Origin of the sequence: Pseudocoprococcus catus, from assembly GCF_019734885.1 — a bacterium.
GTDB lineage: Bacteria > Bacillota > Clostridia > Lachnospirales > Lachnospiraceae > Coprococcus_A > Coprococcus_A catus.
On record NZ_JAAXCM010000020.1, the window covers coordinates 321,814 to 379,484 of the forward strand.

A 57,671-nucleotide genomic window follows, 5' to 3' on the forward strand; every position below is an offset into this window, starting at 1 on the left:
GCTTTGCCCGAAGATGGTTGTGACGATTGTTGGGAAAAAACTTCAAATTACTTGTATCAATGAGGATGAAGTGGTGATAGAGGGGGTTATCAGGAAGATAGAATATCAATGATAAAAATCAATGTATAATATAGTACTATGGGATGATAGTAGGATATTGACAATGATAGCAAATATAAAGGAGGTGCACAATGCCTGTCATATCCAATCGGGTGCAGTGTCTTGTAACAGGAGAACAGACGCTGCGTTTTGTGAATCTCTGCCGGAATAACGGCATTGAGCTGCGGCATTTAATCCGAAAGGAGAATGCTATACAGATGGAAATAGATGCAAAGAATTTTAAAAAGCTGAGACCTTTGGTTCGGAAAACACATGTGAAAATACATATTCTGGATCGGCAGGGACCGGCTTTTTTCTTTTACAGACATAGGAGACGGTGGTGGTTTTTGATTGGGGCGGCGGTTTGCACGGGAATCATCTATGTGATGTCTCTTTTTATCTGGCAGATTGATATTGACGGCAACAGCAAATATACAGATGAGCTTATTTTGCAGGCGCTGGCACAGATGAATGTGAAGACAGGATGCCAAAAATCAGAGATTGATCTTCCAAGAATTGAAGAAGAATTAAGGATTATGTACAATGAAATTACCTGGGTGTCGGCCAGTATCACGGGAACGAAATTGCAGATTGAACTGCGGGAAGGTGATTTGAAAATATCAGGAAGTTCAGGAGGTGATCAGACAGGAAATGTGAAGCGTGTTGAGAATCAAGAGGATAGCCCCAAAACGCAGAATGGTGAAAGTGAGACTGATTTGCCGGCAAATTTAGTGACAGCTGAGGATGCATTGATAACAAATCTGGTGGTCCGGCGGGGGACGGCTGCGGTGCGGTATGGGGATGAAGTCAAAAAGGGAGATGTGTTGATTGAAGGAAAAGTGTATATATATAATGAAGATGAAACTTTGAAAAAAGTGGATTATCTGACCGCGGATGGAGATATTGAAGGAAGATATCAACAGAATTATGAGAAAAATTATCAGAGGGAACATGTAGTGCGTGACTACGATGGAAAATCATGGAAGACTTACGGGTTTGAAATCGGAGATAAGAATTTTCAGCTTCCCTCATGGCAAAATTTCTTTGGACAAAATTCAGACGGAGACCTGACAGAAATATGGTTCTGGAAGAAGAAATTCAGGCTGACACCGACTTTTTATCTGCCTTTTTCACTGTTATATACAGAGTACGTTCCTTATAAGAATGTGATGGAAGATTATACGGATGAAGAACTGAAACAGATAGCGGAGAAAGAATTGCAGAAGTATTTGCATGAATTGGAGAAAAAAGGGGTTCAAATTATCTCGAATAGTGTTACAATATCACTAGATGCCGGTGGAGGTCATGCCAAAGGTGTGTTGACACTCAATGGGCCTATTGGAAAAGAGGTGCCTATTCGGAGTCAGCAGATGGCATGGAACACGGGCGAGTTTTAAGATGGAGGATTATGCGACAGGATGAGTATTACTGAAGAAATCATTGATATCCCTGCAGAACATATCAGAAACGTATTTGGCGAGTTTGATCATTATATCAAGAATATTGAACGTGCGTTGAATGTGACCATTATTGCCAGAGGCGGCAGCCTGAAGATCATTGGTGAAGCAGGCAAGACAAGCAAGGCAGTGAATGTGCTGAATCAGTTGATTCAATTATCCATGAACGGAGAAGTCATTACAGACCAGAATGTCAATTATACACTGGCACTCAGCATGGAAGACAAACAGGAGAAGGTGACAGAGCTTTACGATGAACTGATCTGCCACACCATTGGAGGACGGCCAATCAAGCCGAAGACCCATGGACAGAAGAATTATATTCGCAATATCCGGGAGAAGATGATTGTATTTGGCGTAGGTCCAGCAGGTACAGGTAAGACCTATCTGGCCATGGCTATGGCTATTACGGCCTTTAGGAATAATGAAGTGAACCGGATTATTCTGACAAGACCGGCCATTGAAGCCGGAGAGAAGCTGGGCTTTCTTCCCGGTGATCTTCAGAGTAAGATCGATCCTTACCTGAGGCCTTTATATGATGCGCTGTATGAGATCATGGGTGCGGAGAGTTTCCAGAAGAATATGGAGAAGGGATTGATTGAAGTGGCACCGTTAGCTTATATGCGAGGTCGTACACTGGATAATTCCTTTATTGTGCTGGATGAGGCGCAGAATACGACACCGGCCCAGATGAAGATGTTTCTGACCCGTATCGGTTTTGGCTCCAAAGTCATTGTCACCGGTGATTTAAGTCAGAAGGATTTGCCGACAGGGCAGCAGTCGGGGCTTGATGTGGCATTGAGGGTCCTTGGCGGAATCAAGGATATCGGTATCTGTATGCTGTCCAGCCAGGATGTTGTCAGACATCCGCTTGTGCAGAAGATCGTTAAGGCTTATGATGATTACGAAGCTAAACAGAAGCATATGCCGGGAGCAAAAAAAGAAGGACCTAAGAAAGATGGGGCCGGCAGAGCAGGAGCGAAACGTTCAGCATCACGCAGAAAGACAAGTGAACAGGGAGATAAATAGGAGAGAGTTTATGACAGTTAATATTGATTATGAAGCAGACAAGAAGCTTGATTTTGATTATGAGAAGATTATAAGGGAAGTCATTAATGGTGCCCTTGATTTTGAGGAATGTCCCTATGAGACAGAAGTCAATGTGGTTTTGACAACAAATGATGAGATTGCTATGATCAACAGAGATTACAGAGATTTATTTAAACCGACGGATGTATTGTCATTTCCGATGATTGATTATGTGAGCCCGGGAGATTTTTCAGTACTGGAAGATGGTTTGACAGAGGATTTCTTTAATCCTGAGAGCGGAGAACTGATATTGGGGGATATCATTTTATCTGTGGATAAGATTATCGAGCAGGCTGCAAGTTACGGCCATTCTCAGCAGAGAGAATTGGGATTTTTGGTGGCACACAGTATGCTGCATTTATTCGGCTACGACCATATGCAGGATGAAGAACGTGAAGTGATGGAGGAGAAGCAGAGAGACATTTTGAATATGCTGAATCTGAAACGATAACACATTAAGGAAAAATCATTCAGAGATATATTTTTGGGGTAAGACAGATGAATACAGGCAGACGATAACGGAGGGGTTTTATGAAAAAGATGAAATATGGTATAGCAGTGACTTGTCTGACAGTGGGAATGATGCTGGCGATAACTGCCTGCGGCGGTAAGAAGGCGGAATCAACAGAGACAGCAGCTCAGACAGCCGTTGTTGTTGAAACTCAGACAGAGACAGAGACGGAAACGGCTCAGGAATCGGAATTGACATTGGCCGATGGACAGATGTTCAGCTATCTGACAGGTGAACCGGTGGATAAGAAGATCGGTCTGCAGAGACCTTATGCGATCATGATCAACAATATCAAAGAGGGACTTCCTCAGTCCGGTGTCAGTCAGGCAGAGATGATTTATGAGGCGCAGGTGGAAGGAGGAATTACCCGTTTGATGGCATTGTTCCAGGATGTGGATCATGTTGAGAAAATCGGTTCCATCCGCAGTGCCAGACATTATTATATTGATTTTGCCAATGACAATGATGCGATTTATGTTCATTACGGCCAGTCCAAGTATGCTCTTTCGCGTATTGAAGATGAGAATATCACTACAATCCGCGGCCTGTCCGGTTATGAATCACAGGTTTTCTATCGCTCAACAGACAGAAAAGCACCGCATAATGTTTATACAACCGGGGAAATGCTGAGAGCAGGGCTTGAGGTGACAGGGCTTTCAAGAGATTATCCGAAGGATTTTCAATCACATTTACAGTTTAATCGTGACGATATTGCATTAAAAGAAGGAACAAATGCAGAAAAAGTGAATATTCCATTTGACTCGAAGCCATATTTCACATATAATACTGAGGATGGTCTTTACTATCGCTATCAGTATGGCGAAGCACATATCGACCGGGAGAATGATAAGCAGCTCGCATTTAAGAATATTATTGTTCAGTATGTAGGCGAGAAATCCATCAGTAAACAGGATCACCAGGACCTGACCCTCAATGGTTCAGGCAATGGACTGTATATAACTGATGGTAAGGCAGAAGAGATAACATGGAAACGCAGCGATGACGCGGACAAGACACATTTTTATGATGCCTCCGGCAATCAGCTTTCCTTAAATCCAGGAAAAACATTCTTCGAGGTCGTATCAGACAGTAAAACTGTCACTTTAGAATGATATAGACAAGAGGTGTATGAATGGGAAACTCTTCCAAAAGCAAAAACAGCAGCGGAGATATCATTGTCCAGGGGTCAATTCTGGCCATTGCACAGATCATTGTCCGCCTGATCGGGTTGTTTTACCGTATTCCTCTCCAGCGTATTGCAGGAGATGTGGCTATGGGGTATTACGGCTATGCGTATGATATTTATATGTTACTTTTATTGGTTTCATCCAATGGCGTGCCCCTTGCGGTCAGCAAGCTGGTGTCGAAGACCCATGCCAAACGGGATTATACCAATGAACACAGAGTTATGGTCAGTGCCCTTTTATGGACATTGATCGTGGGATCGGTCATTGGTCTTGGAACATTTATTTTTGCAAAACAGATTACAAGTGCTGTATTCGGCCCTGAGATGATGGGTGTTGTGCCGGCTCTCAGAGTGTTGGCACCAACAATTTTCCTCTGTTGTGTGATGAGTACTTTCAGAGGCTATTTTCAGGGAATCGGCAGTATGATGCCGACAGCGATATCACAGATTTTTGAGCAGATCTTCAATGCAGTTGTCAGCGTGGCAGCAGCAGCAATCCTTGTATCTCAGGGACCTGCATGGGCAGCTATGGGCGGTACCCTGGGTACATGCATTGGCGCTCTTGCAAGTACAATTTTCCTGATCATTATTTATATGCTGTACAGACCGCAGTTTATGCGTCGCGTACATAAGGACAATCGTCATCAGCCGGAATCTTATAAGAACATTTACAAGATGTTGACATTAACAATGGCACCGGTTGTGCTTAGTTCTGTTATTTATCAGGTGAGCGGTATTATTGATTCTTCTTTATACAGCAATATTCTGGCAAAACTGGGTTACGAAGCAGAATTGATTTCTTCTTTATATGGTGTATACAGCAGCAAGTATAAAATGCTTGTCAATGTGCCGATGGCCATGGCAACAGCTTTGGGTCTTGCAGTTGTTCCGGGCATTTCATCCGCTATGATGAAGGGTGACAAAGAGGAGATTCATAAGAAAATCGAGACAACGGTTAAGTTCTGTATGATTATTGCGATTCCGGCTTGTGTAGGCTTATCTGTTCTTGGCGGACCAATTATGCAGTTATTATTTAGTGATTCATCTGAATTGACAAGACATCTGATTACCATCGGCACACCATATCTGTTGTTTTATTCTTTATCAACAGTTACCATTGGTGCGCTGCAGGGTATTGACAGAATGAATACACCAATTATTAACTCGGGTATTGCACTGGCAATTCATACAGTATTCATTGTGATCCTGTTAAGATTTTGCGATATGAATATCTACGCAATTTTATACAGTAATATTTTATTTGGTTTCCTGATGTGTATTTTTAATCAGGTTGCTCTAAGACATTATATTGGGTATGAACAGGAAACGAAAAAGACATTCCTGATACCTGCAGCTGCTTCGGCAGTGATGGGCGTGGCAGCATTTGTTGTGTATAAGGGTGTGTATTTTGTTTTACATGTCAATGCGATTACAACATTGCTGGCAATTTTCATAGCAGTGCTTGTTTATGCGGTGGCATTGCTGAAGTTCCATGGCCTGACGGAAGAAGAACTCTATTCCTTCCCGAAAGGAACAACCTTGATTGTGTATTTAAAACGTTTTCATTTGATATAAGGAGCCTTGTATGATTTACGATGTATGTGTCATCGGAGGAGGCGCTTCCGGACTGGCTGCAGCGATTGCAGCCGGAAGGGAAGGAGCCTCAGTTTTAGTTATTGAAAGAATGGACAAGACCGGCAAGAAGATTCTGGCAACGGGCAATGGCAAATGTAATCTGACAAATCAGGCCATTCGAAGGGGCTGTATTTCATCCGGTGTTTATAGATCCGGGCAGGAGGCGTTCCCGCTTCATGTACTGGAGGATTTTGATGCCGGTGATACACTGGCTTTTTTTGAATCCATGGGGCTTTATACAAAAGAGAGGGACGGTTATGTCTATCCCATGTCTGAGCAGGCGGCGACAGTCCGCGATGTATTGTGCTGGGAACTGGCGGAACACAAAGCAGATGTGGTGACCGGACAGGAAGTGAAGGATATCAAAGCTGCAGGTAAAGGCCCTTCAAAGAGTGGTTTTACAATTTATACGGCAAAAGAGACGTACCAGTGCAAAAAACTGATCATGGCCTGTGGAGGAGCGTCTTCATCCAAGCTTGGCAGCAATGGTTCAGGATATAGACTGGCGGAGAATCTGGGACATCACATCATTGCACCTGTTCCGGCACTTTGTGCTCTTCACTGTAAAGAAAAATATTTCAAAGAGCTTGCAGGAATTCGACTTCAGGGCAGTGTAACACTTTTTACAGACGGCAAAATGGCAGCAGAGGACAGTGGTGAAATTCAGCTGACAGCCTACGGTATTTCAGGTATTCCTGTGTTTCAGGTAAGTCGTTATGCTGCAAAAGCCCTCAGAATCAAGAAACCGGTGACAGCTGTGCTGGATCTGATGCCGGCTGTCAGTGAGAAAGGTCTCCGGGTAAGATTTTTGTGGCAGATGCATGCTAATCCGAAGTGGACCATGCGAATGGTGCTTTCCGGGATGATGAACAGTAAGCTGGCAGCCTGTCTGTTAAAATGTGCCGGCATTGACGGCGGACAGCCGTGCCATAAAGTTGGCAGTGCTGCATTGGAACAGTTGATTGTTCTTGTGAAGCAGCACCGTGTGCACATTATTGCCACTAATGATTTTGAACAGTCTCAGGTAACAGCCGGCGGCGTTGATACAAGAGAAATAGATGAGAAGAATATGGCATCAAAAGTTGTCACAGGACTTTATATTACCGGGGAATTGCTGGATGTTGACGGTATATGCGGAGGCTACAATCTGCAGTGGGCCTGGGCAACAGGCGTTCTCGCGGGATCAGATGCCGGAAGGAGCTGCCATGTTAAAGGTTAATCAGATTAAACTGCCTCTTAACCATTCAAAAGGACAGTTAAAAGAGGCAATCATGCATAAGTTGCGTATCAGACCGGAGGAGATGATAGATTATCAGATCATCAAACAGTCCATTGATGCGAGAAAGTCCGGGAAAGGCGGGCATGCCGGGGAAGTCCTTTATCAGTATTCCGTGGCGGTGACATTGGCCAATGAGAAGCATTATCTCAAAAAACATCATGTGAATAAGGACATCCTGCCTTATACACCGGTGATCTATCAGATGCCGGAAAAAGCGGCGGAGAAACCTGCAAAGCCGCCGGTGATCATTGGAAGCGGACCGGCTGGCTTGTTCTGCGGGCTCATGCTGGCCAGACAGGGATATGATCCGATTATTCTGGAGCGGGGAAGTGAAGTGCATACCCGTATGGAGAAGGTGAATGCCTTCTGGGCAGGCGGTAAGCTTGATAAGGAGTGCAATGTACAGTTTGGTGAGGGCGGTGCCGGTACTTTTTCAGATGGCAAGCTCAATACTCTTGTCAAGGATCCTTTTGGACGACAGAGAAAGGTTATGGAGACTTTTGTAGAGGCGGGAGCACCGGAAGATATCTTATATGTGCAGAAGCCCCATGTCGGAACAGACCTTCTGGTTGGGATTGTTGAAAAACTTCGCAATGAGATACTTTCGCTTGGCGGTCAGATTCGGTTTGATTCAAAAGTGACAGATTTTGTGATAGATGATCAAAACCATATCAGAGGCGTGATTGTGAATAGTGAAGAACGTATTGAGGCAGATCATGTCGTGCTGGCAATTGGTCATAGTGCCAGAGATACCTTTGAGAAGCTTCTGGAGAGAAAGATTGCCATGGAGCCAAAGCCTTTTGCAATCGGCGTGCGTGTGGAACATCCCCAGCCTGTGATTAATCATTCTCAGTATGGCGATGCGGCGGATCAGCTTCCGGCAGCCAGTTATAAATTAACTTACCGGACGGGTAAGGGGCGCCAGGTTTATACATTTTGTATGTGCCCCGGCGGCTATGTGGTGAATGCTTCTTCAGAAGAAGGAATGTGTGCGGTGAATGGTATGAGCAACCGTGGACGTGACGGTGCCAATGCCAACAGTGCGGTGATCGTGGGCGTTTCACCGGAGGATTTCGGCAGTTCGGATATTCTTGCCGGGATGGCTTTTCAGCGAAAATGGGAGAAACTGGCTTATGAAGAAGGTCGGGGACTTGTGCCGGTGCAGCTTTTCGGTGATTTCAAAGAGAAAAAAGTCTCAGAGAGTTTTGGAGCGGTAAAGCCTGAACATAAAGGCGGCTATCATTTCGGCAATTTATGGCATTGCCTGCCAACGTTTGTCTGTGAAAGCCTGGCTGAAGGCATTGATGCTTTCGGAAGAAAGATAAAGGGCTATGATAGATCTGATGCCATTCTTTCGGGCGTTGAGACAAGAACTTCTTCACCGGTGAAAATGCCGAGAGATGAACATTTTGAAAGCAATGTGGGCGGTCTTTACCCATGTGGTGAGGGAGCCGGTTATGCAGGCGGTATTACAAGTGCAGCTATGGACGGTCTGCGTGTGGCGGAAGCCGTTGCAGCGGCGTATACGGCTGTTGGGCAGGCGCAGGAAAATGTTGCGTCAGAAACAAAGAAATAATGGATATTTTTGATACAATGACGGACAGAGGAATGGAGGCAGACATGCTGATTACGAATAAACATTACAGACAGAATCTGAAGAATAAAAAGAGAATTGTCATAAAAGTGGGATCGTCCTCTCTTGTGCACCCGGAAACCGGAGAGACGGACCTTTTGAAACTGGAGCAGCTGGTGCGGGTTCTGTGTGATCTGCGCAATCAGGGCAAGGATGTGGTGCTTGTTTCATCCGGTGCCATTGGGGTTGGAAGAAAAGCCCTGGGATTAAATGAACGTCCGAAGGAACTGGCTCAGAAACAGGCCTGCGCTTCTGTAGGTCAGGGCATGCTGATGATGATCTATCAGAAGCTTTTCAATGAATACAGCCATGTGGCATCACAGATTTTGATGACTAAGCACACCATTGTGAGAGAGAAGAGTCTTCATAATGCCAGAAATACATTTAATGAATTGCTGAGAATGGGAGTTATTCCGATTGTCAACGAGAACGATACCGTTTCAACAGATGAGATTGAGATTGGTGACAATGATACCCTGTCTGCGGTAGTGGCAGCCATTACCAGTGCGGATCTGCTTATTTTATTGTCAGATATAGATGGTCTTTATACGGATGATCCGTCTCAGAATAAGGATGCGCTTTTCATTGAATGTGTAACAGATATTGATGATTCTCTCTATGAAATTGCCAAAGGAGCAGGCAGCGATTACGGTACCGGCGGTATGAAGACAAAAATTGACGCGGCACGTATTGCCAATGATGCAGGATGTGATATGATTATAGCGAATGGCAAAGATTTTCATGTCATTGACGACATTATGAAAGGTCAGGAGAAGGGTACTTTATTCCTGGCCCATAAGAGTGAGAATTTTAACATTCTGGATTATATAGAACCTGAAAAAATCATCAACGGAGGAGAAGAAGAAATCCATGATTACAGATGCTGATATTAAAAGAATTAATGAATTATATCATAAAAGCAAAAGTGAGGGGCTGACACCGGAGGAAAAGCAGGAGCAGGTGAAATTAAGAGAAGCTTATATTGAATCTGTTCGTGCGAACATGAGAAGTCAGTTAAACAATATCGACGTAAAGAGACCGGATGGCAGCATTGTATCCTTAAAAGAGCAGGCAGCACAGAATCTGGCAAAGAAGAAAAAACATGCCAACTGATATTGGTGAAGCAAAGAAAGCCCTGCGCAAGGCAATTCTTCAAAAAAGGCGGCATATGGATGAGGCGGTCTGCCGACAGTATGGCAGGCAGTTTGCGAGAAAAATCATTGATATGCCGGAATATAAAGAGGCAGATACGATTTTATGCTACGCTGCCTGTAAAGGTGAAGCAGACACCTGGATACTGATAGAGAAAGCTTTGGAGATGGGCAAAAGAGTAGCACTGCCAAGAGTGACAGGCCCGGCAGAAATGCATTTTTATAAAATTACATCCATGAAGGATGTGGCACCGGGATATTATGATATTCCTGAGCCGGTGGAAAACTGTCAAGAGGAAGTATCTGAAGGTTTTTTGGTTGTTCCCGGAACAGCCTTTGACAGACAGATGCACCGGATGGGCTATGGCGGAGGCTTTTATGATAGATGGCTGAAACGTTATGGCAGTCAGGTGACAGCCTGCGGATTGGCTTATGATTTTCAGTTAAGGAATGAAATACCCTTTGAAAGGCATGACAGAATGATGGATATAGTGATAACACCGGATGAGGTGATACGGAAAGGAGATGCGGCAGATGACAACGATTGAGGAACTTGGCAGAAGGGCCAAACAGGCATCAAGACAGATGAACAGAATGGGGACAACACAGAAGAATCAGATTCTTGCCCTGGCAGCACAGGCACTGGTGGATGAGCAGGAAGAGATTTTGAAGGCCAATGCCATGGATATAAAGGCGGCAAGAGAGAAGAATATGCCGGAGCCGATGGTGGACCGTCTGGCTTTGTCTGAAAGCCGTATTGCCGGTATGGCAGAGGGATTGACACAGTTGATTGCTCTGGAAGACCCGATTGGTGAAATTATCAGTTCTTCCATTCGTCCGAATGGCCTTGAGATCTGCAAGAAGAGAGTGCCGATCGGTGTCATTGGTATTATTTATGAATCACGTCCAAATGTGACAGCGGATGCCTTTGGCTTATGCTTTAAGACCAATAATACCGTGATTTTAAAGGGCGGCAGCGATGCCATCCATTCCAATATGGCCATTACAAAAGTGCTGAGAAAAGCCATTGTAGCAGGGGGCGGATGCGAGGATGCTATTTTGCTGGTGGAAGATACAAGCCGTGAAACAGCCAAAGCTATGATGCGTCTGAACCAGTATATTGATGTACTGATTCCAAGGGGCGGTGCAGGATTGATTCGTACCGTTGTGGAGAACAGCACAGTGCCGGTGATTGAAACCGGAACAGGCAATTGTCATGTTTATGTGGATGCCTCTGCGGATATTGATATGGCGGTAAAGATTATTCTGAATGCCAAGACCCAGAGAACAGGTGTCTGCAATGCCTGTGAATCACTGGTCATTCATAAAGACATTATTGAAGAGGCGCTTCCGGCCATAGCAAAGGCTTTAAGAGAGAAGCACTGCGAGCTTCGCGGTGATGAGGCAGCCCTTGAAGTGGTGCCGGATATGAAGAAAGCAACAGAGGAAGACTGGGGAACTGAATACCTGGATCTGATTGCTTCTGTGCGTACCGTTGCTTCTGTGGATGAAGCCATTGAGCATATCAACCGCTACAATACCGGCCATTCTGAGGCCATTGTAACAAAAGATTACGCCAATGCGAGAAAATTCCTGGATGAGGTGGATGCTGCAGCGGTTTACGTCAATGCATCAACCCGTTTTACAGATGGATTTGAATTTGGTTTTGGTGCCGAAATCGGCATCAGCACACAAAAACTTCATGCCAGAGGGCCGATGGGGTTAAAAGAACTGACCACTACCAAGTATGTGATTTACGGGGATGGCCAGATTCGGGAATAAATATCTCAATCTTTGATTGGGATAAACTGGAGGATATGAATGAGCATTAATGATTATACAAAAGCAGAGGGTGTGTCACAGCTGCCTTCTGATGAAACTGAGAAACAGCTGTTTATCATCGAGCAGTTACATGAACAGATGCAGGCGGATTATGCCAGAACAGGAAAGAAGAAGACCTATCATGTGGTGACTTTCGGCTGCCAGATGAATGCCAGGGATTCAGAAAAACTGGCGGGCATCCTGGAACGCATCGGTTATGTGGAAACAGATACGGAGGATGCGGATTTTGTCATTTACAATACCTGTACGGTACGTGAAAACGCTAATCTCCGTGTTTACGGCCGTCTGGGACAGATGAAGCGGACAAAGCAGCGACATCCGGATATGCTGATTGCACTGTGCGGCTGTATGATGCAGGAGCCCCTTGTTGTTGACAAGATTCGTAAATCTTATCGTCATGTGGATATTATTTTCGGCACACATAATATCTTTAAACTGGCAGAGCTGATTCAGACACGTTTGAATACCGGCAAGATGGTGGTGGATATCTGGAAGGATACCAACCAGATCGTGGAAGATCTGCCGAATGAGCGCAAGTATTCCTTCAAAACCGGTGTCAATATCATGTTCGGCTGCAACAATTTCTGCAGTTACTGTATTGTTCCTTATGTGCGTGGCCGGGAGAGAAGCCGTGAACCGAAGGATATTATTCGTGAGATTGAGCGTGACGTGGCAGATGGCGTGAAGGAAGTCATGCTCCTTGGACAGAATGTCAATTCCTACGGCAAGAATCTGGAAAACCCAATCAGCTTTGCACAGCTGCTTCAGGAAATCGAGAAGATTGAAGGACTGGAACGTATTCGTTTTATGACTTCTCATCCGAAGGATTTGTCCGACGAGCTGATTGCTGTTATGGGGCAGTCAAAGAAAATCTGCCGTCATCTTCACCTGCCGCTGCAGTCAGGCAGCAGTCGTATCCTGAAGTTGATGAACCGTAAATATACCAAAGAATCATATCTTGACCTGGTGGACCGCATCCGTAAAGGCTGCCCGGATATTTCTTTGACAACAGATATTATTGTAGGCTTTCCGGGAGAAACAGAAGAGGATTTCTTAGAAACTATGGATGTGGTGGAGAAAGTTGGATTTGACAGTGCCTTTACTTTCATTTATTCTAAAAGAACAGGCACTCCGGCGGCGTCCATGGAGAATCAGGTGCCGGAAGATGTCATCAAAGATCGATTTGACCGTCTCTTAAAGCTTGTACAGCAGAAGGCCTCTGAAGCTTCTGCACGTTTTACGGGTTCTGTACAGAAAGTGCTTGTAGAAGAAGTGAATGAACATGATGACAGTATGGTGACTGGCCGTATGAGCAATAATCTGTTGGTACACTTCAAAGGAACTCCTGATTTGATCGGTCAGATAGTGAATGTTCATTTGGAAGAGTGCAAAGGCTTTTATTATATTGGAAAATTATCAGAATAATATATAAAATACTGAAAATTACGCGATAATTGGTGATTTTTTACAAAAGATAAAATTATCATAAAAAATAGTTGTATTTTCCGGATTTTGTGATATGATGAATGAGAAGTTAAGTTTGAAGAGCAAAGGCGTTCTCATTTATTTGAGGACGCCTTTTTACTTTACTGGGGTTCAGGTGTCATTTTTAGCACAGCGGTTAGTCAGTAGTGAGAGCTGACGAATACCGTATAGCTCCGGAACAAGCAAATAATATTGAAATGAGGTAGGAACTATGTCAGTAAAAATCAATGTATCAGAGATTTTTGCATCTAACGTATTTGATGATGCGACAATGAAACAGCGTTTACCAAAGAAGATTTATGCTGAATTCAAGAATACGCTTCTTGAAGGCAAGGACCTTGAACCACATGTGGCTGAGATTATCGCCCATGAGATGAAAGAGTGGGCCATTGAAAAGGGTGCCACACATTATACACACTGGTTCCAGCCTTTGACCAATATTACGGCTGAAAAGCATGATGCGTTCATTAATCCGCAGAAAGACGGCTCCATTCTTCTTTCTTTCTCAGGCAAAGAGCTGATCAAGGGTGAACCGGATGGTTCTTCATTCCCTTCAGGCGGTATCCGTGCAACATGTGAAGCAAGAGGCTATACAGCATGGGATTGTACATCTCCGGCTTTTATTCATGAAGCACCGGACAGTACACCGGTTCTTTATATTCCGACTATTTTCTGTTCTTACACAGGCGAAGCACTGGATAAGAAGACACCGCTTCTTCGTTCCATGGAAGCACTGAGCACACAGGCTATGCGTATTATTAAACTCTTTGGTGATACAACAGCAACAAAGGTTGTAACAAGTGTCGGACCTGAACAGGAATACTTCCTTGTAGACAAGGATACATATGACAAACGTAAAGACTTGATTTTCACAGGCCGTACATTATTCGGCGCACCTGCTCCTAAGGGTCAGGAACTGGATGATCATTACTTTGGTACAATCAAAGAGAGAGTCCTTGCTTATATGACAGAGTTAAATGAAGAACTCTGGAAACTGGGTATTACAGCAAAGACACAGCATAATGAAGTTGCACCTGCTCAGCATGAACTGGCACCGATTTATGATACGACCAATATTGCCACAGACCACAATCAGCTGATTATGGAAATTATGAAGAAAGTTGCACTTCGTCATAATCTTGTATGCCTGTTACATGAGAAACCATTTGCAGGTATCAATGGTTCCGGTAAACACAATAACTGGTCTATGAGCACAGATACAGGCAAGAATCTGCTGGAGCCTGGTGATACACCACATTCTAACAAGCAGTTCCTTCTTGTATTGGCATCTATCCTGAAAGCTGTTGATGATTATGCACCGTTGCTTCGTATGTCCGCAGCAACTCCTGGCAATGACCACAGACTTGGTGCTAATGAAGCACCTCCAGCAATCATCTCCGTATTCCTTGGCGATCAGCTGGAAGATGTATTAAGCCAGTTATGTGAAAAAGGCGAAGCTACAAGAAGTCTGGAAGGCAGCCAGCTTGAAACAGGTGTATCCACTGTACCAAGATTCAGCAAAGATGCTACAGACCGTAACAGAACATCACCATTTGCATTTACAGGCAACAAATTCGAATTCCGTATGGTAGGTTCTTCTGCGTCCATCGCAGACCCTAACATTGTATTAAATACAATTGTTGCAGAGACATTATGTCAGGCAGCAGATATTCTTGAAAAGGCCGATGATTTTGAACTGGCTCTCCATGATCTGATCAAGGACTGGGTAACAGACCATATCCGTATCATCTTTAATGGTGACGGTTATTCAGATGCATGGGTTGAGGAAGCTGCCCGCCGTGGCCTTCCAAACATCAAGAATACAGTAGATGCTACATCTGTACTGGCAGATCCAGAAGTCATCAAGCTTTTCGATAAACATGGCGTATTCTCAGCAGTAGAGCTTGCAGCCCGTGAAGAAGTTGGTTACGAGAACTATTCTAAGGCTATCAATATCGAAGCAAGAACCATGATCGATATGGTTAAGAAAGAAATTATTCCTGCTGTTATGGAATACACAACAACTGTTGCAAAATCTGTTGCAGCTGTTAAGGCTGTTGGCGCAGATGCTTCTGTACAGGAAAAGGTTCTGAAAGAAATTACAACAGAGCTGTCCAAATTGGATGCAGCTGTTGTTAAACTGGAAGCAGCAACAGATGCTTCTGTTAAGATTGAAGATCCTAAGGCTCAGGCTATTGCATACAGAGACGATGTATTCGCTCAGTTTGCAGAAGTACGTGAACCGGCTGATAAGCTGGAAACACTGCTTGATGAGAAAGCTTGGCCATTCCCGACATATGCAGAACTGCTGTTCAACGTCTAAAAAAGAGACGGAGCATTCGCGCTAAGTAGTTAGTAAAGTGCGGTTTTAGATTATTGATAAAAGGATTCCCTATGATCTGTTCAGCACAGATGCATAGGGAATCCTTTTTTGAAGTTTATAGACCGCACTTTGAAAAATATATGAGCGCGAACGCTCCTGATAGAGATAAGATTTCTTAAGGCTTTTCTACCTGTACAATAGGATTCGCAGGCAAGTGAATGGTGTAGTTATTTCGAAAACGATGTACTAGTACATAGTTATTGGTAAAATGATGTACTAGAACGGCAATAAAACAGTCATTATTTACAGTATGATACTGTGGATAATGACTGTTTTGCATATTTATGTGCTGTATTTGTCGAGGATAGCCGCATTATAATATATCAATTTGGCAGATGCAATGAAATATGCTCTTATAAATTTACAAGCCAAACCTGGCTATTACAAAAAAGACAGCGGCAATGATGAATGATACAACTATTCGAAACAGGGAATAGCTGTATAATTTTTCCGGAGTGAATTTGTCATAACGTACTTTCACTGCCCCGCCGATTTGTGAGGACACAGGCACTTGTATGCGGTTATGGGACTGATAGATTCTGCCCTTTACTTTGTAGGAAACAACCGCCCATTTTGAATTGCGAAACTTTGATGTTTCAGGACCTGGTGTTTTAATGGATATAATGGTTCCGACGGTTTGCGCCGTTTTGTTGTAATTCAAAAGAAATTGAAGGATATTGAACAGGCAAAAGCACAGGGCGGCTGCGCTGATCATATAGAGAAAAATTTTTTCGTTATTCATATTTTAAACTCTCTTTCATGCTAAATCAGTTCTGTTATAAAATTTTATGGACAAAGCAGCAGATACTGCCAGAATCATACAGGAAAGCAACAAGACACTTCCACAAATAAGGATTGGGGAAAATTCGGAAAGAAAGTTCAGGTTGAAATTTTCCATTTTCATGAGCTGAGGCAGGAGGAAAGGCGAAGCTATGATGACAACTGTAAAGGCAAATTTGGTTTTCTCGTAACCCAGCTTATACTGTATTGGAAGATAGATACTGATCAATACAGAGGTGGCTAAAAACATCAGGAAGAACATGGCTGCATTCATAGTGTCTAAACCGGGGATAATCAAAGCTTCAATGGTATAGATGGCGCAGCAGACGATATAAACGGCGATGCAGAAAATGTACAGGGACAATACCATCATTTTACGGGAAAAGGTTGCTGCGCATAACAGAGAGGCTGCCTTTGGAAATTGATATTCTTTTAAAGAGATATATTGCAGCAGGATTAAAACGCAGAAAATGACAGACAGCATGAAGCCCAGAATCCCGGCATATTCAGGAACACGCCAAAGCATAAAAGGCGGGATAAGTACCGCAGCAGCTAGCATAATAAGTACATACTTTTTAATAATCAGGATATCTTTCTTTAATAAATACCATAGCATCATTTTCCACAACCTCCTAAATTGGCCAGCATAATATCTTCAATGGTGGGGCGTTCTGTGATGGCATCCGGAAGATACGACTGTACTCTGGCAGCATGTCTGGTGACGCCGGTAAAACCAAATGCAGTTTCTGTGATGTTTAAAAATAGCTGGCGTATATTCTCAGTTAATAATTTTTTATCACCTTTGATGATTCTGTAATTGTCAAGGAGAAAATCCTTCTCTTCCTGAAAGACGATGCGGCCATTGTGAATCATAATTAGCATATCAGCGATTTTGTCAAGGTCCGAAGTGATGTGGGTTGAGAAAAGTACACCTTTGCCGCCGTTTTCCATATAATCATTCAGAACATTCAAGAGTTGGCTTCTGCTTAGAGGGTCCAGTCCGCTGGTGGGTTCATCCATAATCAGAAGTTCAGCATTGTGAGAAAGGGCCAGAGTAAGGGCGTATTTCATCTTCATTCCTTTGGAAAGGGTATTGATTTTCCTTTTAGGGTCAAGGGAAAACATATCCATATAGTGTTTAAAATTCTGTTCAGACCAGTCGGTATAGGCAGATGCGAGAATACTTTTCATCTCGGCCATAGACAATTCTTCATAAAAACAGCCGTCATCCAATACGACGCCGATGCGATTTTTAATCTGTTGTTCATTTTTATCCATATCAAGGCCAAAAAACTGAATATTGCCGGAATCCTTTTTCGCCAGGTCAAGAATTGTGCGCAGGGTAGTAGTCTTTCCGGCACCGTTAATTCCGATAAAACCGGTGATGCAGCCCTCCGATAAAGAAAATGAAACGTCTGTCAGTGAAAAATTTTTATACGATTTGTTTAAATTCTTTACTCTCAAAATATCTTTCATTGTTAATCCTCCTCGTAAAGAATATCCATCATGGCATTCAGTTCTTCTTTAGTAATTTTCAGTGATTTCGCAGTTTGTATCATATCGAGCATTTTCTGCTCTACAAGACGCCGTTTGGAATCCCGCAGTAATTCAAGATTGCCGGCAGATACAAAGGTGCCGATGCCGACCTGACTTGTAATAAACCCTTCCTGTTCCAGTTCCTCGTAAACCCGGCGAATGGTCAAAACGCTGACTTTCAGGTCATTGGCAAATGCACGGATAGAAGGAAGTGCATCACCCTCCACTAATTCTTCCTTTAAAATAGCGTCTTTAATCTGGTCTTTGATTTGCTGGTACAAAGGGCTGTCAGAAGTATTTGAAATAAGAATCTTCAAGTTTGTTCTTCATCCTTTCTACTAGTGTGCTGTCTACATATACACATTATAAACATTAAGCACATAAATGTCAATAGGAGTGTGGAAATTCAGTATTAGGTGTATTATAATGGGAGTATAAACTTTGCACAGGAATTGGGATGCGGAATGTGTTGAATGTGTTTATAGTCTGCGAAGCAGACTGGATGCTGCGCCAGGGGATGCAAGGGAGTCTTGAAAAATTTACAGATAGAGAAGGACAGGAATTAAAAGTATGGGAATAAAATATACGTCATTGACAAAAAAAGCCATGATGATTTGCTTTGAGACACATAAAAATCAAAAAGATAAAAGCGGCATGCCCTATGTTTTTCATCCATTTCATCTGGCAGAACAGATGGAGACAGAGGATGAAATCTGTACAGCGCTGCTGCATGATGTGGCAGAAGATTCAGACTGTACAATAGAAGAGTTGAAAAAGGAAGGCTTTTCAGCGGACACGATAGAAGCCTTGCTGCTGTTGACCCATGAAAAATCTGTACCTTATATGGATTACATTGCAGCACTTAAAGGAAATCCGATTGCCAGAAAGGTGAAGCTGGCAGATCTGGCACATAACAGCGATATCGGGAGAATGGCTATCGTGACGGATAAAGACCTGAAAAGGATGGAAAAGTATCAGAAAGCGAGAAATTTGCTTTTAGAAGAGTAATAATCGGTGCTTGTGATTAAATTCGATATATGCTAAAATGTAGAATGCAAAAAAAGACGAATTGACCGATGAAGAAACTCGGAGGAGAAATATATGGCAGCATTGACACCGATGATGCAGCAATACATGGCGATCAAGGAGCAGTATAAAGACTGCATCCTTTTTTATCGTCTGGGCGATTTTTATGAAATGTTTTATGATGATGCCCTGACTGCATCCAGAGAACTTGAGATAACACTGACAGGCAAAAACTGCGGTCAGGAAGAGCGGGCACCAATGTGTGGTGTCCCTTATCATGCCGTGGATGTTTATTTGAACAAATTGGTTGCAAAGGGCTACAAGGTTGCAATCTGTGAGCAGGCGGAGGATCCGAAGCAGGCGAAAGGCATTGTGAAGCGTGAAGTGATCAGGATTGTCACACCGGGAACGAATCTGAGCCAGCAGGCCCTGGATGAGGGCCGCAATAACTATTTGATGTGTCTTGTATATGACAATAATCAGTTCGGATTGGCAATCACAGATATTTCAACCGGTGATTTTTATACAACGGAAGTGGCAACACTGAAGGAACTTTATGATGAGATTCATCGTTTTTCACCATCAGAAATTATCTGCAATGATTCTTTCTATATGAGTGGGGCCAGTCTGGATGATTTCAAAGATCGTCTGCATGTCTCAGTATCCACATTGGATACATGGTATATGGATGAGGCGGTGAGTGTCCAGAAGATCAAAGAGCATTTTAAAGTGGCCAGCCTGGACGGTCTTGGCTTGACAGATTTTCCATCTGGGACATTGGCTGTGGGCGCATTGCTATTATATCTTTATGAGACACAGAAGAATACTCTTGACAATCTGACCAAGATTACACCGTACCGCTCAGGCGGATATATGATCATTGACAGTGCCACTAACAGGAATCTTGAACTGATTGAAACCCTGAGGGAAAAGCAGAAAAAGGGCTCATTGTTGTGGGTGCTGGATAAGACAAAGACGGCCATGGGTGCCCGTTTGATGCGAAACTGGATTGAGCAGCCGCTGATTGAGAAGAAGAAGATTACCGCAAGGCAGGATGCGGTGGAAGAATTATATAATGATATGATTACCAGAGAGGAGATACGGGAATATCTGAATGCGGTATACGATCTGGAACGTCTGGTGACCCGTATCAGCTATAGAACGGCGAATCCCCGGGATCTGATCGCTTTTAAGACATCTCTCGGAATGATTCCTCCTGTCAAACAGCTGCTTTCTCAGGCAAAAAGTGCAGAACTGAAAGAAATTGATGAAAGAATGGATTGTCTGGAGGATATTTATGATCTGATTGAAAAATCTATTCAGGATGAACCACCGATTATGATTCGTGAGGGCGGCATGATCAAAGAGGGTTATAATGAAGACGTGGATAAGTTCCGTCTCTCAAGAACAGAAGGCAAAACCTGGCTGGCGGAGCTGGAGGCTCGTGAGAAGGAGAAAACCGGTATCAAGAATCTGCGTGTGCGCTATAACAAAGTTTTCGGCTATTATCTGGAAGTTACCAATTCCTATAAGGAGCTGGTGCCGGAGGACTGGACCCGCAAACAGACACTGGCCAATGCAGAGCGTTATATTACGCCGGAATTAAAAGAGCTGGAAGATATGATCCTTGGTGCGGAAGATAAGCTTGCTGCCCTTGAGTATGATCTCTATTGTGAAGTCAGGGACAGTATCGGTGAGCAGGTCGTTCGTATTCAGGAGACAGCTAAGGCAATCGCACATTTGGATGTATTGGCTTCTCTGGCCTGTGTAGCACAGAGCAATGATTACGTGCGCCCGTCTATTAACACAAAGGGTGTTATTGATATTCAGGGCGGCCGCCATCCGGTAGTAGAGAAGATGAACAACAATCAGATGTTTATCGACAACGATACTTATTTGGACAACAAAAACCATCGTATATCTATTATTACCGGTCCGAATATGGCTGGTAAGTCTACCTATATGCGCCAGTCGGCGCTGATCGTGCTCATGGCCCAGATTGGCAGCTTTGTACCGGCAAAATCTGCCAATATCGGCATTGTGGATAGAATTTTCACCCGTGTCGGTGCATCAGATGATCTGGCCAGCGGACAGAGTACTTTTATGGTGGAGATGACGGAAGTGGCCAATATTCTTCGCAATGCCACCAGCCGAAGTCTGCTGATCCTGGATGAAATCGGAAGAGGTACCAGTACATTTGATGGTTTAAGTATTGCCTGGGCGGTAGTGGAACATATCAGCAATCCGAAGCTTCTGGGGGCAAAGACATTGTTTGCTACCCATTATCATGAACTGACAGAACTGGAAGGAAAGCTTGACAGCGTGAACAATTACTGTATTGCCGTCAGAGAGCAGGGGGATGATATCATTTTCCTGAGAAAGATTATCCGCGGCGGTGCAGATAAGAGTTATGGTATTCAGGTAGCACGTCTGGCAGGGGTACCGGATTCTGTCATTGACAGAGCAAAAGAGATTGCCAGCTGGCTGGAAGAAACAGATGTTACTGACAAGGCGAAAAATCTGCAGGTGAGAACTTCTGCTAAGAAAAAAGAAGTGGTCAGAGAGGCAGTTCCTGCTGAAAAACAGATGAGCCTTTTTGATATTTACCCGGCAGACCACCCGGTTTTGAAGGAACTGGCAGGACTGGATGTGTCCAACATGACACCGATTCAGGCACTGAATACATTATATGAACTTCAGAAAAGATTAAAAGAGACAAATTAGCCATCAAATGGTCACAAAATACTGATATACTATTTGTTTAGGATAAAATTAACAGGAAAGGGGGCAGCAGGATGAAGTCTATTCATTTACTGGACAGTGATACCATCAACAAGATTGCAGCCGGAGAGGTTGTGGAGAGACCGTCCTCGGTGATTAAAGAACTTGTGGAGAATGCTATTGATGCGAAAGCATCGGCAATTACGATTGAGATTAAAGAGGGCGGCATTGCCATGATGCGTGTGACAGATAATGGCGGCGGCATTGACAGAGATGATATCAAGACGGCCTTTGTGCGTCATGCCACAAGTAAGATTGAAACGGCTATGGATCTGATGACAGTAGGATCACTGGGGTTCAGAGGAGAGGCCTTGTCAAGTATTGCCTCCGTTTCTCAAATTGAACTGATAACAAAGGTACACCGGGAATTATTGGGGGTTCGTTACTGTATTGATGGTGGTGAAGAAAAGAGCTGTGATGATATCGGATGCCCGGACGGCACCACGATCATTGTGAGAAATCTGTTCTATAATACACCGGCCAGGAGAAAGTTTTTGAAGACGGCAGCAACCGAGGCTGCCTATATTAATGATCTGGCAGGACGACTGGCATTGTCCCATCCGGATGTATCCTTTAAATTTATTAACAATAATCAGAATCGGCTTCATACCTCCGGCAACGGCAATCTGAGAGATATCATTTATCAGATTTACGGACGGGATGTGGCAGGACAGCTGCTGGAAGTGGATGTTGAGGGCAAACTCTGTCATGTGACAGGATTTATCGGCAAACCGATTTTGTCCAGAGGCAATCGAACATGGGAGAATTATTTTATTAATGGCCGTTATATCAAGAGCAACATTATTACAAAGGCAATTGAGGATGCTTATAAGACATTTGTCATGATTCACAAATATCCTTTTACGGCCTTTCATATTGAAGTCGATCCGGCACTGATCGATGTGAATGTGCATCCGAGAAAGATGGAATTGAGGTTCAATCAGAATGAAGCGGTATATCAGGAGATTTATGATATTGTCCGTGCAGTGCTGGAACATCGGGAGCTGATACCGGCCATTTCCCTGAAAGATCAGAAACAAGCCAAAGAGGAACCAAAGAAAAAAGAATCAGGGCCGGAACCTTTTGAACTGCAGCGGCTGGCAGCCATGGGAGCAGGGCAGAAAAAGCCGGAGCAGCCATCGGCAGACTATACAAAGCAAAACAGGCCGGCTAAAACAGGTGTATCGGATAGAACTTCCGTGGCAGCAGGCAGTGGCTATTCGGCGGCATCTTATCCGAATCAGGATGCTGACAGCAAACCATATACTGCACCGACAGGACAATCAGGAAGTGCATTTGTGCGGGAAACGCCGACGGCATATCATCATAAAGAGACGATGGCACAAAGTACTCCGAAATTGCAAAATGAAAACAACAGGGCAACGATGTCCGGAACTGCGGAAGAACAGAAGAAGACGGAAGTGACGCCGTTTGAAGCAGCAGAGAAAGCACCGCAGCCGCAAATGCCAATCGTTGGAGAACAGATGCAGCTTTTTGGTGAGGATGAAAGGCTTCTGGATGAGAAAGCAAGAGCACGGCATCGTTTAATCGGACAGGTTTTTGACACCTACTGGATGGTAGAATATGATGGCAAGCTATTTATTATTGATCAGCATGCGGCACATGAAAAAGTGCTTTATGAAAAATTGATGAAGGCTTTTTCAAAAAAAGCACTTCAAAAACAGATGCTGTCACCGCCTGTGATTCTGACATTGTCGATGCAGGAAGAAAATATTTACAGCCGTTATGAGGATTATTTTGCGGAACTGGGATTTGAAGTCGAATCTTTTGGGGGCAGAGAGTATGCGGTATGCGGCGTCCCGCTTCAGCTTTTTGGAATGAATGCAAAAGACATTTTTATTGAAATACTGGACAGTTTGACGGAGGAAAGCCGCAGACTGGATGGTTCAGCCATTACGGATCATATTGCAACCATGGCCTGCAAGGCGGCAGTGAAGGGAAATAATAAATTGTCCTTTAAAGAGGCGGATGCTCTGATCGAACAACTTTTGCAGGCAAAGAATCCATATACATGTCCTCATGGACGGCCGACAATCATTTCACTTTCAAAATACGAACTGGAGAAGAAATTTAAGCGAATTCAATCATAGAATGGGAGAATGAAACATGAAAGAGCCATTGATCGTACTGACCGGGCCAACGGCCTCTGGCAAAACAGCACTTTCCATTGAACTGGCCAAAGCCATCGGCGGGGAGATTATTTCTGCAGATTCTATGCAGGTTTACAGACAGATGGATATTGGAACAGCCAAGATCCGTCCGGAAGAGATGGAAGGAATCCCTCATTATCTTGTGGATGTGCTGGAACCGGATGATCCTTTTAACGTTGTTGTTTTCCAGCAGATGGCCAAAGCAGCGATGAAAAAGATCAGGGAAAACGGACATATTCCGATCATTGTGGGCGGCACGGGATTTTATATTCAGGCTATTTTAAATGATATTGACTTTAAAGAGAATGAAGATGACGGTTACAGAAGTCATCTGGAAGCAATGGCAGCAAGTGACGGCGGGCCGGAAAGGCTTTATGAGATGCTGAAAGAGGTGGATCCGGAATCCACAGAGAAGATCCACTGTCATAACACCAAGCGCGTCATCCGGGCACTGGAATATTTTCATCAGACCGGACAGAAGATTTCTGAGCACAATGAACAGGAATCCAGGAAGGAATCACCCTATAATTTTGCGTATTTTGTTCTGAATCGGCCGAGAGAGGTTCTGTATGAGCGAATCGATCAACGTGTGGATCAGATGATGGAAGAGGGCCTTGTCCAGGAAGTGCGAAAGTTAAAGGACAAGGGATATGACAGGAGCCTTGTTTCTATGCAGGGACTTGGCTATAAGGAAATCCTGGCGTACTTTGACGGGGAGCTATCCCTTGAAGAGGCTGTTTATATATTAAAACGTGATACAAGACATTTTGCCAAGCGGCAGTTGACCTGGTTTAAAAGAGAGCGGGATGTTTTGTGGCTTGATCAGTCAAAATATGATTCTCGGGGTGCTATACTGGCGGATATGATACATATCCTTCGCCAAAAAGGCATAATAGACTGAGCTTGTATCATATAATAGGAAAGACATAGCAGATATGACAGGGCATATTTGCGGCCTTGTATCAGATCACAACAATAAAGGAGAAAAAAATGACAAAGGATAAGATAGAAAATGAATTAAAAGGACTGTATGAGCATCTTCATCTGGATGAGGATGTGTATAATTATTGCAGTCAGATTGAAAAATCTTTAAAAGAACGTTTCGAGGCTATTGATCAGGTAGCGGAATATAACCAGCTGAAAGTGATCAATGCCATGCAGAAAAACAGAGTCAGCGAGAGACATTTTGCGGGAACAACAGGTTATGGCTATGATGATGATGGACGAGATACCCTTGAAAAAGTCTATGCGGATATTTTTCATACAGAAGATGCGCTTGTACGCCCACATATCACATGCGGCACACATGCGTTGACAGTGGCTCTTTCCGGCAATTTAAGACCGGGAGATGAACTTTTGTCGCCTGTGGGCAAGCCTTATGATACGCTGGAAGGTGTCATCGGCATCCGACCAGAGGTGGGTTCTCTGGCAGAGTATGGCGTGACATATCGTCAGGTGGAACTTCTGGAGGACGGTACCTTTGATTATTCAGCCATTGAAAAAGCCATCAATGAGAAAACAAAACTGGTAACGATCCAGCGTTCCAAAGGCTATTTGCCTCGGCCGACTTTTTCTGTGCAGCAAATCGGCGAACTCATCAGTTTTGTCAAGAAGATCAAGCCGGATGTGATTTGCATGGTGGATAACTGTTATGGTGAGTTTGTAGAGACAATCGAACCATCTGATGTGGGCGCAGATATGTGTGTCGGATCCCTCATCAAAAATCCAGGCGGCGGACTTGCCCCAAGCGGCGGTTATATTGCCGGACGCAAAGATTGCGTAGAAAGAGCAGCGTATCGTCTGACAGCACCGGGACTTGGCAAGGAACTGGGTGCAAATCTTGGTGTGAATCGCTCACTTTATCAGGGCCTTTTCCTGGCACCTCAGGTAACGGCTTCTGCACTGAAATCAGCTATCTTTGCAGCCAATATTTACGAAAGACTTGGATTTAAAGTCGTTCCAAACAGCACAGAGTCCAGACATGACATTATCCAGGCGGTTGTACCGGGTACAGCAGAGGGTGTGATTGCATTCTGCAAAGGTATTCAGGCAGCCGCTCCTGTGGACAGCTATGTAACACCGGAACCATGGGCGATGCCTGGTTATGATTGTGATGTTATTATGGCAGCAGGTGCTTTTATCTCAGGTTCTTCCATTGAACTGAGTGCTGATGGCCCGATTAAACCGCCATATGCTGTTTATTTCCAGGGGGGTCTGACATGGCATCATGGAAAGTTTGGTATTATGATGTCCCTTCAGAAAATGAAAGAGGCCGGATTAGTGCACCTGCCTTTGTAAGCTTTTTGTCAGAAAGGATTTACATCAAACTGTGTATACATGAGAATCCTTTTGTGATAAAATGAGATGAACTGTGAAGCTCCGATTGCCTGAAATGAAAGGAGCAGCAGTATGAAAGAGAAACAAAAACATCTGACAATGAAGGAACTTCCGGTGACGGAACGTCCGTATGAGAAGTGTGAGAAGAACGGGGCAGGCATGTTGTCTGATGCCGAACTTCTGGCAATTGTGATCAAAACCGGCACCCGGGGAGATAAAGTGATGGATCTGGCTGTTCAGCTATTGAATCTGAATCCTTCCTGTCAGGGCCTTGAAGGCATTATGAGCCTTGACATTCAGGATTTTCAGAAGATAAGGGGTATAGGACGGGTCAAGGCTGTTCAGTTGGCGGCAGTCTGCGAACTGTCCAGAAGAATGACCCGGATCCGCTTCAGAAGAGATTATGTTTTTGAAACACCGCAGTCTATCGCAGATTACTATATGGCGTATATGTGTCATCTGGAGCACGAGGAGGTGCATGTGATGATGCTGGATGCCAGACAGCATATGATCAGTGAATGCCTTCTTACGAAGGGAACAGTCAATGCCTCTCTGATCGCTCCCAGAGAGATTTTTATTCATGCATTGAAAGCAAATGCAGTCGGGATCATACTGGTACATAATCATCCCAGCGGTGATGATACACCCAGCAGAGAAGATCTGGCTGCAACAGAAAAGGTGAGATGCGCCGGAGACCTGATCGGAATCCGGCTGTTAGACCATATTATTATCGGCAGCGGACATTTTACCAGTCTGTGCGGGAGCTGGCACCATTAGGAAAGGGGAAACACCATTGGCGGGAAAAAAATACGGTCTGGATCTTGGAACAATGAACATCAGAATTTTCCAGGGCGGACATGGACTTGTCGTATATGAAAAGAATATGATTGCCATACAGCGAAAGAAAGAAGTCGCGGCAATCGGCAATGATGCATTTGAGATGTATGAACGTACACCGGCATCCATTGTGATCTCAAATCCGGTCAGAGACGGTGTGATCGCAGATATTAACAATATGAACAAGGTAGCGGAAGCACTTCTGAAGAAATGCGGATGCACATCGGGTTTTATGAGAAATAACAGTTTTTATCTTGCTGCACCATCAGATGTGACGGAAGTGGAAAAAAGAGCTTATTTTGACCTGATCGCGCATTCGGCCTACAATACCCACAATATTTTTGTTATTGAGAAGCCTCTGGCAGCGGCCTTGGGAGAGAATATAAATGTTATGAGCAAAAAGGGCATGATGCTTGTTGATATGGGTGCGGGAACAACGGAGATCACGGTCATCACCATGGGCGGCATCGTTGTCAGCAAATTATTGAAAATGGGCGGCAATACGATCAACGCGGCCATTTGTCAGTTTGTCAAAGAACGCCATCATCTTGTGATCGGAGACAAGACAGCTGAAGCACTCAAAATAGAACTCGGACATGCCATTCCGGGACGCGGAAAGCAAAAGAGAGTTTTTGGACGGGATTTGATCACGGGACTTCCGGCAAATGTGGAAGTAGCGGATCATCTTGTCTTTGATGCGCTGAAAGACTATCTTTTTCAGGTTGTTAAAACGATCCGCAACATCATGGAAACCATTCCGCCGGAATTATCGGCAGATATTATTGAAAGCGGTATTTATTTTACAGGCGGAACAACATTGATTCCGGAGCTTGACAGACTTTTCAGTGCATCACTTCATGTGAAGACAGTATTTGCAGATAAACCGCTGGAAAGTACCGCAAAGGGACTCGGTGTGATCATGGATCATGCATCAGACTATAGAGAGCTGACATTCTCATTGAGAGATGCGGCTTTTGAATAGAGGAATGAATATGAAGAACAACAGAAAAAATAAAATAAAGCCCAAGTATATTCTGGCGGTACTCAGTATCCTATGTCTTGCGGGAATCGGTTTCAGTCTCTTTAAGGGAGCATCTGTTCCTACAGCAGGAACTATTATCAATTCGTTGATGGCGCCGATGCAGGAAGGAATCAATAGCTTTGGCGATTTCACCGCAAGTATTGCCCGGAGAAAACATAAGACGGCAGAACTTCAGTCTCAGAATGAAGTATTGAATGATGAAGTTGAGAAACTACAGGCAAAATTAACATCGATGGAGAATAACCTGTCAGATTATGAAGATCTGCTCAAGCTTCTTGAACTTTCAGAGAAGTATCCATCTTATGAGATGACAGGTGCCAGAATTATAGGAAAAGACGCCGGCAACTGGTATGATACATTTACCATCAACAAAGGAAGTTCCGACGGCATAGAAAAAGATATGAATGTTGTGGCGGATAATGGTCTTGTGGGAATTGTGACACAAGTGAATGCCAATTCATCTGTTGTAAGAAGTATCATTGATGATACAAGCAATGTCAGCGGCATGATCAGCAAAAATAGGGATATTTGTATTGTCAATGGTAATCTGACATTGATGGACAGCGGCATGCTGAATGTGGAATTGATCACAAAAGATTCCACTGTTGTTAAGGGGGATGAAGTGGTAACTTCTTATATCAGCAACAAATATCTTCCGGGACTCTTGATCGGCTATATCAGTGAAGTGACGGAGGATGATTCAGAACTGACCCTCAGTGCCAAGCTGACTCCGGCTGTGGATTTCCAGCATCTTTCTAATGTGCTGGTTATTAAACAGCTCAAAGCCGATATGGAAGATTCCGGCAATTCATCCGGAGTATCTGAATCAGGCACAGTGCCATCTGATACATCGTCATCAGAGACAGAGACACAGACATCTTCCACAGCAGACAGCGGGGAGGGAGAAGAATGAAAAAGGTTCTGGCTTATGGCGGGATGATTCTTCTTTTTGTGCTGCTGCAATGCTCATTTTTTACACATTTGAGTCTGGCTGATGTTGTACCGAATCTGCTGATCATTCTGACAGCTTCCATTGCAATCATCAACGGGAGTCTGGAGGGATGTCTGGTCGGATTTTTCAGCGGATTGCTGCTGGATCTGATGTTTGGACCTTATATTGGCATGTATGCCTTTGGCTATCTGCTGTGCGGATATCTGACAGGTATCGGCAATCGCATTTTTTACAAAGAGGATATTACATTTCCTGTATTAATGATCGCTGCGGCAGATTTGTTTTACGGATGCTATATGTACATTTTCGGCTTTATGATCCGAGGCAGATTGAATGTGCTGTTTTATCTGAGGAGAATCATTTTACCGGAGGCGGTATATACTGTCATTATTGCGGTTTTCCTTTACAGAATCATATTAATTATTACTGAACACTTACAGAAAAAAGGAAGTGAGAACCTAATTGTTTAAAAATCTTCTTGAGGATTTACTGAATTATATTAAGACAAGAACTTTTGTACTTGGCGTTATCTGTGCTGTCATGATCGGTATCCTAGTGCATCGTTTGTTTGACCTTCAGATCATCAATGGCGAAGATTATCTGAATACTTTCACTTATCGTATTCAGAAAGATACAGAAATCGAGAGTCCCAGAGGAACCATTTATGATGTGAATGGTGTGCCGTTGGCTTACAATAAATTGTCTTATTCGATCACATTGGAAGATAGTACGCTTCTGACAGATAATCAGACAAAGAATACAATGATTGCCAAGCTTGTGAATTTTGTTGAATCCACAGGCAATACGCTGATCTATGATATTCCCCTTCAGATGGATGAAGAGGGCAATATGAGCTTTAGTGCAGGAGAGGGCACAGTTTTAAGATTTAAAAAGGATGTCTATAGTTCTGAGACACTGACAGATGAACAAAAGAATGCAACAGCGGAAGATGTTTATCAGTATATGAGAGGTAAGAAATTCTTTAATCTGGATGAATCTTATACGGATGAAGAAGCGCTTAAAATCTTATCAGTTCGTTTTGATCTCTGGATGAAGCGATACGAGAAGTACCTTTCTGTTACAGTTGCCAATGATGTCAATGACCAGCTGGTAGCTGCTGTCGAAGAAAACGCAGATGTTCTTCCGGGTGTTTCTGTCAAACAGGATTATACAAGAGTTTATGCAGACAGCAAGTATTTTTCCAATATTACCGGCTATATCGGTTCTATTTCAGAAGATGAACTGGCGGAGTACAAAGAACAGGGCAATGACAGTTATTCTTTGAATGATCAGATTGGTAAGGCAGGTGCGGAATCTTATTTTGAATCCAAGTTAAAAGGCACAAAGGGGTCGCAGAAGTTATATGTCAACAGTCTGGGGAGTGTGCTTGAAGTAGCAGAGAAAACAGATCCGGTTCCCGGGGAGGATGTGTATCTGTCTATTGATGCAGAACTTCAAAAGACAGCTTATGATAAAATTGAAGAAAGAATTGCCGGTATCCTGTTGACTTACATGTCTGATAAAACAACAAAGACAGACAGTGATGTCATGATACCGATCAAAGAATTTTATTATGCACTGATCGATAATAATGTCATCAGCCTGGATCATTTAAGTGCCAGTGACGCGGATAATCAGGAAAAAACATTCTGGAATAATTATAAGAATTATGAAAGTGATACTTCATCTTCTATGGAAGATAAAATGGGAACAGCCCTTAAAGATCTGAATGACGAATATAAAAGCTATCTGATGATGGCTTATAATATGCTGAAGGACAGAGAAATATTAAATACAGGCAATCTGGATGACAATGATGAGACACTGTCAGAATGGAATGCAGGTAATATTAGCTTTAATGATCTGATAGAATATGCCATCACAAAGGATATTGTTAACATCAGTTCCTTAAACCTGTCCAGTGATTATCTGAATACAGAAGAAATTTACAATGCGCTTCTTTCCTATGTTAAAGAGGAACTGCCTTTATATGAAGGCTTCGAAAAAAAAGCTATTTACTATATGCTTCAGAACGACTATATCAGCGGTGCAGACATCTGCCTGCTGCTGTATTCCCAGAATGTGTTGGAGAAAGATGATGATTATGAAAAATTATTGTCCGGTGATATGTCAGCCTACAATTTTATGTACACCAAGATCTATAATCTGGAGATCACACCGGATATGCTGGCATTGCCGCCATGTTCCGGTTCTTATGTGGTGACGGATGTTGATACCGGAAAGGTGAAAGCACTTGTTTCTTATCCGGGATATGATGCAAACCAGATCAATAATGTCAAGTACTATTCATCGTTGATCAATAATGAATCTTCGCCGTTATATAATCGTGCAACACAGCAGACATTGGCACCAGGTTCTACATTTAAGCCGATTTCAGCCATTGCCGGTCTGGAAGAAGGCGTGATTGATGAAGATACATGGATCACGGATAATGTCACCTACACGAAGGTTGAACCTCATGCGAACTGTTGGGATTCATCCGGTCATGGTACCATTAATGTGGAACAGGCTATAGAATATTCCTGTAACTATTTCTTCTATGAGGTTGGTTACAGATTGGGATCAAACAATAACACAACGGAGCTTAGTGACAGTAAGGGACTTACGTTATTAGCCAAATATGCATCCATGTTTGGCCTTGATTCTGTATCAGGTCTGGAACTTCCGGAGACAACGCCGAAGATTTCAGATGAAAGTATTGTACGTTCTGCTATTGGTCAGACAACGCATAATTACACAGCGGCTGAGTTGACAAGATATGTGACGGCGATCGCCAATACCGGTAATTTATATCAGCTTTCCATTTTGGATAAGATTACAGACAGTGAAGGCAATGTGTTAGAGGAAAATCAGCCGAAGCTGACAAGCAAGATTGAATTAAAACAGAGCACATGGGATATTGTTCACAGAGGTATGTACAAGGTATGTAATGAATCCTCTTACCGTTCAAAGATGGGCAATCTTGAAGTAACGCTGGCTGGTAAATCCGGTACAGCGCAGGTATCTGAAACTTTACCTAACCACGGATTGTTTATCGGTTATGCACCTTATGAAAAGCCGGAAGTGGCAGCAACACTGATCATTCCAAATGGTCATGGTTCATCCAATGTCCTGGATCTTTATGCAGATCTGATGTGTTACTATTTTAATGTACCATATAACAATTCATCTGATGAAGAGGGTGAATCAACAACAGCGAGAACAGCGAATATTCCTGCTCAGGATATTCGGACCGATTAAATTCGTGCCGGGTTCTGCGTACACCCGAATTGAAAGATACTGAAGACAATGCAATAAAGAAAAAAGCAGATGTTTTCAGGAGGTTTGAGTATGGGAGAAGTATTTGTGATCACATCCGGAAAAGGCGGTGTCGGAAAGACAACGTCAACAGCCAATATTGGTGCCGGGCTGGCAGCTGCAGACAAAAAAACAGTTTTGATCGATACAGATATTGGTCTGAGAAATCTGGATGTGGTCATGGGACTGGAAAATAGAATTGTCTACCATCTGGTAGATATCATCGAGGGTGGCTGTCGGATCAAGCAGGCACTGATCAGGGACAGACGTTATCCCAATCTGTTTCTTCTGCCGTCAGCGCAGACAAGAGATAAGACCAGCGTTTCACCGGAGCAGATGAAAAAGCTGATCGAACAGCTGAGAGATGACTTTGATTATATTTTGATTGATTGTCCTGCCGGTATTGAGCGTGGCTTTTACAACGCCATTGCCGGTGCGGACAGAGCGATCATCGTGACAACGCCGGAGGTATCAGCGATCCGGGATGCAGACCGCATCACAGGACTTTTAGAAGCTTCTCATATCAGGAATATTCATCTGATCGTCAATCGCATCCGGTACGATATGGTCAGAAGAGGAGATATGATGACTATCGAAGATATTGTTGATATTTTGTCACTGGATCTGATCGGAGTCATTCCGGATGATGAAAATGTGGTTGTGGCCACGAATCAGGGAGAAACACTAATCGGATCAGGAACTGCATCCGGCAAAGCCTATGAGAATATATGCAGACGGATTATGGGTGAAGAGGTGCCCCTGGCTTGTTATCCGCCCCGAAGAAGTTTCTTTTTCAGAGTTGCTGATTATCTGGTGCACAGGTAAAGGGGAGGTGAGACAATGTTTTCTTTCCTTTTTAAACGATCCGTAAAGGTTTCGGGCAAGGTGGCAAGCAGGCGCCTGAAACAGCTTTTGATGGCAGACAGGGTATCCTGTCCTGCAGAAATCACAGATAGCATTTATACAGATATTGTCTCTGTACTAAGCAAATATGTTGAAATAGATACACAGAACATAGACATTAAAATAACACAAAAAGAGAATCAGAATCGGTCCATGGTACCGCTTCTGACTGTTTATGCTCCGTTTAAGGAAGTAAACCGTCATTCGGTATGATAGGAGAAAAATGTTACAACGAAGAAAAAAAGAATTTCAGTATCATGCAAATAAATATAATGTTCATATGTATGATTTTCGCCTGATTTTGTATGTATGGGTACTTAGTATTATAGGTATACTCGTTATTAACAGCGCGGCGGATGGGTTTGCAGTCAAACAGCTGATGGGTTTTATCGGCGGATCAGTGGTGATGATATTTTTTTCACTTATTGACTATAATTATATTGCAAAATTCGAATGGTTTTTGTATTCTATTAATATAGGTATGTTGATTGCTGTCAAGCTCTTGGGCATCAATGTGAATGGTGCTACAAGATGGTTTTCATTGGGGCCTTTTGGTACTTTTCAGCCATCAGAGCTCAGTAAGGTAATCATGCTGATTATTTTTGCACATCTCATCAGCGAACAGAAAGAGAAAATCAACAGTCTGACAACGATTATCAAGATCGGTATTCTTTATGTGATCCCGATGCTCTTAGTCGCATTGGAGCCCGATCTGTCGACAACGCTTGTTTTTGCATTTTTATTCTGTACAATGATGTTTGTGGGAGGTCTCAGCTACAAGATCATCGGTATCATATTGGGGATATCGGTACCGTTGGCAGGCCTGCTGATCTGGTATATTCAGCAGCCGGGACAGATTTTACTCCATGGCTATCAGCTTCAGAGAATTTTGACGTTCCTTAATCCTTCTGATTACCTTTTGACAACCTATCATCAGCAATATAATTCAATCATGGCAATCGGATCAGGAATGCTTACAGGTAAAGGGCTCAATAACAACACCATTACATCTGTAAAAGGCGGAAACTTTATATCCGAGCCGCAAACAGACTTTATTTTCGCAGTTGTGGGAGAAGAACTGGGATTTATAGGAAGCTGTGTGGTACTCGGATTACTCCTGCTGATCATTTTGGAATGTCTTCACATTGCCAAAGATGCAAGAGATATGAAAGGACGCCTGATTGCATCTGGAACTGCCGGTATTCTGATATTCCAGACTTTTGTCAATGTCAGTGTGGCCACAGGTATGCTGCCGAATACGGGGTTGCCGCTGCCTTTTGTCAGCTATGGTCTGAGTTCATTGCTGAGTAATTATATATGTATTGGTTTAGTTTTAAATGTTGGTTTACAGCGGAACAGGAGGTAATGTTTTATGAACATTGGTTTAGTAGCACATGACACAAAGAAAATGCTGATGCAGAATTTCTGTATTGCATACAGAGGAATTCTGGCAAGAAATGAATTATATGCGACAGGTACAACCGGTCGTTTAATAGAAGAAGTCACTAATCTGAATATCCACAAGTTCCTTGCAGGCCATCTTGGCGGTGAGCAGCAGCTTGGTGCGCAGATCGAGCATAACAATATCGATCTGATGATCTTTCTGAGAGATCCTTATACACCAAAGCGGCATGAACCGGATGCACATGCCATTGTCAGCCTTTGTGATGCCCACAATATTCCCATCGCAACGAATCTTGCGACAGCAGAGTTGCTGATCAAGGCCCTTGACAGAGGCGATCTTGAATGGCGTGAATTTTACAAGTAAACAGGTGAAGAATGATGAAGAAACTATTAGCAGCTGTTTGTGTATGCAGCATGCTTTTATGCGGTTGTCAGAGTCAGGGGACCTATCTGAAACCGTACGCAGGTGTAACTGCCAGTAAGACAGCAGATGTATCATCTATGATCGATACACGTGTATGGGAAGGATTTGCGGCGGATCTCGGTGTCGTATCCGTAGATGACAGTGAAAACGGCATTGATTCTGAGACGCTTTCTCAGATTGATGCCAAGGAAGTTTTTCTTACCGGAACAACAGACAGTACAGTACTCACTGCTTATAATATTTATACTCAGATGCCGCCGGCAAGTATTACCAAGATATTGACAGCCCTTGTGGCCCTTCAGAGTGTCAGCGATAAAGATCTGGATCAGGAGGTCACATTGACAGATGATGTGAATATCGATGTGGCAGACGCACAGGTCTGCGGCTTTAAGCCCGGAGATAAGATGACACTTCGAACGTTGCTTTACTGCATGCTGATCTATTCAGGCAATGATGCAGCCAATGCAGTGGCATCGGCTGTCAGTGGCGGTGATATTCCGGCTTTCTGCGATAAGATGAATGAGACAGTTGCAAAGCTTGGTGCAACACAGACACATTTTGTGACTCCGAATGGTCTGGATGATCCGGATCATTATACAACAGCCTATGATCTCTATCTGATATTTAAGGAATGTCTGAAATACGATGTTTTCAAAGACGCTATTCATCAGGCCAGCTATACAGCAGACTTTACAAGAGACGGTCAGGAGATGCAGCAGACTTATGAGACAACAAACTATTATCTGCTGGGTTACAAAACCCCTCCGGATGGTGTCAGCATTATCGGAGGCAAAACCGGAACCACAGATAATGCAGGCTTGTGTCTGATCCTGTATGTAGAAGATGCTTCAGGCAACGGGTATATATCTGTTTTGTTAGGTTGTCCGGATAAAGACACACTATATTCGAGTATGTCAAAATTATTATCAAAAATTCGCAAATAAGCATTGTATTTTTAGACAATTTATACTATAATTAAGACAAATAAATTATATTTTAAATATAATTTACGTGTATATGCTAGGAGGAGATTACGATGATACAGATTATATCAGGTGTAAAAGGTAAAGGAAAAACAAAGTTCTTGATTCAGAAAGCGAATGAAGCAGTGAAAGCTGCCAACGGCAGTGTTGTATATCTTGACAAGAATAATAAGCATATGTATGAATTAAGCAATCGTATCCGTCTGATCAATGTGGGAGATTTCCCTATTGATACATATGATGCGTTTCTTGGTTTTATCTGTGGCCTGATTTCACAGGACAATGATCTGGAACATATGTTTTTTGACAGTTTTCTGACAATTGCAAGTGTATCAGATGACTATGTTGGTTATGTATTATCCAAGTTGTCAGATATTTCTGAGAAGTTCCATGTTGATTTTACAATCAGCGTTTCTATCGATGCAGACAGTATTCCGGAAGAATTTAAGAAAGATATTGTTATTTCATTATAGGGAATATCATTATTTTTACAACCAAAAGCAGCAGAGGCATAGAAGTATGGTCTGCTGCTTTTTCCATGTCATCATGTGATAGAGATAATTAACAAAATTATTCTGTTTTCAATTTCCAGAAAAGTATGAGTGAGTATATTCCGGCTATGCCGACGATGGCATAAATAATCCTGCTGATTGCTGATAATTGTCCGAAAAGACTGGCAATCAGATCAAATCTGAAGAAACCGATCAGTCCCCAGTTAATGGCACCAATGATGATCAGTATGAGGGCAACAATGTCCAGCCAGTTCCTCTCCATGAAAATTCCTCCTTTTTGATAAAGAAAATGATATCATTATTATTGTAAAAAGTGTGAAGATTATGCGTACTTTATGATAAATTTGTGAAAAAGGGTTCCAATATAGGGCAAAAAAAGATATAATTGTATAATGCAGGTTTAAGTAAGGAGGACATAAAGTGTATTATTCTTATTCCAACTGGCTGAAAGAGCGATATGGAGAAAAGGTATATAAACTTCCGGTAAATCTTCCTGTAGCCTGCCCGAATCGATGTAGCGGTCAGAAAGGCTGCAGTTTTTGCTCTGATCAGGGGACCGGGTTTGAAGCCGGATGGGAGCCTGAATCGGTGACCGAGCAGATGCAGCATGTCAGGCAGATTGTGGAGAAACGTTATAAAGCCCATAAATTCATCGCATATTTTCAGAACTATACGAATACATATATGCCAATGGAGCAGTTTAAGGCATATTTGACAGAAGCTTCATGTTTTCCGGATATTGTGGAGATATCTGTATCAACGCGGCCGGATTGTATACGCAGGGATTATCTTCAGTGTATGGCTGATCTTCAGGAGAGGACAGACATTCAGATCAATATTGAATTGGGACTTCAGACGGCCAATTATCATACACTGGACAGGATTAACAGAGGACATGGCCTGGCAGAATATATAGATGCCATGCTTGCCATCAGACAGTATCCATTTACGACATGCACGCATTTAATTGCCAATCTTCCCGGGGATACTGTGAGAGACGCTGTTGAGACAGCCAGAATTGTATCTGTGTTGGGGACAGATATTGTGAAGATCCATTCTCTTTATATTGCAAAGGACAGTCGGATGGCAGAAGACTATTGTGACGGACATCTGGATATCTGCAGCAAGGAAGAATATTTTGAGCGAATCAGACGGATGCTTGAGAATATGGCTCCCTCCATTGCGGTAGAGCGGTTATTCAGCCGGATCCCGGAGAAGGATGCAGTATTTTGCAACTGGCAGACAAGCTGGTGGAAATTGAAGGATGAATTTGAAGCATATATGAGGGCCTGTAACAGTTATCAGGGGAAATACTTTAATTATAGAGACGGTTCAGCACTAAAAGGAGTTTTTTGATTTAAATGGAGACAAAACACAGCAATGCGAAGGCAGGCGGAAGGAAACATTTAAAACTGAATATAGGGCTGATTGTGTTTGTAGGTATCTTTTTTTATATGGTTGCCAATGGTGTCGCCTATTTTACACGGAATCATATATCATTTTGCGAAGTACAGCAGGGAAGTATTGTAGACAGTGATTCTTTTACGGGTCTTATACTTCGTGATGAAGCTGTTGTGTCTGCAGACAGCAGCGGTTATCTGAACTATTTTGTGAATAATGGTGATATGGCAGCCAAGAATAGCAGCGTGTGTATGATCGAAGCCTCCGGAGCCAGCAATGCCAAACAGGATACAGCCAGTGAATTCAGTGAAAGTGATTACAGCAGTATTCGTGAACAGGTGAATTCTTTCAAGAAGAAATACAGCGATGCTGATTATTCTCATGTCTATGATCTGGAATATCAATTGAATAACATTATCAGCCGTATTGTCAGCCGCAGCAATATTAGTTCCATGAGTGGTGATGTATCGGGTAAGTACAGTGTGATGGCAGCAGATGAGTCCGGTGTTATCAGTTATACATATGATCAGATGGAAGAATATACAACCGATGATCTGACGCCGGAGTTATTGACATCACGGAGTTACGAGAAGACCCAGCTGTCAGCAGGTATGAAAGTGGACAAAGGTTCTCCGGTTTACAAGATCATTTACAGTGATAAGTGGCAGATTGTAATCTGCCCAACAGCCCAGCAGCTTAAGCGGCTGCAGGATATGAAGACAGTTGATCTGGTTTTAAAGCGTGACAATATCAAAGTTTCAGCAGATATCAATGTTTTTGAGAAAGATGGTACAAGTTACGTCAGCTTTGATCTGTCTAATTATATGGTCAGATACTGCAATGACAGATATATTGATATCGAAATTGTCTGGAACAATTATGATGGACTGAAAATACCGAAATCATCCGTTACAAGCAAGAACTTTTACAAAATACCGATTGAATATCTTCAGATGACGGATGGAAGTGATGAAAAAGGTTTCTATATAGTCAGTGGTGAAGATACAGAATTTATAAAACCTACTGTATATTCACAGGATGATAAGTACTGTTATATTGATTGTGCGGATATCCGTGAAGGAACAGAACTGAAGAATCCGTCTTCAGGTGAAACTTTTACTGTCGGTGAAGTGGTGGCATTGAAGGGCGTTTATAACATTAACAGAGGTTATGCATTGTTCAGATTGATCGATATTTTATATGAATATGGAGATTACTGCATTATCAGTGATAAAATGAGCTATGGTGTTACACTGTATGATCATATTATTCTCAATGGCGGTGATGTCAAAGAGAACCAGATAATTTATTAGGAAATACATGAAGGAGGCAATGAAATGCTTACAGAGAATGTTATAGAAGTTGAGAAGAATATTCAGGATGCCTGTGACAGAGCAGGCAGGTCAAGAGAAGAAGTCAGACTGATTGCGGTCAGTAAGACAAAACCAGTCAGTGATATTGAAGAAGTATTGACGACGGGTATACTTGATTATGGTGAGAATAAAGTACAGGAATTGTCAGATAAGTATGATGTTCTGCCGAAGAATATCAGATGGCATATGATTGGGCATTTGCAGCGCAATAAGGTCAAGTATCTGATCGGTAAGACCGTACTGATCCATTCTGTTGATTCACTGAGACTGGCTGAGCAGATTGAGCATGAAGCGGCCAAGGCAGATACGATTATGAATGTACTGATTGAAGTAAATGTTGCTGGAGAGGAATCCAAGTTTGGTACAACGTGTAATGAGGCAATTGAACTTGTTCGGGCAGTTGCAGCATTGAAGCATGTCAAGATCAAGGGATTGATGACAATTGCTCCATTTACGGATAATCCGGAAGATAATCGTATTTATTTCAAAAAATTAAAACAATTATCTGTTGACATAAAAAGCAAAAACATTGATAATGTTGATATGGACGAACTATCCATGGGCATGACCGGCGATTATGAAGTTGCCATAGAGGAAGGTGCAACAATGGTTCGTGTTGGTACTGGTATATTCGGTGAAAGAAATTACCAGATATAAAAGATTTTATCTGACAATGAAATTCAATCTAATAAAGAGGAGCGTATAACAGAATGAGTAAAGGCTTTAACAAAATTCTTGATTTTATGAAGCTTAATGATGATGAATATGAAGATTACGAAGAGTATGATGAGGAGATAGAGGATGAGGAAGAAGCTGCAGAACATGCCAAGAGAAAGAAGGCAGCAGGTGCAGAGAAAACTACTTTCAGAACCAGACATACAACTGCTAAGCAGGATGACGGGTTGGACAGTTATGCGGATTTAGATGATGAGCCGGCTCCAAAGAGCACGCACAGCAATTATTCATCCTCCCGTTCTTCAAGAAAGAGCACACCATATGGACGAAACAGTAAGATTGTACCGATGCATACAGCGTCCCGCAGCATGGAAGTATGTGTTTCAAAACCGAATGATTTTAATGCGTGTCAGGAAATTTGTGATATTATTCAGTCCGGACGTGCGGCAATCATCAACTTTGAGGCAGTCACAACACAGGAAGCACAGAGAATCATTGATTTTGTATCAGGATCCTGTTATGCCATCAATGGCAATATCAAACAGATTTCAGAAACAATTGTTATTGTAACACCTGAAGATATTGACATTACCGGAGATCTTCAGGAACTTGCATCTTCGAATGTGAATGTTCCGGCATTCGGATATTCTGAAGAAGAATAGATAAGGAGGTTTGACAATTATGTTAACACCAATTGAAATTCAGGGAAAGACTTTTAAGAATAGTGGTATGGGCTATTCCAAAGCGGATGTGGACAGCTTTTTCTCAACAATCTCATCAGATTATGAAGCATTGTACAAAGAGAACCTTTCACTGAAAGAGAAAATCAATAACCTGAATGCCAGCCTGGATCATTATAAGGAAATTGAGAAGTCTCTTCAGAAAGCACTTGTTCTGGCGGAGACAACAGCAGAAGAAACAATCGTTGGTGCCAAGAAGAATGCGACAGTTATTGAGCAGGAGGCTGTTCTGAAGGCTCAGACAATCGTTGCGGATGCCAAGGTTGAACTTGAACAACTGCATGTAAAGACAACAGATCTGCTGCAGCAGTATAACCGATACAGAGCACAGTACAAGGCATTGGCAGCTGCTCAGCTTGAAACTTTGAATTCAGAAGCCTTTGATATCGATGCAGCAACCATGAAAGCTATCACAGGTTTGGAAGAATCTGCAGCGGAGCACCTGGATCAGCTTCAGGCGGCACCTGTTTATACTGCACCTGAGACGAAAGAACAGAAACAGGAAGATGAGCAGGAAGAGGATTTTGATGAGACACTCTCCACAGAAGATTCAATGATCAAGGATTTCTCAGAGATGTTCGATAATGAGCAGGATGAACAGAAACAGTAATGTATCGATAAAAGATTTAAAAGTCCGGGTCAGCGGGTTATAAGCGTACCCGGACTTTTTGTACAGTAAAGGAAGACAGAAAATGAGAAAAATGATGATTCATTATAAAGGGATACCAATTTACCCGATTATACTTTCAGAGAATTTTGATGGACTGGGTGCAGCATTTGAAAAGTTGTCAGTCAAAGATCGAAAGGTGTGTATTGTCACCGACAGTCATGTAGCAGAGCATTATCTGGCACAGGTGGAGGCAATCGCAGCAGCACATTGTGCATCGGCAGTTCATTTTATTTTTCCGGCAGGAGAAGAAAGCAAGACACTGGCAACCGTGGAGAATCTTTATGAATTTCTGATACAGAACAAGTTTGAACGCCGGGATATGCTTGCAGCACTTGGCGGCGGCGTTGTTGGTGATCTGACCGGTTTTACTGCGGCAACATATCTGAGAGGAATCGATTTCATTCAGATTCCGACAAGTCTTCTTGCACAGGTTGACAGCAGTATCGGCGGTAAAACCGGGGTTGATTTCAGAGCTTATAAGAATATGGTGGGTGCCTTTCATCAGCCGAAGTTAGTGTATTCCTGTGCAGAAACTTTAAAAACTTTGACAGAGCAGCAATATATTTCAGGACTGGGAGAGATCATCAAACATGGCCTGATCAAAGACATTGCTTATTACCATTGGCTTAAGGAGCACAAAGAGGCTATCCTGTCCCGGGATACACAGACAATGATTGAGATGATAGAAGTCAGCTGCCGCATCAAGAAAGAAGTTGTGGAAAATGATCCTGAGGAAGCCGGCGAGCGTGCACTGCTTAATTTTGGTCATACCCTGGGACATGCAGTGGAGAAACTGATGAATTTTACCATGCTTCACGGTGAGTGTGTGGCTGTGGGCATGCATGGTGCAGCATGGCTTTCAAAAGAAAAAAACATGATCTCCGAAGAGATATATCGAGACATTTTGGATACCCTTACTTCCTTTGGCCTTCCGGTCAGTGTAGAAGGCATTACACCGGCAAGAATTGTAGAAGTTTCAAAATCTGATAAAAAAATGGACAAAGGCAAAGTAAAATTTATCCTTCTGAATCCTGAAGGACAGGCTGTGATCGACAGAAGCATCACAGATGCACAGCTTCTGGCCGCTGCGGATGCCCTTGTAAGAAACGGAGAGCAGAAGTTATGAAGTATATAAAAGCAGCAATTGCAGTCATTGCACTTGTTCTTCTGGATCAGTGGACAAAAGTATTGGCGGTGACACATCTGATGAATACAAATGGGGTGACGATCATACCAAACGTTTTCAGATTATATTATCTTGAAAACAGAGGTTCAGCTTTTGGGCTGATGCAGAATCAGAAAATTTTCTTTGTTATTTTCACAATTCTTGTACTGGCGGTTCTGACATTGATTTACAGAAAAATACCGGATACTAAAAGGATGCTGCCTCTCAAAATAGCCGGTATATTGATTTATGCAGGAGCCATCGGCAATTTTATTGATCGTGTCCGTCAGAGCTATGTGGTGGATTTCTTTTATTTTGAACTGATTAATTTTCCGATATTCAATGTAGCGGATATTTATGTGACAACAGCTGCGGTTGCTCTTATTGTACTTGTCATTTTCTTTTACAAGGATGAAGATTTTGTATTTCTCGGCAGCAGAAAAGATAAAAAAACAAAAGTTTAGGACAGATAGGCAGGTGAAAAAGTGGAACAGCGAACTTTTATTGTAGATGAAAACGGCGAGGATCTTCGTATTGACAAATATTTGGCATTATTGATGGAAGATTGCTCGAGATCCTATATACAGAAAATAATTGGCGATCAGTCAGTGACTGTAAATGGCAAATCCGTGAAGGCGAATTATAAAGTCGGAATAGGGGATGCAGTGGAAATTCAGATTCCGGATCCTGTTATTCTTGATATTCAGCCGGAGAACATAACATTGGATATTTTATATGAGGACGATGACATTCTGATCATTAATAAGCCGAAGGACATGGTGGTGCATCCGGCTCCCGGGCATTATACCGGTACGCTGGTGAATGCAGTGATGTATCATTGCGGAGATCAGCTTTCAACTATTAATGGAGTGTTAAGGCCCGGCATTGTTCACAGAATTGATAAGGATACAACCGGGGTACTTGTTATCTGCAAGAATGACAAGGCCCATCGGGCAGTGGCAGAGCAGCTTGCTGTGCACAGCATTACAAGAGCCTATCACGCTATTGTCTACAACAATATTAAAGAGGACGAGGGAACGGTGGATGCGCCTATCGGACGCATGGATGTTGACAGAAAGAAAATGGGCATCAACCGCAAAAATGGCCGTCATGCAGTCACACATTATAGAGTACTTGAACGCTTCGGCAGATATACATATATTGAGTGCCGGCTTGAGACCGGAAGGACACATCAGATCCGTGTGCATATGGCCAGTATTGGACATCCGCTGTTGGGAGATACAGTATACGGACCATCGAAGGATCCTTTTAAACTGGAAGGACAGGCACTTCATGCGAAGCTTCTCGGCTTTCAACATCCGACAACGGGGCAGTATGTGGAATTTGAATCACCGCTACCTGATTACTTTACAGCGCTGCTGAACAAATTGAGACAGATATCCGGAAACAAATAACAGACTGTTCATGAAAGATAATATGTGATACAATAAAAGCATGAAAAGGCAAGGTGATAGGAATGAAGAAAGACAAAAAAGCTCCGTTGTATAAAAGCTTTGGATATGCCTTTCAGGGAATTTATACATGCATCAGCAAAGAACGCAATATGAAGATCCATTGCGGTTTTTCTGTGCTTGTTGTGATTGCCGGTATCATTTTAAAGCTTTCCGTAACGGAATGGTGTATCTGTCTGACACTTTTCGGCCTTGTGATGGCGCTGGAACTTGTGAATACATCCATAGAAGCGGTGGTAGATCTGGTGGCAGAAGAACGAAAGCCTTTGGCAAAGATTGCAAAGGATACGGCTGCCGGTGCGGTTTTGATCGCAGCAATTATGGCAGCGATCATTGGCTGTATTATTTTTGTACCTAAAGGACTGGCATTTATCGGGGTACTTTAGATATGAATTTCTTTTAAAGAGAAGGAGAGATGTAAGATGGAAAAACTCGGAGAAAACCTCAAAAAACTTTTACTTGTTGGTATCGGTACAGCAGCTGTTACAGCTGAGAAATCCAAAGAGATTCTGGATGAACTGGTGAAAAAAGGTGAGTTGACAGTCGAACAGGGTAAAGTCCTGAACAAAGAATTGAAGCACAATATCAAAGAGACAATAAAAGATAATGTCAAGGTTTCTGTGAAAGCATCAACACCGGAAGAACTGCAGACACTTCTCGAGAAGATGACACCAGAACAGATCGAACAGCTGAAGCAGCAGATCAGCAATATGGAGCAGGCTGCTGAGGAGAAAACAGCAGATACTGAAGAAGCAGTAGAAGCTGAAGAGGAGAAGCCAGAGAAGACAGCTGAAGCCACAGAAGAAGCATCTGAAGAGGCAGCAGACGCTGAATAGGAAGAATGAATATAAAATCTGAAAAAATCAGATCCAATGGTTACGGAGAACGCCTGAAAGAAATAACGGCTGTTCTCCATAAACATGCAATTACACGAGGCGTATCCCCAGAAAAGCTCAGGATGATTCTGGAGGATCTCGGACCCACTTACATTAAGCTTGGTCAGATTATGTCTCTTAGATCAGATATTCTCCCTAAACGGTATTGCGATGAGCTGATGAAATTGTGTTCTGATGTGGCGCCGATGCCCTTTGATCAGGTAGTGGATGTGATCCAGGAGTCATTTGGATGTCCGTGGCAGGAAGAGTTTCAGTCAATCGAAGAGGAGCCCTTAGGCTCTGCCTCCATTGCGCAGGTACATCATGCAGTGATGAAAACCGGTGAGCAGGTTGTCATCAAGGTTCAGCGCAAAGGCATTTACAGGACGATGGCCAGGGATATCGGACTGATGCATAAGGTTGTGCGGTTGCTGCCGCCGGTGAGCATCAAGGAGATGGTGGATCTTGATCTTGTCTTGGATGAATTGTGGAAAGTCACACAGGAGGAAATGAATTTCCTTACTGAGGCGGCCAATATGGAGGAGTTCCATCGTAAGAACAGAGAGGTGGCCTTTGTGGATACGCCGGTGTTATATAGGGAGTATACAACTCCGCATGTTATTGTGATGGAGTATATCGATGGCTTTTCCATTGATGATAAGGAGAATCTTCAGAAAAACGGCTATGATCTGAATGAGGTCGGCAGTAAGCTCATTGATAATTTTATTAAGCAGGTTATGGTAGATGGCTTTTTCCATGCCGATCCACATCCGGGTAATCTTCGTGTGCGGGACGGCAAGATCGTCTGGATCGACATGGGCATGATGGGACGGCTGTCTGAGCATGACAGAGAAGAAATCAGTCGGGCTATTCAGGGCATTGCCCTCAATGATATTAGTATGATCCAGGATGCAGTCTTGGCGCTGGGAGAGTTCCGAGGCAAACCGGATCAGAGTAAGCTGTTTGAGGATATACGAAATCTCATGGCAAAATATGGGGCAGAAGATCTGGGCAATATTGACATTGCAGAGATCATGCAGGACCTGATGGAAGTCATGAAGGAGAATAAGATTACGATGCCGCATGGACTGACCATGCTGGCGAGAGGTCTGACTCATATCGAAGGTGTACTGGCGGATATCAGTCCGGAGATCAATATGATGGAAATTGCTTCGGCCAGAGTGAGAAGTCAGATGTTTGAGGAAATGGACTGGAAGAAGGAATTAAAAAGCGGCGGCAAAACACTGTATCGCTCTTTTAGAAAGGCCATAGATATCCCGACATTGCTGGCAGACATTCTGCAGGGTCAGATGAAAGGTCAGACAAGGGTGAATCTCGATCTCCATGCCGGAGAAGATGTATCGAATCTGCTTAGACGGGTAACAAGAAATATTGTTATGGGTCTGTGGGTAATGGCATTGCTTATAAGCTCCAGTATTATCTGTACTACGGATATGAAACCGAAATTCCTCGGCATACCGGCATTGGGGGCCTTTGGCTATTTCATTGCCGTTATTATCGTATTTTATGTGTTTGCAAAACATATTTTTTCAAAGAGAAAGTAAAAATAAACTGAGGCTATTGCTGTATGTCTAAGCATGGCCTCCGTTTCCTTTTTGCTTTTGCTGCCGACAAATTCTTTTTGAATATGTTGACCGTTTTCATCTTCTATATAGAATCGATAATACCATTTAGAACCTTTACTCATTGTTAATGCCTCCTTGAATATAGTGTTAATTATTATGAAAAAAAGCTATAAAAATATGATCATACATATTCTTATAGCTTTCCCTTTATTTTTACCTTATGCACCTGATATAACAATAATTATTTTAAACTCGTTCCGCAATATCATACAGCAGTCTTTCGGAATCTTCCCATCCGAGGCAAGGATCTGTAATTGATTTGCCGTAAACATGATTTGCACAGCCAACTTTCTGGTTGCCTTCAACAATGTAGCTTTCAATCATGACACCCTTGACAAGCTTGCGGATGTCATCGGAGTGCTGACGGCTGCTTAATACTTCCTTGACAATACGGATCTGCTCTTTATGTTTTTTGCCGGAATTGGAATGGTTGGCATCAATCACACAGGCAGGATTCTTCAGGCCTTTTTCTGCATACATTTCATTGAGCAGCTGTAAGTCTTCGTAATGATAGTTCGGATGAGTCTGGCCATGTTTGTCAACAGCACCGCGCAGGATGGTATGGGCATATGGATTGCCGTCTGTTGTGGCATCCCATCCGCGATAGATGAAGTTGTGACCATGCTGGGCTGCAACGACGGAATTCAGCATAACGGATAAGTCACCGCTTGTTGGATTCTTCATACCTGTCGGTACTTCGATACCGCTGGCAACAAGACGATGCTGCTGGTCTTCCACGGATCGTGCACCTACAGCGACATAAGAAAGAATATCTGACAGATATCTGTAATTCTCCGGGTAGAGCATTTCATCTGCAATCGGCATTTTAAATGTCTGCAGTGCATGCATATGTATCTTTCTGATGGCGATGAGACCGTTTAATAAGTCAGGTGCTTCCTCAGGATTTGGCTGATGGAGCATACCTTTGTAGCCTTCACCGGTTGTACGAGGTTTGTTGGTATAGATACGCGGTACAAGCACCAGCTTGTCCTGAACCTTGTCCTGAACTTTGGTAAGTCTGCTGATATAGTCGCAGACTGCTTCTTCATTATCGGCGGAGCAAGGTCCGATGATGACCATAAATTTGTCGGAGGCACCTGTAATAATATCAATCAGTTCCTGGTCTTTTGCTGCCTTCAGGGCAGCCAGTTCTGCAGAAACAGGATATAATTCTTTGATTTCCATTGGTGTCGGAAGTTTTTTAGTTAAAACAAAGCTCATAAAGTTTCTCTCCTTGGTAACATTTTCGTAACTGTAAAAAATGTGAACAGTTACACATTTTCTGCAATCAATTATAGCTGAAAAGGAAAATGATGTAAAGGCATAAGTTAATGGGTACAAACGTAAACTGTAAAAAAAGCACGGTGATAGGTGATGGGAAAGAAAATAATAACAATTATTCTGTTATTGGGAATTTTCCTAAACAGCAGAGTCCTGTTTGTATATGCAGAGAATGAAAATACGGCAGAAAGTACGGAGTCAGGATCAATGTTGGAAAAAACAGAAGATCTGGAATTAAAAAATCAGGGGGCAGCCTCAAAAAAAGCAGCTGTAACAGTGACATCAGAGGCAGCGATTTTAATGGAGGCACAGACAGGAACGGTGATCTGTGAGAAGAACCAGGATGAGCGGGTCAGTCCGGCCAGTATCACTAAGATAATGACTTTGCTGTTGATATATGATGCACTTCATGACGGAAGGCTGCAGCTTTCAGATAAGGTGACTACCAGTGCCCATGCAAAATCCATGGGTGGATCCCAGGTTTTTCTTGAGGAAGGTGAAGTGCAGACAGTTGAAACAATGATCAAATGTATTGTCATCGCTTCGGGAAACGATGCTTCAGCAGCAATGGCGGAGCATATCAGCGGCAGCGAAGATGCTTTTGTGGCAGCCATGAACCAGAAAGCCGGTGAACTTGGAATGACAGGGACACATTTTGTAGATTGCTGCGGGTTGACGGATTCTGATGATCATTATACAACGGCAAAGGATGTTGCTTTGATGGCCCGTGCCCTTATAACGAATTACCCGGAGATTTCAGAGTATGCCACAATCTGGATGGAGAATATAACGCATGAAACGAAAAGAGGAAGCAGTGAATTTGGTCTGTCCAATACGAATAAACTTCTGAAAATGGCCAATAATTTTGAAGTGACGGGTTTAAAAACAGGTTCTACTGCAAAAGCGGGCTATTGTTTTTGCGGAACCGCAGTGAAAGATGGTCTGAACCTTATTGCAGTGGTGATGGATGCGCCGGATTATAAAATCCGTTTTTCAGAGGTTCAGCAACTTTTAAACTATGGTTTTGCCAATTGCCGTGCTTACAGGGATGATAACCCTCCGGAGCTTTTGCCGATGGCAGTAAAAGACGGACAAAAGGAATGGGTGACGTTAGCCTATGAGCAGCCGTTTTCTTATATTACGTTTCGCGGTGAAAATCCTGAGGATATCCGTTCGGAACTGGTGCTTGATAATCATTTGATGCCGCCTTTTGAGGCAGGTACAAGGGTCGGACGGCTTGTGTATTATCTGGATGGGCAGGAGATAGGGGATACAGCTGTTGTTGTAACGGAAGGTGTGGAGCGGGCCGGTTTCATTGATTATTTACAAAAAGTTTACAGGAATTTTATGAGCATCAGTGGTTAGATATAGGCTATTTAAATAATTCATGTTATAATAGACTGTATTGAAAAACTTTTTGGAGGATTATATGATGGATCAGCGCGTGTTACTTATGGTTAATCCAATGGCGGGGCGTCAGAAGATACGAAATGAATTGATTTATGTCGTTGATGCACTGACAAAAGCCGGATATGAGACGACTATTTATACAACACAGGGAAAAGATGCCACCAGAAAGCTTATGGCAGAAAAAGACAGCCAGTTTGACAAAGTGATCTGTTGCGGCGGTGACGGTACATTTAATGAGATTTTATCGGCAACCATGAACTGGGAAAAGCGGCCCTTGCTTGGTTATATTCCTGCGGGAACTACCAATGATTTTGCATCAGGTCTTAAACTGCCGTCTGATATCAGAGCAGCAGCGAAGAATATTATTCAGGGAACACCCCATACCGTAGATGCCGGAAGATTTAATCTGTCTTATTTTTCTTATGTGGCATCTTTTGGGGCTTTTACAGAGACTTCTTATTCAACGCCGCAGAATTTTAAGAATGCATTGGGACATCTGGCTTATATTCTTGAAGGGATTAAAGAAATTCCTGCGTTTACATCTTATACAGTCTGCATAGAAGCGGACGGACAGATTTATAAAGATGCCTATATCTTTGGAGCGGTCAGCAACGCCAGAAGCGTAGGCGGCATTCTGAAGATCAGTGATTCCCTGGTGGACTTAAATGATGGTATATTTGAAGTGATGATGATTAAGATGCCAAAGACTTTGATGGATCTCAGTGCTATTGTGACATCTCTGACATCCCTGAATCCGGCGAAGTATGATCCGTCCATGTTTCTGTTTTTACAGACAAAGCATTTGAAGATTACATTTGATCAGGAGATGGTATGGTCCCTGGACGGTGAACGTGTGAGCGGCGGCAGAACGGCAGAGATCAGCTGTATCAAAGATGCTTTCAAAATATTGACAGTCTGATTGAATGAATGGAGGCAGAATGAGAGAAAAGAAGAAATGGATGATGGCTGCGGCTGCTGTTGTGGGAGCAGTCACGGGCCGTATCTGCTATGAGTGCAGACATTTTACGACAGAATATTATGATGTCACTTCAGACAAAATACCGGAAGCTTTTGAGGGCTTCCGTTTTGTTGTGCTGACAGATCTTCATAATTATGACTTTGATCATGGCAACAGGAAACTGTTGGCACAGATTGAGCATTTAAAACCGGATGCAGTCATGATTGCCGGGGATATGATTGATGCTCATCCGGGAGCAGATATGTCTGTTGCCATCCGGATGATGCGGATGCTGTGTGACAGGTGGCCGGTCTATTTTGGCAACGGTAATCATGAGCAGCGTATTGAACTGTATCCTGAGACATATGGGGACATGAATGAACGCTGGTGCAAAGCAATTCGGCATCCAAACCTCCACCTGTTGAGAAACCAGCATTTAAACATATGCAAAGATGGCGAAGAAATCTGTGTTTATGGTCTGGAACTGAATAGGAAGTATTATAAACGTTTCAGGAAAGTACCTATGACAAGGCATTACATGACGGAGAAACTGGGGATATGTGACAGGAACAGGTTCAATCTCCTGCTGGCACATAATCCGTTTTATTTTGATGAATATGCCAAATGGGGAGCAGATCTTGTATTGTCCGGGCATGTCCATGGCGGTGTGGTGATCCTGCCGTTTCTGGGCGGTGTGCTCTCGCCGCAGGTTCGCCTTTTTCCTAAATATTATGCAGGGGAATACTTCCGGGACAGCAGTGAGATGATCTTGAGCCGTGGGCTGCATATGCACAGTTTTCGTATTCGCCTGCTGAACATGCCGGAACTATCCTGTGTGACATTGCGTCGTTCCTGAAGAAAAGGATTGACAGATATGGCGGAAAATGCCACAATAGATAGACGAAAGGTAACTATTCAGTCCTTACTGCCTTCTGAATAGTTACGACGAAAGGTTCAAAAGCAGAATATGATGGAAATGACATTTAAATTAGAGGTTTTTGAAGGCCCGCTGGATTTGCTGCTGCATTTGATCGATATCAATAAGATTGACATTTATGATATTCCCATTTCACTGATCACGGATCAGTATATGGCATATATTCATCAGATGCAGATTGAGGATATGGATGTGACCAGTGATTTTCTGGTTATGGCGGCAACGCTGCTTCGCATCAAATCCAAGATGCTGCTGCCGGTGGAGACAGTGGAGGCAGAAGAAACTGGAGAGGATCCAAGGCTTGAACTGGTGAATCGACTGCTGGAATACAAAACCTACAAATATATTGCTCAGGAACTGAAGGACAGAGCATTTCTGGCAGCCCAGACAGTATATAAGCCCACGACCATTCCCCCTGATATGGTTTATACAGAACCGCCGGTGGATTTGGATGAGCTGGTGGGAGATATGAATCTGGAGAAACTTCATCGGATATTTCAGTCAGTGATGAAGCGTCAGTTTGATAAGATCGACCCGATACGAAGCAAGTACGGACGGATTGAGCAGGAACCGGTGAAACTGTCAGATAAGATGAGCAGCATTCGGAAGACTGTGGCCGAGCGGAAGAAACCGGTCAGTTTCAGGGGTCTTTTAAATGCACAGTCAACCAAAGAAGAAGTCATCGTCACATTTCTGGCGATACTTGAGTTGATGAAAGATGGTTCGGTAAGGATCGTACAGGAGCATCTGTTTGACGATATCATGATCTCACCGGGAGATACTATCCGACAACCGGAAGAGAATGCGACAGGAGTGACAGAATAGACATGGAAGAAGTTTTAAAGCCGGATGAAGCGGAGGCCGCCATTGAGGCCCTTTTATTTACCATGGGAGAGGCAATCAGTGCAGAAACCCTCGGTGCTGCCATCGGGCATGATAAGGCGACAGTGGTCAGGCTTGTACACCGTCTGATGGACAGATATCAGAATGAGAAGAGAGGTATCCGTATCATTGAATTGGATGGTGCTTTTCAGATGTGTACGAGTCCGGAGATGTATGATTATGTGATCAAACTGACACATCAGCCGAAGAAGCAGGTGTTGACAGATGTTATGCTTGAGACCCTGGCGATCGTTGCCTATAAACAGCCGGTGACAAAGGCGGAGATTGAACAGATCCGCGGCGTCAGTTGCAGCCATGCGATCAATAAATTACTGGAATATGGTTTGATCACAGAAGCCGGAAGATTGAATGCACCGGGGCGGCCGATCCTCCTGGCTACAACAGAGGAATTTTTGCGGACCTTTGGTGTTCAGTCTGTAGAGAATCTCCCGTCGATTTCGCCGGAAGAGCTTGATACACTGAAGACAGAAGCAGAAGAAGAAGTTCAGATGACACTTGATGTATAGAGAGGAACAGTTATGAAGAATTCTAAGAAAAAAACAATGCGTTTTTATTTGACGCTGGCAGGCATCAAAGTATTGATCAAAGTCCTGCAGCTTTGTGGAAAGAATGCCACACATGTACCGGGCCGAAAAGCCATTAATATCTGTCCGGATTTTCTGGATCAGATTGATAAACCGGAGTTTATCATTGGCATTACCGGCACCAACGGCAAGACAACCGTATCCAATTTGATTGCAGATGTGATGCAGGACAACGGCTATGATATTGTAGATAATCGTTTTGGCGGCAATATTGATTCCGGTATTGCCTCCGCGTTGATTAAGAATTCCACCCTAGGCGGTCATATGAAGAAGAAATATGCCGTTTTGGAAATCGATGAGAGAATGACGACGAAGATTTTCCCGTATGTCCAGCCGGATATCCTTGTCTGCACCAATCTTTTCAGAGATTCCTATAAGAGAAATGCCCATTCAGAATTTATTTCAGGTATTCTGAATCAGACCATTCCTGCAAAATCAAAACTTGTTTTGAATGGAGAAGATCTTGTCAGCAACCATCTGGCACCGGACAATGACAGAGTTTACTTTGGCATTGCCTGCGAGGATGAGAAGACAACTTCTACCAACAACATCATCAAAGATGTGGTTGCCTGCCCGAAATGCGGTGCCAAACTGAATTATGAATATATCCGTTATAACCACATCGGACGTGCTTTCTGTCCGAATTGTGATTTTGGTTCACCGGAAATGGATTATGCTGTGGAAGCCATTGATTATAGAAACCGACGGGTGCATATCCGTACGCCGAAGGGCAATATGGAAGTGAAGCTGCTGGGAGATAATATTACAGATGCTTACAATACAGTGACAGCTGTTACGGCTCTGGAGGAATTTGGTCTGACAGCAGATGCCATCAGCCGTTCCTTTGAGAAGATGCAGATTGCCGGAACACGTTTTGGATGTGTGGAGGTGAATGGCCGCAAGATTATTACAGATGTTGCCAAGGGACAGAACCCGATCGCTGTTTCAAGAGTTTGTGATTTTGTTCGCCATGAGCCGGGCAAAAAAGCAGTTGTGCTTATTCTGGATGATTATTTTGATCGTCAGGATTCATCTGAGAATATTGCATGGTTTTTTGATACAGATTTTGAATTTCTTAATGATCCGGGAATCACTCAGATTGTTGTGGGCGGACCGCGCTGTATGGATATGCATCTCAGACTTCTGATGGCCGGCATTCCGGAAGAGAAGATTATATGCTGTGATGAAGAGCCGGATACTGAAAAATATGTCGATCTTAATAAAGCGGAGCATGTTTATATTTTACATGATATTTATACAACACAGTATGCCAGAGCCATTCAGAAAAATCTGGGTGAGCATTTAAAAAAGGAGGGCAGATAGATGATGACACGTATTGAAGTATTATTTCCTGAGTTTTGCAGTCTTTTTGCGGATTCCAGCAATGTACGTTATCTTGAAAGATGTCTGCCGGATGCAGAGTTTGTGTATACTTCCTATATGGATGAACCATTATTCGTTACTGAGAAGCCGGATCTGATTTATATGGGTGCCATGACGGAAAGTGCACAGGAGAAGATTATTAAGAAATTAATGCCATATAAAGAGCGGATTGCCCAGTTGATTTCTGAGGATGTTCCGATGCTGTTTACCAACAATGCGGTGGAGATTTTTGGACAGTATATTGAGAATGAGGATGGTTCGAAGATTGAAGCATTGAACCTTTATCCGATTTATGCCAAACGTGATATGATGCATCGTTTCAATTGTCTGCTGAGAGGCAATTTTGATGATATTCAGATTGTTGGCTTTAAGACTCAGTTTACCATGGCTTACGGTGATACGGACAAGTATCCTTTTATTCACGTGGACAAGGGCACGGGCATGAACAAAGAGACGGTTAATGAAGGTATTCGTGATCATAACTTCTTTGCGACTTATCTTGTGGGGCCTTTCCTGGTTCTGAATCCACTATTTACGAAATATCTGCTGAATGATGTGATGAAGCTGGATGCAACTCTGGCTTTTGAACCAGTGATTATGGAAGCTTATGAACGTCGTTTGAAGGAATTCCTTGATCCAAAGACACAATATTAAAAACAATTTCCTGTATAGACAACAGGATTCTGCACAGACTAAGAGCAGCTTACAGAACTGTTTTTGGAGGTGCGCAAAAGTGATGAATATACAGAAATGTGCAATTGTAGGCTGCGGTGCCGTTGGGGCGACCGCAGCCTATACTTTACTTGGGAGCGGTCTTTTTAATGAACTGATACTGATTGATATCAATCGGAAAAAGGCAGAGGGAGAAGCTATGGATATTGGTCATGGGGTGCCTTTTATCCATCCCGTGGAAATTTATGCAGGGACTTATGAAGATTTGGCAGACGCCTATCTGGTGATCGTGACGGCGGGAGCCAATCAGCTTCCAGGAGAGTCGAGAATCAATTTGACAGAAAAAAATGTCCGGATTTTTCAGTCCATTATCCCGGAAATTGTCCGTTACAATACGGAATGCCTGCTGCTTATTGTTGCCAATCCGGTGGATATTCTGACAACTGTGGCCCTACGTCTGTCCGGTTTTCCACCGGAGAGAGTTATCGGCAGCGGAACAGTACTGGATTCTTCCAGGTTCAAGTACCGTCTGGGAGAGTATATCGGTATCGACCACCGCAATGTTCATGCATTTATTATTGGGGAACATGGTGACAGTGAGGTGGCGGTCTGGAGTTCAGCCACAGTATCCGGCATAGCTGTGAGGGATTTTTGTGATGAACTGGGGATTGTCTTTACACGGGAGCAGATGGATGAGATCGTCCGGGACGTGAAAAACAGTGCTTATGAGATTATAGAGAAAAAAGGAGCCACATTTTATGCAGTAGCGCTGGCAATCCGCCGTATTGCGGAAGCGCTGATCCGGGATGAACATTCCCTGTTGACCGTGTCCGGGTATTGCAGCGGAGCCTATGAGATTGAAGATGTCTGTATTGGGCTTCCGATGATCCTGGGCAGGGATGGCATTGAGAATATTGTGGAAATTCCGTTGAATCAGTTAGAAAAAGATAATCTTCATGAATCTGCCGATGCGCTGAAAAAGGTTTTGACGGATATGGGTATTAATTAAGATGAAAAATGCATAGATTAAGCCAGGAGTATCAATAGATAAGGTGATGCCCTGGCCTTTCAATAAAAGGCTGCGGGCAGAACCTGAAAGGACGGTTTGTGAATGAATGACCGGATCAAACAAATGGGTCAATTCCTAATGGTTGCTTTAGGCATATTCTGTACATTGTTCATTCTAATACAAAATCCTGCGTCAGCGGCGGAGACGGAGCTGCAGGAGGAAAAGTTGTCATTGAACGCCCGTGCAGCAGTGCTGATGGATGCTGACAGCGGGCGTATTCTTTATGGTAAAGAGGCGGATAGTGTTTATCCTATGGCCAGTACAACCAAAATTATGACATTGATAGTGGCTCTGGAAAATAATGAAGCAGATAAAATTGTGACAGCCTCTGCTTATGCGGCTTCCATGCCGAAGGTTCATCTGGGGGTGCAGGCAGGTGAGCGTTACCGCATGGAGGATTTATATTATGCCATGATGCTGGAATCTTTTAATGATGCGGCGGTGATGATTGCGGAGGGAACGGCAGGGAGCGTTGAAGCCTTTGCTGTAATGATGAATGAAAAGGCAGTCTCTCTGGGGTGCACGCAGACGTATTTTATTACCCCTAACGGGCTGGATGCTGTTGACGAAAAGGGTGTACACTGTTCCACAGCGGCGGATATGGCAAAGATCATGCGATATGCCATTCAAGACGAATTGTTCCGGCAGATCACGCAGACGATGCATTATGCATTTACTGATTGTGACGGAAAAAGAAGTTTCTCAGTACATAATAAAAATGCCCTGCTGACCATGATGGAAGGGGTTTTATCTGGGAAAACCGGATACACGGCAGATGCAGGCTATTGCTATGTCTGTGCCGTGCAGAAAGGAGACCAGACATTTATTGTAAGCCTTCTTGGCAGCGGATGGCCGCCACATAAAGGTTATAAGTGGTCGGATGTACAAACACTGCTAGACTATGGCGACAAGAATTATCGTTATCAGACCATTGATATCAGCAAAGAAGTTCCGGATAGGCAGGTACATGTTATGAACGGGGAACAGGATTTTGCTGCCGTGAGAGCCCAAGAGACAAATTACAGGTTTCTTTTAAGTTCGGAGGATAAAGTACATGTGGAGAGTGTGCTTCCGGGACAGTTGGAGGCACCGGTGGAGGCAGGACAGCCGGTGGGCAGTATTCAGGTATTTGTGAATGGTGATATAGCAGCAAAGAGCCATTACGCCGCCATAAACAAAACAGATGTCAAACGTACTTGGAGAGAGCGTTTGTTGAGAAAGTAAGTGATTGTCTGTGGGAGGCTTATATGGGGCTTTTTGTATTATTTGCGGAATATTTTGGCTGGATTATAATATAAAATCACAAAGAATTTGAAATGAAAAAAATATACAATTTATTGATAAATTATTGAAATAATACAAAAATTATCAATAAAAATAGTAAAAATATACAAATGTACTTGAAGCAATACAATTAGTCTGGTAAAATAACAGATAAGAAACGGCAAAATTTTTGTCAGTTAAGAGAGGATGAGGGCATAATTATGAGTCAGGTTAAGGCAATGTCTGCCGTGGAACGTATTGAGAGTTTGTTGGATGCCGGAAGTTTTATCGAAATCGGTGCTTCTGTTCATGCAAGAAATACGGATTTTAACATGCCGGAGAAGCAGACGCCGGCAGATGGCGTAATCACAGGATATGGTACGATCGACAGCAATCTTGTCTATGTATTTAGTCAGGATCCATCTGTGATGGGCGGAG

58 protein-coding genes (2 of these 58 only partly in view) are annotated in these 57,671 nt (G+C 43.1%); 51 read left to right on the top strand and 7 right to left on the bottom strand.

Annotation, left to right across the window (positions count from 1 at the left end; translation table 11 throughout):
- From HED67_RS03490 to HED67_RS03555, 14 genes are all read left to right on the top strand, one after another.
- A protein-coding gene (locus HED67_RS03490; RefSeq protein ID WP_221717531.1) for a YabP/YqfC family sporulation protein crosses the window boundary here: on the top strand, nucleotides 1-112 show its 3' portion. Its footprint begins 221 nt before the window's first position; the window shows 112 of its 333 coding nt (coding positions 222-333); its start codon lies beyond the left edge, outside the window; it ends in the stop codon at nucleotides 110-112.
- Nucleotides 113-191: 79 nt separating this feature from the next.
- Complete coding sequence (locus HED67_RS03495) at nucleotides 192-1,496, top strand: sporulation protein YqfD (RefSeq protein ID WP_221717532.1); 1,305 nt, start codon at nucleotides 192-194, stop codon at nucleotides 1,494-1,496.
- A 21-nt stretch (nucleotides 1,497-1,517) separates the two neighbouring features.
- Nucleotides 1,518-2,585 carry a PhoH family protein gene (locus HED67_RS03500; RefSeq protein ID WP_221717533.1) on the top strand — a complete coding sequence of 356 codons (1,068 nt, stop codon included), beginning with the start codon at nucleotides 1,518-1,520 and terminating at the stop codon, nucleotides 2,583-2,585.
- A gap of 10 nt (nucleotides 2,586-2,595) precedes the next feature.
- Nucleotides 2,596-3,096 (top strand): rRNA maturation RNase YbeY, encoded by a 501-nt coding sequence (ybeY, locus tag HED67_RS03505; RefSeq protein ID WP_215632227.1) that lies wholly within the window; start codon nucleotides 2,596-2,598, stop codon nucleotides 3,094-3,096.
- A gap of 80 nt (nucleotides 3,097-3,176) precedes the next feature.
- Nucleotides 3,177-4,268, top strand: a complete 1,092-nt coding sequence (locus HED67_RS03510; protein ID WP_215632226.1) for a DUF3048 domain-containing protein — start codon at nucleotides 3,177-3,179, stop codon at nucleotides 4,266-4,268.
- Nucleotides 4,269-4,288: 20 nt separating this feature from the next.
- Nucleotides 4,289-5,917, top strand: coding sequence for a putative polysaccharide biosynthesis protein (locus tag HED67_RS03515; RefSeq protein ID WP_221717534.1), 1,629 nt, complete (start codon nucleotides 4,289-4,291; stop codon nucleotides 5,915-5,917).
- A gap of 10 nt (nucleotides 5,918-5,927) precedes the next feature.
- Complete coding sequence (locus HED67_RS03520; protein WP_246612087.1) at nucleotides 5,928-7,196, top strand: BaiN/RdsA family NAD(P)/FAD-dependent oxidoreductase; 1,269 nt, start codon at nucleotides 5,928-5,930, stop codon at nucleotides 7,194-7,196.
- Entirely contained in the window at nucleotides 7,183-8,832 is a 1,650-nt protein-coding gene (locus HED67_RS03525) for an NAD(P)/FAD-dependent oxidoreductase (RefSeq protein ID WP_221717535.1), read from the top strand. The genes HED67_RS03520 and HED67_RS03525 overlap by 14 nt, the downstream gene beginning before the upstream one ends.
- Nucleotides 8,833-8,876: 44 nt before the next feature.
- A complete protein-coding gene (proB, locus tag HED67_RS03530; RefSeq protein ID WP_221717590.1) occupies nucleotides 8,877-9,776 on the top strand; it encodes a glutamate 5-kinase in 900 nt (299 codons plus the stop codon).
- A complete protein-coding gene (locus tag HED67_RS03535) occupies nucleotides 9,760-10,002 on the top strand; it encodes a DUF896 domain-containing protein (RefSeq protein ID WP_215632223.1) in 243 nt (80 codons plus the stop codon). Before proB ends, HED67_RS03535 begins: the two co-directional genes overlap by 17 nt.
- On the top strand, nucleotides 9,992-10,588 hold the full coding sequence (locus HED67_RS03540; protein WP_221717536.1) for a 5-formyltetrahydrofolate cyclo-ligase: 597 nt from the start codon (nucleotides 9,992-9,994) through the stop codon (nucleotides 10,586-10,588). Before HED67_RS03535 ends, HED67_RS03540 begins: the two co-directional genes overlap by 11 nt.
- Nucleotides 10,575-11,822, top strand: a complete 1,248-nt coding sequence (locus HED67_RS03545; RefSeq protein ID WP_221717537.1) for a glutamate-5-semialdehyde dehydrogenase — start codon at nucleotides 10,575-10,577, stop codon at nucleotides 11,820-11,822. The genes HED67_RS03540 and HED67_RS03545 overlap by 14 nt, the downstream gene beginning before the upstream one ends.
- Before the next feature lie 39 nt (nucleotides 11,823-11,861).
- Entirely contained in the window at nucleotides 11,862-13,307 is a 1,446-nt protein-coding gene (miaB, locus tag HED67_RS03550) for a tRNA (N6-isopentenyl adenosine(37)-C2)-methylthiotransferase MiaB (RefSeq protein ID WP_215632220.1), read from the top strand.
- Between the two features lie 271 nt (nucleotides 13,308-13,578).
- Complete coding sequence (locus HED67_RS03555; protein ID WP_221717538.1) at nucleotides 13,579-15,690, top strand: glutamine synthetase III family protein; 2,112 nt, start codon at nucleotides 13,579-13,581, stop codon at nucleotides 15,688-15,690.
- Nucleotides 15,691-16,111: 421 nt separating this feature from the next.
- Here HED67_RS03555 and HED67_RS03560 read toward each other — a convergent pair whose 3' ends face one another.
- Genes HED67_RS03560 through HED67_RS03575 form a run of 4 tightly spaced genes read right to left on the bottom strand, consistent with a single transcriptional unit; the run spans nucleotide 16,112 to nucleotide 18,383 of the window.
- Nucleotides 16,112-16,492 carry a DUF3592 domain-containing protein gene (locus HED67_RS03560; protein WP_178441514.1) on the bottom strand — a complete coding sequence of 127 codons (381 nt, stop codon included), beginning with the start codon at nucleotides 16,490-16,492 and terminating at the stop codon, nucleotides 16,112-16,114.
- 15 nt (nucleotides 16,493-16,507) lie between these two features.
- Nucleotides 16,508-17,149, bottom strand: a complete 642-nt coding sequence (locus HED67_RS03565; protein ID WP_221717539.1) for an ABC-2 transporter permease — start codon at nucleotides 17,147-17,149, stop codon at nucleotides 16,508-16,510.
- Nucleotides 17,146-18,006 carry an ABC transporter ATP-binding protein gene (locus HED67_RS03570; RefSeq protein WP_221717540.1) on the bottom strand — a complete coding sequence of 287 codons (861 nt, stop codon included), beginning with the start codon at nucleotides 18,004-18,006 and terminating at the stop codon, nucleotides 17,146-17,148. Before HED67_RS03570 ends, HED67_RS03565 begins: the two co-directional genes overlap by 4 nt.
- A gap of 2 nt (nucleotides 18,007-18,008) precedes the next feature.
- Nucleotides 18,009-18,383 (bottom strand): GntR family transcriptional regulator, encoded by a 375-nt coding sequence (locus tag HED67_RS03575; RefSeq protein ID WP_117526776.1) that lies wholly within the window; start codon nucleotides 18,381-18,383, stop codon nucleotides 18,009-18,011.
- 253 nt (nucleotides 18,384-18,636) lie between these two features.
- On the opposite strand from HED67_RS03575, the gene HED67_RS03580 reads away from it, so the two are divergent.
- The 16 genes from HED67_RS03580 to HED67_RS03655 all read left to right on the top strand — a co-directional run bounded on the left by HED67_RS03580 (nucleotide 18,637) and on the right by HED67_RS03655 (nucleotide 36,717).
- Nucleotides 18,637-19,074 carry a GTP pyrophosphokinase gene (locus tag HED67_RS03580; protein WP_221717541.1) on the top strand — a complete coding sequence of 146 codons (438 nt, stop codon included), beginning with the start codon at nucleotides 18,637-18,639 and terminating at the stop codon, nucleotides 19,072-19,074.
- A gap of 93 nt (nucleotides 19,075-19,167) precedes the next feature.
- Nucleotides 19,168-21,816, top strand: coding sequence for a DNA mismatch repair protein MutS (mutS, locus tag HED67_RS03585; RefSeq protein ID WP_178441509.1), 2,649 nt, complete (start codon nucleotides 19,168-19,170; stop codon nucleotides 21,814-21,816).
- A 71-nt stretch (nucleotides 21,817-21,887) separates the two neighbouring features.
- The gene (mutL, locus tag HED67_RS03590; protein WP_221717542.1) at nucleotides 21,888-23,984 is read left to right on the top strand and encodes a DNA mismatch repair endonuclease MutL; all 2,097 of its coding nucleotides are present in this window, start codon (nucleotides 21,888-21,890) and stop codon (nucleotides 23,982-23,984) included.
- A gap of 16 nt (nucleotides 23,985-24,000) precedes the next feature.
- On the top strand, nucleotides 24,001-24,945 hold the full coding sequence (miaA, locus tag HED67_RS03595; RefSeq protein ID WP_221717543.1) for a tRNA (adenosine(37)-N6)-dimethylallyltransferase MiaA: 945 nt from the start codon (nucleotides 24,001-24,003) through the stop codon (nucleotides 24,943-24,945).
- An 89-nt stretch (nucleotides 24,946-25,034) separates the two neighbouring features.
- Nucleotides 25,035-26,342 carry a methionine gamma-lyase family protein gene (locus HED67_RS03600; RefSeq protein WP_221717544.1) on the top strand — a complete coding sequence of 436 codons (1,308 nt, stop codon included), beginning with the start codon at nucleotides 25,035-25,037 and terminating at the stop codon, nucleotides 26,340-26,342.
- A 111-nt stretch (nucleotides 26,343-26,453) separates the two neighbouring features.
- Nucleotides 26,454-27,158 (top strand): RadC family protein, encoded by a 705-nt coding sequence (gene radC / locus HED67_RS03605; protein ID WP_178441505.1) that lies wholly within the window; start codon nucleotides 26,454-26,456, stop codon nucleotides 27,156-27,158.
- A gap of 16 nt (nucleotides 27,159-27,174) precedes the next feature.
- The gene (gene mreB, locus HED67_RS03610) at nucleotides 27,175-28,200 is read left to right on the top strand and encodes a rod shape-determining protein (protein WP_178441504.1); all 1,026 of its coding nucleotides are present in this window, start codon (nucleotides 27,175-27,177) and stop codon (nucleotides 28,198-28,200) included.
- A 10-nt stretch (nucleotides 28,201-28,210) separates the two neighbouring features.
- A complete protein-coding gene (mreC, locus tag HED67_RS03615; RefSeq protein ID WP_221717545.1) occupies nucleotides 28,211-29,173 on the top strand; it encodes a rod shape-determining protein MreC in 963 nt (320 codons plus the stop codon).
- Nucleotides 29,170-29,682: a rod shape-determining protein MreD gene (gene mreD, locus HED67_RS03620; protein ID WP_178441502.1), complete on the top strand. Its 513-nt coding sequence runs from the start codon at nucleotides 29,170-29,172 to the stop codon at nucleotides 29,680-29,682. The genes mreC and mreD overlap by 4 nt, the downstream gene beginning before the upstream one ends.
- Entirely contained in the window at nucleotides 29,675-32,473 is a 2,799-nt protein-coding gene (locus HED67_RS03625) for a penicillin-binding transpeptidase domain-containing protein (RefSeq protein WP_221717546.1), read from the top strand. Before mreD ends, HED67_RS03625 begins: the two co-directional genes overlap by 8 nt.
- Before the next feature lie 90 nt (nucleotides 32,474-32,563).
- Nucleotides 32,564-33,355: a septum site-determining protein MinD gene (gene minD, locus HED67_RS03630; protein WP_178441500.1), complete on the top strand. Its 792-nt coding sequence runs from the start codon at nucleotides 32,564-32,566 to the stop codon at nucleotides 33,353-33,355.
- A gap of 15 nt (nucleotides 33,356-33,370) precedes the next feature.
- A complete protein-coding gene (gene minE, locus HED67_RS03635) occupies nucleotides 33,371-33,646 on the top strand; it encodes a cell division topological specificity factor MinE (protein ID WP_178441499.1) in 276 nt (91 codons plus the stop codon).
- 10 nt (nucleotides 33,647-33,656) lie between these two features.
- The gene (locus HED67_RS03640) at nucleotides 33,657-34,799 is read left to right on the top strand and encodes an FtsW/RodA/SpoVE family cell cycle protein (RefSeq protein WP_178441498.1); all 1,143 of its coding nucleotides are present in this window, start codon (nucleotides 33,657-33,659) and stop codon (nucleotides 34,797-34,799) included.
- Between the two features lie 6 nt (nucleotides 34,800-34,805).
- Nucleotides 34,806-35,201 (top strand): methylglyoxal synthase, encoded by a 396-nt coding sequence (locus tag HED67_RS03645; protein WP_015514122.1) that lies wholly within the window; start codon nucleotides 34,806-34,808, stop codon nucleotides 35,199-35,201.
- A 14-nt stretch (nucleotides 35,202-35,215) separates the two neighbouring features.
- On the top strand, nucleotides 35,216-36,205 hold the full coding sequence (locus tag HED67_RS03650) for a D-alanyl-D-alanine carboxypeptidase family protein (RefSeq protein ID WP_221717547.1): 990 nt from the start codon (nucleotides 35,216-35,218) through the stop codon (nucleotides 36,203-36,205).
- Nucleotides 36,206-36,297: 92 nt separating this feature from the next.
- Nucleotides 36,298-36,717: a twitching motility protein PilT gene (locus HED67_RS03655; protein WP_178441496.1), complete on the top strand. Its 420-nt coding sequence runs from the start codon at nucleotides 36,298-36,300 to the stop codon at nucleotides 36,715-36,717.
- A 97-nt stretch (nucleotides 36,718-36,814) separates the two neighbouring features.
- Here the strand turns inward: HED67_RS03655 and HED67_RS03660 are convergent, their stop codons facing one another.
- Nucleotides 36,815-37,018, bottom strand: coding sequence for a DUF378 domain-containing protein (locus tag HED67_RS03660; RefSeq protein WP_178441495.1), 204 nt, complete (start codon nucleotides 37,016-37,018; stop codon nucleotides 36,815-36,817).
- 158 nt (nucleotides 37,019-37,176) lie between these two features.
- Here HED67_RS03660 and HED67_RS03665 point away from each other — a divergent pair, with 158 nt between their 5' ends.
- The 11 genes from HED67_RS03665 (at nucleotide 37,177) to HED67_RS03715 (ending at nucleotide 46,692) form a co-directional block, all read left to right on the top strand.
- Nucleotides 37,177-38,112, top strand: coding sequence for a TIGR01212 family radical SAM protein (locus tag HED67_RS03665; protein WP_221717548.1), 936 nt, complete (start codon nucleotides 37,177-37,179; stop codon nucleotides 38,110-38,112).
- A 5-nt stretch (nucleotides 38,113-38,117) separates the two neighbouring features.
- Nucleotides 38,118-39,470: an HlyD family efflux transporter periplasmic adaptor subunit gene (locus tag HED67_RS03670; RefSeq protein ID WP_221717549.1), complete on the top strand. Its 1,353-nt coding sequence runs from the start codon at nucleotides 38,118-38,120 to the stop codon at nucleotides 39,468-39,470.
- 24 nt (nucleotides 39,471-39,494) lie between these two features.
- Nucleotides 39,495-40,187, top strand: coding sequence for a YggS family pyridoxal phosphate-dependent enzyme (locus tag HED67_RS03675; RefSeq protein WP_221717550.1), 693 nt, complete (start codon nucleotides 39,495-39,497; stop codon nucleotides 40,185-40,187).
- A gap of 53 nt (nucleotides 40,188-40,240) precedes the next feature.
- On the top strand, nucleotides 40,241-40,867 hold the full coding sequence (locus tag HED67_RS03680) for a cell division protein SepF (protein WP_178441491.1): 627 nt from the start codon (nucleotides 40,241-40,243) through the stop codon (nucleotides 40,865-40,867).
- A 19-nt stretch (nucleotides 40,868-40,886) separates the two neighbouring features.
- Nucleotides 40,887-41,555: a DivIVA domain-containing protein gene (locus HED67_RS03685; RefSeq protein ID WP_221717551.1), complete on the top strand. Its 669-nt coding sequence runs from the start codon at nucleotides 40,887-40,889 to the stop codon at nucleotides 41,553-41,555.
- Between the two features lie 82 nt (nucleotides 41,556-41,637).
- The gene (gene aroB / locus HED67_RS03690) at nucleotides 41,638-42,741 is read left to right on the top strand and encodes a 3-dehydroquinate synthase (protein ID WP_178441489.1); all 1,104 of its coding nucleotides are present in this window, start codon (nucleotides 41,638-41,640) and stop codon (nucleotides 42,739-42,741) included.
- A complete protein-coding gene (gene lspA, locus HED67_RS03695) occupies nucleotides 42,738-43,244 on the top strand; it encodes a signal peptidase II (protein WP_215631263.1) in 507 nt (168 codons plus the stop codon). Before aroB ends, lspA begins: the two co-directional genes overlap by 4 nt.
- A gap of 21 nt (nucleotides 43,245-43,265) precedes the next feature.
- Entirely contained in the window at nucleotides 43,266-44,195 is a 930-nt protein-coding gene (locus HED67_RS03700; RefSeq protein ID WP_221717552.1) for an RluA family pseudouridine synthase, read from the top strand.
- A gap of 62 nt (nucleotides 44,196-44,257) precedes the next feature.
- Nucleotides 44,258-44,638: a diacylglycerol kinase family protein gene (locus HED67_RS03705; protein ID WP_221717553.1), complete on the top strand. Its 381-nt coding sequence runs from the start codon at nucleotides 44,258-44,260 to the stop codon at nucleotides 44,636-44,638.
- A 36-nt stretch (nucleotides 44,639-44,674) separates the two neighbouring features.
- Complete coding sequence (locus HED67_RS03710; protein ID WP_178441485.1) at nucleotides 44,675-45,088, top strand: phasin family protein; 414 nt, start codon at nucleotides 44,675-44,677, stop codon at nucleotides 45,086-45,088.
- 5 nt (nucleotides 45,089-45,093) lie between these two features.
- Nucleotides 45,094-46,692, top strand: coding sequence for an ABC1 kinase family protein (locus HED67_RS03715; RefSeq protein WP_221717554.1), 1,599 nt, complete (start codon nucleotides 45,094-45,096; stop codon nucleotides 46,690-46,692).
- Here HED67_RS03715 and HED67_RS17350 read toward each other — a convergent pair.
- Complete coding sequence (locus HED67_RS17350; RefSeq protein ID WP_221717592.1) at nucleotides 46,653-46,835, bottom strand: hypothetical protein; 183 nt, start codon at nucleotides 46,833-46,835, stop codon at nucleotides 46,653-46,655. The genes HED67_RS03715 and HED67_RS17350 overlap by 40 nt on opposite strands.
- Nucleotides 46,836-46,959: 124 nt before the next feature.
- Nucleotides 46,960-47,994, bottom strand: coding sequence for a 3-deoxy-7-phosphoheptulonate synthase (locus HED67_RS03725; protein ID WP_221717555.1), 1,035 nt, complete (start codon nucleotides 47,992-47,994; stop codon nucleotides 46,960-46,962).
- Between the two features lie 267 nt (nucleotides 47,995-48,261).
- Between HED67_RS03725 and HED67_RS03730 the strand changes: the two genes are divergently transcribed.
- The 10 genes from HED67_RS03730 to HED67_RS03775 form a co-directional block, all read left to right on the top strand.
- A complete protein-coding gene (locus HED67_RS03730; RefSeq protein WP_246612088.1) occupies nucleotides 48,262-49,419 on the top strand; it encodes a D-alanyl-D-alanine carboxypeptidase family protein in 1,158 nt (385 codons plus the stop codon).
- 64 nt (nucleotides 49,420-49,483) lie between these two features.
- Nucleotides 49,484-50,383, top strand: coding sequence for a diacylglycerol/lipid kinase family protein (locus HED67_RS03735; RefSeq protein WP_221717557.1), 900 nt, complete (start codon nucleotides 49,484-49,486; stop codon nucleotides 50,381-50,383).
- A gap of 19 nt (nucleotides 50,384-50,402) precedes the next feature.
- Nucleotides 50,403-51,278: a metallophosphoesterase gene (locus HED67_RS03740; RefSeq protein WP_221717558.1), complete on the top strand. Its 876-nt coding sequence runs from the start codon at nucleotides 50,403-50,405 to the stop codon at nucleotides 51,276-51,278.
- Between the two features lie 114 nt (nucleotides 51,279-51,392).
- Nucleotides 51,393-52,184, top strand: a complete 792-nt coding sequence (locus tag HED67_RS03745; RefSeq protein WP_178441518.1) for a segregation and condensation protein A — start codon at nucleotides 51,393-51,395, stop codon at nucleotides 52,182-52,184.
- Nucleotides 52,185-52,186: 2 nt separating this feature from the next.
- Complete coding sequence (gene scpB / locus HED67_RS03750; protein WP_221717559.1) at nucleotides 52,187-52,768, top strand: SMC-Scp complex subunit ScpB; 582 nt, start codon at nucleotides 52,187-52,189, stop codon at nucleotides 52,766-52,768.
- 12 nt (nucleotides 52,769-52,780) lie between these two features.
- Nucleotides 52,781-54,169 carry a Mur ligase family protein gene (locus HED67_RS03755; protein WP_221717560.1) on the top strand — a complete coding sequence of 463 codons (1,389 nt, stop codon included), beginning with the start codon at nucleotides 52,781-52,783 and terminating at the stop codon, nucleotides 54,167-54,169.
- Complete coding sequence (locus HED67_RS03760; protein WP_246612089.1) at nucleotides 54,170-54,883, top strand: hypothetical protein; 714 nt, start codon at nucleotides 54,170-54,172, stop codon at nucleotides 54,881-54,883.
- A gap of 82 nt (nucleotides 54,884-54,965) precedes the next feature.
- The gene (locus HED67_RS03765) at nucleotides 54,966-55,910 is read left to right on the top strand and encodes an L-lactate dehydrogenase (RefSeq protein ID WP_178441516.1); all 945 of its coding nucleotides are present in this window, start codon (nucleotides 54,966-54,968) and stop codon (nucleotides 55,908-55,910) included.
- A gap of 225 nt (nucleotides 55,911-56,135) precedes the next feature.
- Nucleotides 56,136-57,194, top strand: coding sequence for a D-alanyl-D-alanine carboxypeptidase family protein (locus tag HED67_RS03770; protein ID WP_221717562.1), 1,059 nt, complete (start codon nucleotides 56,136-56,138; stop codon nucleotides 57,192-57,194).
- A gap of 260 nt (nucleotides 57,195-57,454) precedes the next feature.
- Nucleotides 57,455-57,671, top strand: partial view of an acyl-CoA carboxylase subunit beta gene (locus tag HED67_RS03775; protein WP_221717563.1) — the start only. It continues 1,238 nt past the right edge of the window; only the first 217 of its 1,455 coding nucleotides appear in the window; the start codon lies at nucleotides 57,455-57,457; its stop codon lies off the right edge, out of view.

Excerpts from the sequence above, each read along its gene's own strand:
- HED67_RS03495 (WP_221717532.1), top strand. The coding sequence starts at position 192 with ATGCCTGTCATATCCAATCGGGTGCAGTGTCTTGTAACAGGAGAACAG.
- HED67_RS03500 (WP_221717533.1), top strand. The coding sequence starts at position 1,518 with ATGAGTATTACTGAAGAAATCATTGATATCCCTGCAGAACATATCAGA.
- ybeY (WP_215632227.1), top strand. The coding sequence starts at position 2,596 with ATGACAGTTAATATTGATTATGAAGCAGACAAGAAGCTTGATTTTGAT.
- HED67_RS03510 (WP_215632226.1), top strand. The coding sequence starts at position 3,177 with ATGAAAAAGATGAAATATGGTATAGCAGTGACTTGTCTGACAGTGGGA.
- HED67_RS03515 (WP_221717534.1), top strand. The coding sequence starts at position 4,289 with ATGGGAAACTCTTCCAAAAGCAAAAACAGCAGCGGAGATATCATTGTC.
- HED67_RS03520 (WP_246612087.1), top strand. The coding sequence starts at position 5,928 with ATGATTTACGATGTATGTGTCATCGGAGGAGGCGCTTCCGGACTGGCT.
- HED67_RS03525 (WP_221717535.1), top strand. The coding sequence starts at position 7,183 with ATGTTAAAGGTTAATCAGATTAAACTGCCTCTTAACCATTCAAAAGGA.
- proB (WP_221717590.1), top strand. The coding sequence starts at position 8,877 with ATGCTGATTACGAATAAACATTACAGACAGAATCTGAAGAATAAAAAG.
- HED67_RS03535 (WP_215632223.1), top strand. The coding sequence starts at position 9,760 with ATGATTACAGATGCTGATATTAAAAGAATTAATGAATTATATCATAAA.
- HED67_RS03540 (WP_221717536.1), top strand. The coding sequence starts at position 9,992 with ATGCCAACTGATATTGGTGAAGCAAAGAAAGCCCTGCGCAAGGCAATT.
- HED67_RS03545 (WP_221717537.1), top strand. The coding sequence starts at position 10,575 with ATGACAACGATTGAGGAACTTGGCAGAAGGGCCAAACAGGCATCAAGA.
- miaB (WP_215632220.1), top strand. The coding sequence starts at position 11,862 with ATGAGCATTAATGATTATACAAAAGCAGAGGGTGTGTCACAGCTGCCT.
- HED67_RS03555 (WP_221717538.1), top strand. The coding sequence starts at position 13,579 with ATGTCAGTAAAAATCAATGTATCAGAGATTTTTGCATCTAACGTATTT.
- HED67_RS03560 (WP_178441514.1), bottom strand. The coding sequence starts at position 16,492 with ATGAATAACGAAAAAATTTTTCTCTATATGATCAGCGCAGCCGCCCTG.
- HED67_RS03565 (WP_221717539.1), bottom strand. The coding sequence starts at position 17,149 with ATGATGCTATGGTATTTATTAAAGAAAGATATCCTGATTATTAAAAAG.
- HED67_RS03570 (WP_221717540.1), bottom strand. The coding sequence starts at position 18,006 with ATGAAAGATATTTTGAGAGTAAAGAATTTAAACAAATCGTATAAAAAT.
- HED67_RS03580 (WP_221717541.1), top strand. The coding sequence starts at position 18,637 with ATGGGAATAAAATATACGTCATTGACAAAAAAAGCCATGATGATTTGC.
- mutS (WP_178441509.1), top strand. The coding sequence starts at position 19,168 with ATGGCAGCATTGACACCGATGATGCAGCAATACATGGCGATCAAGGAG.
- mutL (WP_221717542.1), top strand. The coding sequence starts at position 21,888 with ATGAAGTCTATTCATTTACTGGACAGTGATACCATCAACAAGATTGCA.
- miaA (WP_221717543.1), top strand. The coding sequence starts at position 24,001 with ATGAAAGAGCCATTGATCGTACTGACCGGGCCAACGGCCTCTGGCAAA.
- HED67_RS03600 (WP_221717544.1), top strand. The coding sequence starts at position 25,035 with ATGACAAAGGATAAGATAGAAAATGAATTAAAAGGACTGTATGAGCAT.
- radC (WP_178441505.1), top strand. The coding sequence starts at position 26,454 with ATGAAAGAGAAACAAAAACATCTGACAATGAAGGAACTTCCGGTGACG.
- mreC (WP_221717545.1), top strand. The coding sequence starts at position 28,211 with ATGAAGAACAACAGAAAAAATAAAATAAAGCCCAAGTATATTCTGGCG.
- mreD (WP_178441502.1), top strand. The coding sequence starts at position 29,170 with ATGAAAAAGGTTCTGGCTTATGGCGGGATGATTCTTCTTTTTGTGCTG.
- minD (WP_178441500.1), top strand. The coding sequence starts at position 32,564 with ATGGGAGAAGTATTTGTGATCACATCCGGAAAAGGCGGTGTCGGAAAG.
- minE (WP_178441499.1), top strand. The coding sequence starts at position 33,371 with ATGTTTTCTTTCCTTTTTAAACGATCCGTAAAGGTTTCGGGCAAGGTG.
- HED67_RS03640 (WP_178441498.1), top strand. The coding sequence starts at position 33,657 with ATGTTACAACGAAGAAAAAAAGAATTTCAGTATCATGCAAATAAATAT.
- HED67_RS03645 (WP_015514122.1), top strand. The coding sequence starts at position 34,806 with ATGAACATTGGTTTAGTAGCACATGACACAAAGAAAATGCTGATGCAG.
- HED67_RS03650 (WP_221717547.1), top strand. The coding sequence starts at position 35,216 with ATGAAGAAACTATTAGCAGCTGTTTGTGTATGCAGCATGCTTTTATGC.
- HED67_RS03655 (WP_178441496.1), top strand. The coding sequence starts at position 36,298 with ATGATACAGATTATATCAGGTGTAAAAGGTAAAGGAAAAACAAAGTTC.
- HED67_RS03660 (WP_178441495.1), bottom strand. The coding sequence starts at position 37,018 with ATGGAGAGGAACTGGCTGGACATTGTTGCCCTCATACTGATCATCATT.
- HED67_RS03670 (WP_221717549.1), top strand. The coding sequence starts at position 38,118 with ATGGAGACAAAACACAGCAATGCGAAGGCAGGCGGAAGGAAACATTTA.
- HED67_RS03675 (WP_221717550.1), top strand. The coding sequence starts at position 39,495 with ATGCTTACAGAGAATGTTATAGAAGTTGAGAAGAATATTCAGGATGCC.
- HED67_RS03680 (WP_178441491.1), top strand. The coding sequence starts at position 40,241 with ATGAGTAAAGGCTTTAACAAAATTCTTGATTTTATGAAGCTTAATGAT.
- HED67_RS03685 (WP_221717551.1), top strand. The coding sequence starts at position 40,887 with ATGTTAACACCAATTGAAATTCAGGGAAAGACTTTTAAGAATAGTGGT.
- aroB (WP_178441489.1), top strand. The coding sequence starts at position 41,638 with ATGAGAAAAATGATGATTCATTATAAAGGGATACCAATTTACCCGATT.
- lspA (WP_215631263.1), top strand. The coding sequence starts at position 42,738 with ATGAAGTATATAAAAGCAGCAATTGCAGTCATTGCACTTGTTCTTCTG.
- HED67_RS03705 (WP_221717553.1), top strand. The coding sequence starts at position 44,258 with ATGAAGAAAGACAAAAAAGCTCCGTTGTATAAAAGCTTTGGATATGCC.
- HED67_RS03710 (WP_178441485.1), top strand. The coding sequence starts at position 44,675 with ATGGAAAAACTCGGAGAAAACCTCAAAAAACTTTTACTTGTTGGTATC.
- HED67_RS03715 (WP_221717554.1), top strand. The coding sequence starts at position 45,094 with ATGAATATAAAATCTGAAAAAATCAGATCCAATGGTTACGGAGAACGC.
- HED67_RS17350 (WP_221717592.1), bottom strand. The coding sequence starts at position 46,835 with ATGAGTAAAGGTTCTAAATGGTATTATCGATTCTATATAGAAGATGAA.
- HED67_RS03725 (WP_221717555.1), bottom strand. The coding sequence starts at position 47,994 with ATGAGCTTTGTTTTAACTAAAAAACTTCCGACACCAATGGAAATCAAA.
- HED67_RS03730 (WP_246612088.1), top strand. The coding sequence starts at position 48,262 with ATGTTGGAAAAAACAGAAGATCTGGAATTAAAAAATCAGGGGGCAGCC.
- HED67_RS03735 (WP_221717557.1), top strand. The coding sequence starts at position 49,484 with ATGATGGATCAGCGCGTGTTACTTATGGTTAATCCAATGGCGGGGCGT.
- HED67_RS03740 (WP_221717558.1), top strand. The coding sequence starts at position 50,403 with ATGAGAGAAAAGAAGAAATGGATGATGGCTGCGGCTGCTGTTGTGGGA.
- HED67_RS03745 (WP_178441518.1), top strand. The coding sequence starts at position 51,393 with ATGGAAATGACATTTAAATTAGAGGTTTTTGAAGGCCCGCTGGATTTG.
- scpB (WP_221717559.1), top strand. The coding sequence starts at position 52,187 with ATGGAAGAAGTTTTAAAGCCGGATGAAGCGGAGGCCGCCATTGAGGCC.
- HED67_RS03755 (WP_221717560.1), top strand. The coding sequence starts at position 52,781 with ATGAAGAATTCTAAGAAAAAAACAATGCGTTTTTATTTGACGCTGGCA.
- HED67_RS03760 (WP_246612089.1), top strand. The coding sequence starts at position 54,170 with ATGATGACACGTATTGAAGTATTATTTCCTGAGTTTTGCAGTCTTTTT.
- HED67_RS03765 (WP_178441516.1), top strand. The coding sequence starts at position 54,966 with ATGAATATACAGAAATGTGCAATTGTAGGCTGCGGTGCCGTTGGGGCG.